The organism is Thioalkalivibrio sp. XN8 (assembly GCF_011058255.1).
Taxonomy (GTDB): Bacteria; Pseudomonadota; Gammaproteobacteria; order Steroidobacterales; family XN24; genus XN24.
Window position 1 is genome coordinate 519,430 of the sequence record NZ_JAALFH010000067.1, and the last position, 56,775, is coordinate 576,204.

A 56,775-nucleotide genomic window follows, 5' to 3' on the forward strand; every position below is an offset into this window, starting at 1 on the left:
CGCCGCGCTGGAGGCCCACCTCGAGGCGCACCCGGCCGACGCCGTGATCTCCGGCCTGCCCTATTTCTGCAACGTGCCGGTGGCCGAGGCCTGCCGGGCGCACGGCATGCATTACTTCGACCTGACCGAGGACGTCGCCGTCACCGAGCAGGTGCGCACCATCGCCGACGGGGCCACGACCGCGTTCGCGCCGCAGTGCGGCCTGGCGCCGGGCTTCGTCAGCATCGCGGCCAACGAGCTCGCGCAGCATTTCCAGGAGCTGCGCACCGTCAAGCTGCGGGTGGGCGCCCTGCCCCAGCATCCCAACAACGTGCTGAAGTACTCGCTGACCTGGTCTACCGACGGCCTGATCAACGAGTACGGCAACATGTGCGAGGCCGTCGAAGACGGCGCGATCATCCGCGTGCTGCCGCTGGAGGGCCTGGAGGAGATCGAGATCGACGGCACCAGGTACGAGGCGTTCAACACCTCGGGCGGCCTCGGCTCGCTGGCGGACTCATGGCAGGGACGCGTGCGCAAGATGAACTACAAGACCATGCGCTATCCCGGCCATTGCAGCCAGATGCGGCTGCTGATGAACGGGCTGAAGCTGAACCACGACCGCGACACGCTCAAGCGGATCCTCGAGAACGCCGTGCCGCGCACGCTGCAGGACGTCGTAATCGTCTATGTCTCGGTCGTCGGGCGGCAGGACGGCGAGCTGCGCGAGGAGAACTACGTCAACAAGATCTATCCGCAGGTCATCGCGGGCCGGCTGTGGTCCGCCATCCAGGTCACGACGGCGGCGGGCGTCTGCGCCATCACCGACCTGGTGCTCAGCAACCCCGGGACACACCGGGGGTTCGTCACCCAGGAGAGTTTCAAGCTGAAGGACGTGCTCGATAACCGCTTCGGGCGCTACTACGCACACGGCGGCACCTACGAGGTGTCGGCCCGCATGATCGCGACTGGGGCCGTGGGCCACCAGCGCGCAAAGGGAGACTGAAGATGCACGAGATCCTGCAAAGCCTCGGCCTGGAGGACGAGAACTCCGGCGCCTGGGCGGGCGGCCGCGAACTCGCCGGCCAGGGCAAGACCATCGAATCCGTGAACCCCGCCACTGGCGAGCGGATCGCCGGCGTGCGCACCGCCTCGGCGGACGAGTACGAGGAAATCATCGGCGCCGCGCGCGAGGCGTTCCACCTGTGGCGCGCCATGCCCGCGCCGCACCGGGGCGAAGCGGTCCGGTTGTGCGCCGAAGCCCTGCGCCGCCACAAGGACGCCCTGGGCAGCCTGGTGAGCCTGGAGATGGGCAAGATCAAGGCCGAGGGCGACGGCGAAGTCCAGGAAATGATCGATATCGCCGACTTCGCCGTGGGCCAGTCGCGCATGCTCTATGGCCGCACCATGCACTCGGAGCGGCCCGGCCACCGGATGTACGAGCAATGGCACCCGCTCGGCGTCGTCGGCATCATCAGCGCCTTCAATTTCCCGGTCGCGGTCTGGAGCTGGAACGCTTTCATCGCCGCCGTCTGCGGCGACGTGTGCATCTGGAAGCCATCCCCCAAGACGCCGCTGTGCGCCATCGCCGTGCAGAAGATCTGCAACGAGGCGTTGCGCGCAGGTGACTTCCCGCCGATCTTCAACGTCTTCGTCGAGAGCGACGTCGCCCTGGCCGAGGCCTTCGTCGACGATCCGCGGGTCGACCTGGTGTCGTTCACCGGCTCCACGCCCGTGGGCCGGAAGGTGGGCGAGCGCGTGGCGGCGCGCATGGGCCGCTCGCTGCTCGAGCTGGGCGGCAACAACGCCATCATCGTCGACGAGAAGGCCAACCTGGAGCTGGCCGTCCCCGCGATCGTGTTCGGCGCCGTCGGCACGGCCGGGCAGCGCTGCACCTCGACGCGGCGCGTGCTGGTCCACTACAAGATGTTCGACGAGCTCGCGCACCGGCTGGTGTACGCCTACGAGCAGGTCAAGGTCGGCGATCCGCTGGATTCGGGCACCCTGATGGGGCCGCTGATCGACAGCGCCGCCGTCGTGCACTACGAGCGGGCGCTGGAACGCGTCATCGCCCGCGGCGGCCGGGTGCTGACCGGCGGCCACGTCATCGACCGCAAAGGTCACTTCGTCCAGCCGACCATCGTCAAGGCGAGCAACGAGTGGGACGTGGTGCAGGAAGAGACCTTCGCCCCGATCCTGTACCTGATTCCCTACCACCACTTCGACGAGGCGGTCGCGCTCAACAACTCGGTCCGCCAGGGCCTGTCTTCGGCCATCTTCACCGACGACCTGCAGGCGGCCGAGCGCTTCCTGGCGGCGACCGGCAGCGATTGCGGCATCGCCAACGTCAACATCGGCACCTCCGGGGCCGAGATCGGCGGCGCCTTCGGCGGCGAGAAGGAGACCGGGGGCGGCCGGGAGGCCGGCTCGGACGCGTGGAAGGCCTACATGCGGCGGCAGACCAACACCATCAACTTCAGCCACGAGCTGCCGCTCGCGCAGGGCATCAAGTTCGAGCTGGACTGATCAGTCGTCGGTGCGCTCGAAGCGGTTGCGGCCGCGATTCTTGCGCACATGGTCCCAGGGGAAGACCTGCCCGCTCATGGCGATCCAGACGCCGGGCGGGCAGGCCTGGACCGCCGCCACCGCCATGCCGATGTTGAACACCGCGTCGGAGGCCTGGAAGCGCGCCGGGCTGAGCGCACCGGTCATCACGATGGTCTTGCCGGGCACGTCGGCCAGGGCCCGCGCCGTGTCCACCATGGTGTCCGTGCCGTGGGTGACGATGACCCGCGACTCCTCGCGTACCTGCACCGCCGCCCGGATGGCGGCCCGGTCCGCATCGGTCAGCTGCAGGCTGTCCTTGCGCATCAGCGGCACGACCTCGAAATCGAACGTCACGCCGCCCTCGCGCAGGATCTTCCCGACCACGGTCTCGCCCACCTCGAAGCGGCTCATGTCGTCGAAATAGACCTTGTCGATGGTGCCGCCGGTGGTGAGGACGACGATCCGGTTGTCTGCCATGTCGATGCCGGGGGAGCGGGCGGGCGGCAAGTATATCGCCGCCCGGCATATGGCGCCCTCCCCGCCCTGTGGTTAACATGGAGAACATGAGAACTTTCCGCGCCATGGTGGCCTGCCTGCTGTTCCTGGTCGCGCTCGCAGCGCTCAGCCAGGCGGATGAAGGGGCGCGCACCGCCGGCACCGGCGGCCAGGCCGTGCTGCTCGAAATCATGGGCCCGATCGGCCCGGCGACCAGCAACTACGTGGTGCGCGGCATCGAACAGGGCGCCGCGGACAACGCCAGGCTGATCATCATCCAGATGGACACGCCAGGCGGCCTCGACACCGCCATGCGCGACATCATCAAGGCAATCCTCAGTTCTCCGGTCCCGGTAGTGAGCTGGGTGGCGCCGAGCGGCTCGCGGGCCGCCAGCGCCGGCACCTACATCCTGATGGCCAGCCACGTGGCGGCCATGGCGCCGGCGACCAACCTCGGCGCGGCGACCCCGGTGCCGGTCGGCGGTGGGCAGCAGCCCGCGGCTCCCGCCGAGCAGCCCGCGGCCGAGCCGGAAGCGTCCGGCGAGGAGTCCGCCGGCGAGGCGCCGCCCATGCAGGGCGGGCCGGAGGCCAAGGCCGTCAACGACGCGGTCGCCTACATCCGGGGCCTGGCCGAGCGGCGCGGCCGCAACGCGGACTGGGCCGAGAAAGCCGTGCGCGAATCGGCCAGCCTCACCGCCGAGCGCGCGGTCGAGGAAAACGTCATCGACTTCGTGGCCGCGGACATGGGCGAACTGCTGGCGGCACTGGACGGCCGGACCGTCTCCACCGAGCTCGGCGACATCCAGCTCGACACGGCGGGCCTGGCGGTGGAGCGCAAGGAACCGGACTGGCGGACCGAGCTGCTGGCCGTGATCACGAGCCCGACCGTCGCCTACATGCTGCTGCTGGCCGGCATCTACGGCCTGATCTTCGAGGGCTACAACCCGGGCGCCATCCTGCCCGGCGTGGTCGGCGCCATCTGCCTGCTGCTGGCCCTGTACGCCTTCCAGGTCCTGCCGGTGAACTATGCCGGGCTCGGGCTGATCGCGCTGGGCGTACTGTTGATGATCGGGGAGATCTTCGTGCCGAGCTTCGGCGCGCTCGGCATTGGCGGGCTCATTGCCTTCGTGGTCGGCTCGATCATCCTGATGGACACGGACGTGCCCGGCTTCGGCATCCCGATGGCGTTGATCGGCTCGGTCGCATTGCTGGGCGGCAGCGCCGTAATGGCGATCGTCTGGTTCGCGGTGCGTGCCCGCAACCGCCCCATCGTCAGCGGGCGCGAGGACATGCTGGGCGCGCCGGCCGTCGCCATGGCCGACTTCAGCGGCACGGGCCAGGTGCGGGTGCACGGCGAGATCTGGAACGCCCATGCGGCGCAGCCGGTACACCAGGGCGCGCCGCTGCGGGTCACCGGCATGAAGGGGCTGGTCCTGGAAGTCGAGCCCGACGAAACCAAGGAGAACTGACATGTTCGAGTATTTCGGCACCCTGCTCATCGCCGGTATCGCGCTGGTCCTCTTGAGCGCGATCAAGATCCTGAAGGAATACGAGCGCGGCGTCATTTTCCAGCTGGGCCGGTTCTACAAGGTAAAAGGGCCCGGCCTGATCATCGTGATCCCGGTGATCCAGCAGATGGTGAAAACCGACCTGCGCATCGTGGTCATGGACGTGCCCACGCAGGACGTGATCTCCCAGGACAACGTCTCCGTCAAGGTCAACGCGGTGGTCTATTTCCGCATCGTCGATCCGGAGCGGGCCATCATCCAGGTGGAGAATGTCTTCGACGCCACCAGCCAGCTGGCCCAGACGACCCTGCGCTCGGTCCTCGGCAAGCACGACCTCGACGAGATGCTGTCGGAACGCGACAAGCTCAACACGGATATCCAGGCGATCCTCGACCAGCAGACGGACAACTGGGGCATCAAGGTCACCAACGTGGAAATCAAGCACGTGGACCTGGAACCCAGCATGGTGCGCGCGATTGCCCAGCAGGCGGAAGCCGAGCGGGCGCGACGCGCCAAGGTCATTCACGCCGAGGGCGAGATGCAGGCCTCCCAGAAGCTGCTGGAGGCCGCCCAGAAACTGTCCCGCGAGCCGCAGGCCATGCAGCTCCGTTACCTGCAGACGCTGGCCCAGGTGGCCGGCGAAAAGACCAACACCATCGTCTTCCCGTTGCCGCTCGACCTGGTGGCGCCGTTGCTGCAGCGACTCCCGACCAAGCCGGGCGAGCCCGGCGCGCCGGACGGCGGGGACGCCTAGGCCGCGTCCAGCCAGGCCACCGAGAACGCGCCGGGACCCAGCCGGGCCCCGGCGCTGGCGCTCATGACCGAGAGGTGCAGGTCGAGCCGGGCACTGGCCGCCGCGGCCTCGAGTTCCTGGTAGGCCGCCATCTGGCGCACCAGGCGCGGGTCGCCGCCGATGCTCAGCACCAGGGTCGGCGTGCCCAACCCGCGCGCGACCGCCTCCCTGGCCTGCCCGAGCGCCAGCGCGCAGGCTGCGCCGAAGCCCCGCGGACGCGCCACGACCTGTTGCACGCCGCCCCTGAGCTCGATCACGGGGCGCACGCCGAACGCTACCGCCAGCAGGTGGTCGCCCCGACCCAGGCCGCCGCCACGCCCGTCCAGGCCGCGGCGGCGGAGATACCAGGGATCTCCGGGGACCAGCAGGCAGTGCAAGCGACCCAGGTCGTCACGCAGCGTGCCCCGGATCTTCTCGAAGCCGAGGCCGCCCTCCTCCAGCAGCTGGACCGCCCGGGCCAGGGCGATGCCTTCGCCGGCAGCGAGCGTGCGCGTGTCCAGCACTCGCAGCGCGAAGTTGCCCGCGCGCTCCGCCTCGTCGCGCCGCTCCCGGTACGCCTGCAGGATGCCGTACGACGCCTCGGTGGCGTGCGCGTGCACCTGGCTCAACTCGTCCGCCGCGGTCAGCACCAGTACCCGGTCGTAATCCAGCACCAACTCCTGCAGGAAGATATCGCGGATTGCGCCGGCGCTGGCGGCGTTCACCCGGGCCGGCACCGAGCGGTCCGCGATGAACCGCCGGTAGAGCAGCATGGTCTGCTCCGGGTCCCGTTCATCGAGCCAGGTCCGGCCGCCGAGGTCCAGCACATTCGGCAATACCCGCACGCCGTGCTGTTCGAGACAGGCGTCCGGCAGGTCACAGCTGGCGTCGACGACGAATCCGATGCGCATCAAGAGCTTCGACTTGCGGGCCTGCGGGGATTGTCAGGGCCACGCCGGACGGGCGTCAATGCGCGGCCTGGAGTCCCGCCTGCAGCTCGCGGCACCGTTGCCACTGCGCCTCCAGCCGCGCGTGCGAGACCTTGTCCCGCGCGCCCAGCGCCTGGGCGAAGAGCTGGACCCGGTATTCCTCCACCAGCCACCGGTAGCGTTGGAAGGCGTCTGCCGCCTCGGCCGAAGCCCAGCGGGTCTCCGCCTGCCCGGCCAGCCGCTCACGATGCGGCTTGAGGTCGAGCACCTGGCGCGCCTCGCCCTTGCCCAGGGCCAGGCGGTCCATGCGCATCAGGATGCCCCGCAGGTAACGCGGCAGTTCGACGAGCCGCTCCGGCGGGGTGGCCGCGAGGAAGCCCGGACAGACCAGGGCGGTGAGCTGCGCCTCGATATCGGCCGCGGCCTCGCGCGCCCCGGGGCCGGTCAGCCCCTGCGCCAGCCGGCGCCGGCATTCGTCGTGAAGTTCCAGGGTTTCCGTCGCCAGCGCCAGCAGCTGCTCGGCGTCCGGCATGAGCCGCGCGCGGCCCTGGTCCAGGCAGGCCCGGAACCCGGCCTCGTCCCGGGGCAGCTCGCTGCCCGCGGGCAGGAACACGCGACTGAAAGCGGCGCTGACCAGGTCCTCGGCGAGGTCCTCGCCCCGCGCCAGGTCGCGGCCGCGCAGGATCAGGCGGCGGTCGCCGCGGGCGCGCTTGAGCAGCTCGCGATGCTGCTGCGGCAGCGCCAGCATGAGGAGGCGCAGCACGCCGCCGCGATGAGCCGCGGCCGCCGCCGCGGCGGTGGGATACAGCCGGCACGAAACCGCATTGCCGTCGTCCTGCAAACCCGGGAAGAGGCGCTGCACGGTCTGCCCGCGCCGCACGCTGGCCTCGGGCGGCATCGGCCCGAAACTCCACTGGCGGAGCCCCTCGCCGGTCCAGCCGCTGCCGCCCGCATCCGCCACCGGCCCCGAGCCGGTGCCGAAGCGGCGCTGCAGCGCCCCCAGGTCGCGTGAGACGCCGAGCACGTCCCCGTCCGTCCCGACGACCTCGAGCCGAAACTTCAGCCAGGGCTCCAGGTCGAGATCCCGCCAGGTCTCCGGCGCCACCTCGAGCCCGGCGTCGCGCCGCAGGGCTTCGGCCAGCGCCGCCCGCAGCAGGCCTTGGCCGGGTTGCAGCAGGGCGAGACAACTCCGCGCATGGTCGGGGATGGGCACGATCCGCCGGCGCGCGGCCTTGGGCAGGGCCCGCAGCATGGCGATGATCTTGTCTTCGAGCCAGCCGGGCACGAGCCAGTCGAGCTGCGCCTCCTCCAGCAGCGCCAGCAGGTGACGGGGCACCTGCACGGTAACGCCGTCGTCCTCCGCCGCCGGGTCGAAGCGATAGCGCAGCGGCAGGCGATTGCCGTCGACCTCCAGCACGTCCGGGTAGTCCCCCGGCGCCGGCAGGGGCGCGCCGCTCAACAGGTCCTTCAGCGTCATGTAGAGCAGGCGGGGCTCGGCCCGCTCGGCCCGCTTGCGCCAGCGCTCGAAGGCCGGGGCAGAGCTGATCTCGCCCGGCACCCGGGCGGCGTAGAACGCGACGAGCGCCGGCTCCCCGGCGAGCAGCTCACGCCGGCGGAGCTTTGCTTCCATGGCCTGCACCTCGGCGCGCAAGGCCTCGTTGTGCGCCAGGAAGTCACCGCGGGTGCGAATGGCACCCGCCGCCAGCGCGTCGCGCAGGAACACCGCCCGCGCCCCGGCGGGATCGACGCGGGCGAAGTCGACCCGGCGACTGGCCGCCAGGACCAGGCCATAGAGCGACACCTGCTCGCGTGCGGCGACGAAGCCCCGCGCTTCCTGCCAGTGCGGATCGGACCAGCTCCGGCGCACGAGATGCGACCCCGCGGACTCGATCCAGGCCGGCTCGACCGCCGCCGCCGTCCGGCCCCACACGCGGCCGGTCTCCACCAGCGCCGCCGCCACGACCCAGCGCGGCGGCTTGGCCGCGAGGCTGGAATCCGGGAACAGGCGGAAGCGGAGATTGCGCGGGCCCTGGTACTCGCCCCGCTCGTCCAGCTGGCCGATATGGGACAGCATGCCGCTGAGGATGGCCCGGTGCACGGCGGCGTAGTCGGCGGGGACCTCGTTGCGCCGCAGGCCCATCTGGCCGGTGAGCTCCTGCAGCTGGCGGTGCACGTCCTGCCATTCGCGCAGCCGCAGGAACGACAGGAAGTGCTCCCGCGCCCAGCGCCGCTGTGCGCTGCCGGAATCGTGGCGGCGCCGCTCCTGCCATGCCTCCCAGAGCCTGACCAGCGTGAGAAAGTCCGAGCGCGGGTCGCGCCAGGCCGCATGCCGCTCATCGGCAGCGGCGGCCGCCTCCGCCGGGCGTTCGCGGGGATCCTGGATCGACAGGCCGGCGGCGATTACCAGCACTTCGGTCAGGCAGCCCAGCCGGCCCGCCTCCAGCAGCATCCGGCCCAGCCTGGGATCGACCGGCAGGCGGGCCAGGCGCCGGCCGAGCGGGGTCACGCGGCGCTGCTCGTCGACGGCGCCCAGCTCCCGCAGCAGGCGGTAGCCGTCGTTGACGAAGCGCCGGTCGGGCGGGTCGAGGAACGGGAACTCGCTGATGCTGCCGAGCCCCAGCGTCTCCATCTGCAGGATGACGCTGGCGAGGTTGGTGCGCCGGATCTCCGGGTCGGTGTATTCCGGGCGCGCCTCGTGGTCGTCTTCCGCGTAAAGGCGGATGCAGACGCCTTCGGCCTCGCGCCCACAGCGCCCGCGGCGCTGCCAGGCGCTGGCCTGAGAGATCGGCTCGACCTGCAACCGCTGGATCTTGGAGCGGTAGCTGTAGCGGCTGATCCGGGCCAGTCCCGAGTCGATCACGGCGCGGATGCCCGGCACCGTCAGCGACGTCTCCGCGACGTTGGTCGCGAGCACGATCCGGCGCCGCCCGTGCGGCTGGAACACCTTGTCCTGCTCGGCGGCGGACAGGCGCCCGTACAGCGGCAGCACCTCGGTGCCGGGGGGATGATGCTTGCGCAGGGCCTCCGCGGTCTCGCGAATCTCGCGTTCGCCGGGCAGGAAGACCAGGACGTCGCCGGCGATCCCGCCCGCCGCGGGCGCCGCGCCGAGTTCGTCGACGGCCGCCACCACGGCGTCCTGGATGCGACCCTCTTCCGGGTCCGCCGGCGGACGATAGCGCACTTCCACCGGGAAAGTGGTCCCGCTGACCTCGATCACCGGCGCCCCGCCGAAATGCTCGGCGAAGCGGCGCGGCTCGATGGTCGCCGAGGTGATCACGACTTTCAGGTCCGGCCGGCGCGGCAACAACTGCTTCAGGTAGCCCAGCAGGAAGTCGATATTGAGACTGCGCTCGTGCGCCTCGTCGATGATCAGCGTGTCGTAGCGGCGCAGCAATGGATCGCCGCGAGTCTCCGCCAGCAGGATCCCGTCGGTCATCAGTTTCACGCGGCAATCGGGACCCGTCCGGTCGGTGAACCGGACCTGCCAGCCCACCAGGGCCGGGCCGGCCGGGCCCAGCTCCGACGCCAGCCGCGCGGCCACCGCCCGGGCGGCGATGCGGCGGGGCTGCGTGTGGCCGATCATGCCCGCGCGGCCACGGCCTCCCGCGAGGCAGATCTTCGGCAGCTGGGTGGTCTTGCCCGAGCCCGTGGCGCCGCAGACCACGACCACCTGGCGCTTCTCGAGCGCCGCCGCGATGCGCTCGCGCTCGGCCGAGACCGGCAGCTCCGGCGGGAATTCCAGGCGCGGGACCAGGCCCCCGGCGCCGCCTTCAGCGCCCAGCTTCCGCCTCCTTCACGTCCTCCCAGAACCGCTCCAGGGTGGCGGCATCGACAGCGTCGGGCGTGAGTCCCGCGGCCGCCAGTCGGGCCTCGACGGCGCGGAATCGCCGTTCGAACTTGGCCGCCGCGCGGCGCAGGGCGCCCTCGGCATCGACCTGGAGATGCCTGGCCAGGTTGGTCATGGTGAACAGCAGGTCGCCGAGTTCCTCTTCGACGGCCGCGGTCCCCCGGTCGGCCGCGCCCATGGCTTCGGCCAGCTCCGCCCGCTCCTCGTCGAGCTTGGCCAGCACGGCGGCGGCGTCAGGCCAGTCGAAACCGACGCGAGCGGCGCGGCGGCCGAGCTTCTGGGCTCGCGCCAGGGCCGGGAGGCCGACCGGGATATCGTCCAGCGCGCCCCTGCGCCGCCCGGCGCGTTCGCGCGCCTTGTGCGCTTCCCAGGCCTCGGTCTGGGCCGCGGCGTCGGCCACCTGGGCGTCGCCGAAGACGTGCGGGTGGCGCCGTTTCATCTTGTCGACCAGGCCGGCGGCCACGGCGGCGAAATCGAAGGCGCCCTGCTCTTCCGCCAGGCGGGCGTGGAACACGACCTGGAACAGCAGGTCTCCGAGTTCGTCGCGCAGGTCGCCGAGATCGCCCCGCTCGATCGCGTCCGCCACCTCGTAGGCTTCCTCGATGGTGTACGGCGCAATGGTCGAGAAGTCCTGCTCCAGGTCCCAGGGACAGCCGCGCTCGGGATCTCGCAGCCGGGCCATCACCGCCAGCAGTTCCTGCATCGCGGTCATGCGCCGCGCTCCCGGAGGATGTCGCGGAAATTGACCAGCATGGCGGCCGTGGCGCCCCAGATCAGGTGCTCGCCCCAGGGCATCTCGAAAAACGGGAGCCGGACGCCCATGAAACGCTTGTGCCGCAGCTGCATGCCGCCTTCCGCCAGCAGCGCATCGAGCGGGACCTCGAAGGCTTCGCTCACCTCCTTGGCATCCGGCACCGGCTGGAACGACGGCGCGACGAAACCGACCACCGGCGTCACCGAGTAACCCGTGATGGTCATGTAGTTGGGCAGGTAACCGGCCGGGTTCACCAGCGCCGGGTCGAGGCCGATCTCCTCCCGCGCCTCGCGCAGCGCGGCGGCCAGCGGACCGGCATCCCCCGGGTCGAGGCGGCCGCCCGGAAAACTGACCTGCCCGGCATGGTGGCGCAGGTCGGCCGCCCGGACCGTGAACAGCACCGTCAGCCCGGCGGGCCGCTCGATGATGGGCACCAGTACGGCCGCCGGCACCAGCTGCCGCGGCCGCAGGCGCTCCAGCGCCGGCGGCAGGTCGCCCGGCACGCCCGGGATGCGGTAGTGCTCCGGCGGCGCCGGGCAGGTATCGGCAAGGCACCGGGCGATCAGTTCCCTCACTTGCGGATGCCGCCCTCCGTGAGGCCGGCAGGATCCAGCAGCCGGGCGAGTTCGTCCTCGCCCAGGTCGGTCATTTCCAGCGCCACCTCGCGGATCGGCCGCCCTTCGGCGTAGGCCTTCTTCGCCGTGGCGGCGCCGAGCTCGTAGCCGATCACCGGGTTCAGCGCGGTGACGAGAATCGGGTTGCGCTCGAGCGCGGCGCGCAGGTTGTCCTCGTTGACCGTGAAACCGGCGATGGCGCGGTCCGCCAGCACCCGCGCGACCGCAGCCAGCAGCCCGATGCTGTCGAGCAGGCGGTCGGCGATGACCGGCAGCATGACGTTGAGCTGGAAGCTGCCGGACTGGCCGGCCACCGTGATGGTGGCGTCGTTGCCGATCACCTGGGCGGCGACCATGGCGGTTGCCTCCGGGATCACCGGGTTGACCTTGCCAGGCATGATGCTCGACCCCGGCTGCAGGGCCGGCAGCGCGATCTCGCCCAGGCCGGCCAGCGGGCCGCTGTTCATCCAGCGCAGGTCATTGGCGATCTTCATCAGGCTGACGGCGACCGTTTTCAGCTGGCCCGACAGTTCCACCGCCGTGTCCTGGCAGCTCAGGCTCTCGAAATAATCCTCGCTCGGCCGGAAGTCGATGCCCGTGCGCCCGGCGAGCTGGGCCGCGAACCGCGTCCCGAAGTCGGGGTGCGCGTTGATGCCGGTGCCGACCGCGGTTCCGCCCTGGGCGAGTCCGGTCAGCCGCGGCAGCGTGGCGCGCACCCGCGCGATTCCGCCGCGCACCTGGGCCGCCCAGGCGCCCAGCTCCTGGTCCAGCCTTACGGGCATGGCATCCATCAGGTGGGTGCGCCCGGTCTTGACGATGCTGCGGCAGGCCTGCGCCTTGCTGCTGATGGTGGCGGCCAGATGGTCCAGCGCCGGGACGAGTTCACGCTCCACGGCCAGCGCCGCGCTGACATGAATCGCGGTGGGAATCACGTCGTTGCTGCTCTGGCCCATGTTCACATGGTCATTGGGATGCACCGGCGTGCCTGCCCCCCGGGTGGCCAGCGTGGCGATCACCTCGTTGGCATTCATGTTGGTACTGGTCCCCGAGCCCGTCTGGAAGACGTCGACCGGGAACTGGGCATCGTGCCGGCCCGCCACGACCTCGTCCGCCGCCGCGCGGATCGCCGCCGCCAGCGACGCCTCCAGCAGTCCCAGTTCCTCGTTGGCGCCGGCCGCCGCCCACTTCACCAGGCCGACCGCGGCAATGAAGCCGGAGGGCATGGGGCGCCCGCTGATGGGGAAGTTCTCGACGGCCCGTTGCGTCTGTGCGCCCCACAGGGCGTCGACCGGGACCCTGAGCTCGCCCATGCTGTCTTTTTCGATCCGATAGTCCTGCGCGCTCATGCGCTTCCTCCAGGCTGAGATAACGAGTTAATAACGCCGCATATTTACTTGATTTAAAATGGTTTAGTTCCGCCCTAAAGTGCCTGCCCAGAGACCCATTCAGGCCGGAGCTGACCATGCGGTATGATGGCGCAATCGTATCATCTTCGGCGTCGATCCCATGCAAGTTCATCCCCTTACCGCGGTCTCGCCCGTCGACGGACGCTACACCGGGAAGGCAGCCCCGCTGCGCCCCGTTTTCAGCGAATTCGGGCTGATCCGCTACCGCGTCGCGGTGGAAGCCCGCTGGCTCATGGCGCTGTCGCAGGAGCGGGGGATCGTGGAGCTCGAACCGGTCGGGGGCGAGGCCGGCAAGCTGCTCGAATCGCTTGCCAGCGGCCTCAGCCTGGAGCAGGCGGTCGAGGTCAAGACGATCGAAGGCACGACCAACCACGACGTCAAGGCGGTCGAGTACTTCCTGAAGAAGCAGCTGGCCCCGGTGGATCATGACGGGCGCCTGCGCGAGTTCGTCCATTTCGCCTGCACTTCCGAGGACATCAACAATCTCGCTTACGCCCTGATGCTGCGCGATGCGCGGGACCGGGTGCTGGGGCCCGAGTTCCGCCGCCTGGTATTCCGCCTCGGTGAGCTGGCGGATCGCTACGCGGACCTGCCGATGCTTTCGCGCACCCATGGCCAGGCCGCCTCGCCGACGACCCTCGGCAAGGAAATCGCCAATCTCGCCTGGCGCCTGCGGCGCCAGAAGGAAGGTTTCCTGGCGGTGGAGATCCTGGGCAAGATCAATGGCGCGGTCGGCAACTACAACGCGCACCTGGCGGCCTATCCCGACGTGGACTGGCCGGCGGTGGCGCGCGATTTCATCGCCTCCCTGGGCCTCGGGTTCAATCCCTATACGACCCAGATCGAGCCCCACGACTGGATTGCCGAGTACTGCCACGCCCTGCTCCGCTGCAACACCGTGCTGCTCGACCTCTGCCGGGACGTCTGGGGCTACGTCTCACTGGGCTACTTCCGGCAGCGCGCCGTGGACGGCGAAATCGGCTCGTCCACCATGCCGCACAAGGTCAATCCCATCGACTTCGAGAACGCGGAAGGCAACCTCGGCATCGCCAATGCGCTGCTGGAACATTTCGCCGCCAAGCTGCCGGTGTCCCGCTGGCAGCGCGACCTCACCGACTCCACGGTGCTGCGCAACATCGGCGTCGCGCTGGCGCATACGCTGATCGCCTGCGCCTCGGTGCTGAAAGGCCTGGAGCGCATCGAGGCCGATCCCGAACGGCTCGCCGCCGACCTCGACCAGAACTGGGAGGTGCTGGGCGAGGCGATCCAGACGGTGATGCGCCGCCACGGCCTCGAGAACCCCTACGAACAGCTCAAGGCCCTCACCCGGGGCCAGCGCATCGATGTGGCCCGGCTGCAGGAATTCATCCAGGGCCTCGAGATACCGCTGGACGCCAAGCAGCAGCTGCTGTCCCTGACCCCCGGCACCTACACCGGACTGGCCGCCCGGCTCGCCCGGGAGCTGTAGCAGCCCATGCGCGCTCCCCTGGCTGACAAGGCCGGGCTCCGGGTCCGCCTGGCCGACTGGGAGGCCGACGAGGCCGGCCTGCGCAACGTGCGCACGCGGGTCTTCGTGGAGGAGCAGCGCGTCAGCGAAGCGGAAGAATGGGACGGGCTCGATCCCGCTTGCCTGCACGCGGTGGGGGAGACGGATGCGGACGGCATCGTCGCCACGGGCCGGCTGCATCCCTCCGGCAAGATCGGCCGCATGGCCGTGCTGCCCGCCTGGCGGGGGCGGGGCGTGGGCGGGATGATCCTGCAGGGCCTGCTCGCGGCAGCCCGGAGCCGGGGCCTGGAATCGGTCTACCTGCATGGCCAGGTGCCGGTCCTCGGCTTCTACGCCCGCTTCGGCTTCGTGGCCGAGGGCGAGGAGTTCGATGAAGCCGGCATCCCGCACCGCCTGATGCGCCTGTCGCTGGCGGCGGTGCCGGCGGCAGCCGACGCAGCAGCGACGGGCACCCGGCGCCTGGTGACCGGCAAGGCCGAGCTGGCCCTCGCGGTCGCCGACGTCGCCGCGCTCGCCGGCCGCTCGCTGGCCATCTTCACCCCGGACCTCGAGCACGGGGTCTACGACACGGCCGGCTTCCTCGAGGCCGTGAAGCGGCTGGTCCTGTCGCGCAGCCATGCGCGCATCCGGGTCCTGGTCAGCGAGCCCGGGCGCGTGCAGCACTCGGTCAACCGCTTCCTCTACGTCGGCCGCCGCCTGTCGACCTTCATCGAGTTCCGGGAGCTGCCCCGGCAGTTCCAGGGGCGCGGGGACGCTTTCATGATCGCCGACCGCTCCGCCGTGGTGTACCGCGCCCGTGCTGACCGCTGGCAGGGCATCGCGGACATCCGTGAGCCCCGCATGGCGCAGCACTACCTCGCCGAGTTCGACGAGATGTGGCAGCGGAGCGAGAGCGCCGGCCGGCTGAGGGACCTGGGAATCTGAGCCATCCCCGCGGTCGCGAGGCGGTCGTACAATAGCGGGTCATGAACAGGCAGCGCATCATCGTGGGGCTCTCCGGGGGGGTCGATTCCTCCGTCGCCGCGCTGCGCCTGCTCGAGGCCGGCCACGCGGTCGAAGGTCTGTTCATGCAGAACTGGGCCGAAGACGAGGAAGGCTACTGCCAGGCGGCGGAAGACTTCCAGGACGCGCGCGCCGTCTGCGAACTGCTCGGCATCCCGCTGCACCGCGTCGATTTCTCGCGCGAGTACCGCGAGCGCGTGTTCGCGGCATTCCTCGACGGCTACCGGCAGGGCGTGACCCCCAATCCGGACGTCCTGTGCAATCGTGAGATCAAGTTCGGCAGCTTCCTGGCCCACGCGCGGCGCCTCGGCGCCGGGCTCATCGCGACCGGCCATTACGCCCGCACCGACGGCAGCGGGCGGCTGCTCAGGGCGGCCGACGCGGGCAAAGACCAGACCTATTTCCTCCACGCCGTGGACCGCGATGCGCTGCGTGCGACCCGTTTCCCCCTCGGCGACCTGCGCAAGCGCGAGGTGCGGGCCATTGCCAAGGCCGGCGGCCTGCCCAACCACGACCGCAAGGACAGCACCGGCATCTGCTTCATCGGCGAGCGCCCCTTCGCCGAGTTCCTCGGCCGCCACCTGCCGGATTGCCCGGGCGACATCGAGGACCCCGAGGGCCGGCTGCTGGGACGCCATGCGGGCCTGAGCCGCTACACGCTGGGGCAGCGCCAGGGGCTGCAGATCGGCGGCGTGGCCGGGCGCCCGGATGCGCCGTGGTACGTGGCGGGCAAGGACCCGCAGCGCAATGTCCTGGTGGCCGTCCAGGGTCACGACCACCCCGCCCTGCTCGAGCGACGGCTGCTCGCCGCCCACCCCCACTGGATCGCCGGCACGCCCCCCGGGCTGCCGCTGGACTGCACCGCCCGCACGCGGCACCGCCAGCCCGACCAGCCCTGCCGGGTAGCGCCGGCGCCAGGCGGCGGGCTGGCGGTGGTGTTCGACCGGCCGCAGCGGGCGCTGACGCCGGGCCAGTTCATCGTGTTCTACGCCGGTGCAGTCTGCCTGGGCGGGGCTACCATCGCCGCGGTCGGCGACGCGGCGGACACGGCGAACCCACCGGTAGCGGTCGCCGGCGGCACCTCGCTCTCGGCCTGAGGCCTATCCGCTATAATCTCTGGTTATCTTCGCCCCGCGCAGCAGCGCGGGTGCGGCTCGCCCTCGACTCTCCGCGGAGGAATCATGAAGGACACGGTGGACGCGCGCTCGGCGCTCAAGGTCAACGACAAGGAATACGGCATCTGGTCGCTCGACAGCCTCGGCAAGGACCGGGTCGCCCGCCTGCCCTATTCGCTGCGGATCCTGCTGGAAAACCTGTTGCGGCACGAGGACGGGATCAACGTCACCCGGCAGGACATCGAGGCGCTGCTGGACTGGGACCCGAAGGCCGAACCCGTGACCGAGATCGCGTTCACGCCCGCCCGCGTGATCCTGCAGGATTTCACCGGCGTGCCGGCGGTGGTGGACCTGGCCGCCATGCGCGACGCGGTGGTCAAGCTGGGCGGCCGCGCCGAGGCCATCAATCCCCTGTCGCCTGCCGAGCTGGTGATCGATCACTCCGTGCAGGTCGATTCCTTCGGCAAGCCCGACTCGCTCGAACGCAACAACGAGATCGAGTTCGGCCGCAACCAGGAACGCTACAGCTTCCTGCGCTGGGGCCAGAATGCCTTCGACAACTTCAAGGTGGTGCCTCCCAATACGGGCATCGTGCACCAGGTGAACCTGGAATACCTGGCCCGCGTGGTGTTCGACACCGAGAAGGACGGCAAGCTCGTCGCCTACCCGGACACGCTGGTCGGCACCGACTCCCACACGACCATGATCAACGGCCTCGGCGTGCTGGGCTGGGGCGTGGGCGGCATCGAGGCCGAAGCCGCGATGCTCGGCCAGCCCGTCACCATGCTGATCCCCCAGGTCATCGGCTTCCGGCTCACGGGCAGCCTGCCCGAGGGCGCGACCGCCACCGACCTGGTGCTCACGGTCACCGAGATGCTGCGCCGGAAGGGCGTGGTCGGGAAGTTCGTCGAGTTCTTCGGCGACGGGCTGTCCAACCTCCCGCTGGCGGACCGCGCCACGCTGGGCAACATGTCGCCGGAGTTCGGCAGCACCTGCGCCATCTTCCCGATCGACGCCGAGACGATCCGCTATCTCGAGCTGTCCGGGCGCAGTGCGGAGCGCATCGCGCTGGTCAAGGCCTATGCGCAGGCCCAGGGCCTCTGGCGCGAGGACGGGCAGCGCGAGGCCGAGTACACCGATGTGCTCGAACTCGACCTGGCCGAGGTCAAGCCGAGCATCGCCGGCCCGAAGCGCCCGCAGGACCGCATCCTGCTGGCCGACGCCAAGGCGGCGTTCCTCAGGCAGTTGCAGCCCATCGAGGCGGCCCGCGCGAACAGCAAGGGCGTCGCCGAGTCACGGTTTGTGAGTGAGGGCGGCGACGGCTCGGTCGGCAACCCGGCCTCGGCGCCGGCGCCGGGCCTGGCGCGAGTGACGCGGGGCGACGAGGCGTTCGTGGTGCGCGACGGTGCCGTGCTGATCGCCGCCATCACGAGCTGCACCAACACCTCGAATCCCGCCGTGATGCTGGCCGCCGGGCTGCTCGCCCGCAACGCCGCGGCGAAGGGCCTCAAGGTCAAGCCCTGGGTGAAGACCAGCCTCGCGCCCGGCTCGCGCGTGGTCACGGAATACCTGAAGAAAGCGCAGCTGCTGGACGACCTCGAGACGCTGGGGTTCAACGTGGTGGGCTACGGCTGCACCACCTGCATCGGTAACTCCGGCCCGCTGCCGGAAGACATCGCCGACGCCGTCACCCGGCACGATATCGTCGGCACCTCAGTGCTGTCGGGCAACCGCAACTTCGAGGGCCGCATCCACCCGCTGGTCCGCATGAACTACCTCGCCTCGCCGCCGCTGGTCGTAGCCTACGCCCTGGCGGGCAACCTCGACGTCGACCTGCTCAAGGAGCCGCTCGGCGAGGGTCCGGACGGTCCGGTGTTCCTGAAGGACATCTGGCCGTCCGCGCACGAGGTGCACGACACCATCCTGTCGAGCCTCGACTCCACGATGTTCCAGGGCAGCTACGGCGAAGTCTTCGAGGGCGACGCCAACTGGCAGGGGCTGTCGGTGCCGGAAGGCGAAATCTACGACTGGCCGGAAGCCTCGACCTACGTCCGCAACCCGCCCTATTTCGAGGGCATGAGCATGACCCCTGAAGCGGTCAAGCCGATCGAGGGCGCCCGCGTGCTTGCCGTGCTGGGCGACTCCGTCACCACCGACCATATCTCGCCGGCCGGCAGCATCGCCTCCAACAGCCCCGCCGCGAAGTACCTGGTGAGCAAGGGCGTCGATCCGGACAACTTCAATTCCTACGGCTCCCGCCGCGGCAACCACGAGGTCATGATGCGCGGCACCTTCGCCAACATCCGGCTGCGCAACAAGCTCGCCGGCGGCGTCGAAGGCGGCTGGACACGCTACCTGCCGACGGGCGAGATCATGGCGATCTACGACGCGGCCATGCGCTACCAGCAGGACGGCACGCCGCTGGTCATCCTGGCGGGCAAGGAATACGGCTCGGGCTCGTCGCGCGACTGGGCTGCCAAGGGCACCAAGCTGCTGGGCGTGCGCGCCGTGATCGCCGAGAGCTACGAGCGCATTCATCGCTCCAACCTGATCGGCATGGGCGTGCTGCCGCTGCAGTTCAAGGAGGGCGACAGCGCCGCATCGCTCGGCCTGGACGGCACCGAGACCTTCACCATCGAAGGCCTCGGCGACGGCAGCGCCAGCGAGGTGAAGGTGACGGCGGAGCGCGAGGGCGCCGCACCGGTGGTCTTCACCGCCCGCGTGCGGATCGACACGCCCAAGGAGCGGGACTACTACCAGAACGGCGGCATCCTGCACTACGTGCTGCGCCAGCTCGCGTCAGCCGACCAGGCGGCCTGAGCAGAGGACGCCCATGGCGTCCGCAATCTTCCCGGCCGGCCTGCTGGATGCTCTCCGGCAGGCCGGCCGCGTCGTTTTCCTGACCGGCTCAGGCGTTTCCGCCGAGAGCGGCGTGCCCACCTTTCGCGATGCCCTGACCGGCCTGTGGGCGCGTTTCCGCCCGGAGGAACTGGCCACTCCGGAGGCGTTCCAACGCGACCCGCAGCTGGTGTGGGACTGGTACCGGGAACGCCGCCGCCAGGTCGCCGCGGTCCTGCCGAACCCGGCGCACTATGCCATCGCTGCCCTCGAAGCGCGGCTGCCGGAAACCCTGCTGGTGACCCAGAACGTCGACGGGCTGCACCGGCGCGCGGGCAGCGCCGATGCCGTCGAGTTCCACGGCAACCTGTTCAGCAACCGCTGCCGGGCTTGCGACCACGTGGCGCCGCAACCCGACCCGGAACTGGCGGCGCCCCCGCCCTGCCCGCTGTGCGGCGCCCTGATGGGACCGGGGGTGGTGTGGTTCGGCGAAGCCATCCCCGCCCTCGCGCTGGAGCGGGCGTGGCGCGCCGCCGGCGAGGCGGACATAATCCTGGCCATCGGCACCTCCGGCCTCGTCACGCCGGCCGCGGCACTGCCTGACGTGGCGCGCCAGGGCGGCGCGCTGGTGGTGGAAGTCAACCTGCACCCGACGCCGCTGAGTGCGCAGGCGGATTTCGTCATGACCGGCCCGGCTGCCCTCACCCTCCCCGCACTGGCCGCGGCCCTGTGATACAAAGCACTTCAAATAACGACCCTATCCTCATGTTTAAGTTATTCAAATAGTGTCTGAACAGCCTCCACATCGAGGCGGCTCGAACCTGCGCAAGGCCCTCGGTCCAGGGCTGTTGATGGCGGCCGCAGCGGTGGGTGTCTCCCACCTGGTGCAGTCGACGCGCGCGGGCGCCGAGTACGGCCTGCTGCTGCTGCCGGTGGTGCTGCTGGCCTGCCTGCTCAAGTACCCCTTCCTCGAGTTCGGCCCGCGCTACGCCGCGGCCACGGGCGAAAGCCTCTTGGTGGGATACCGGCGGCTCGGCAAATGGGCGCTGTGGCTGTTCGGCCTGGTGACGGTCGGCACCATGTTCATTGTGCTGGCGGTGGTCACGCTGGTGACCGCGGGCCTCGCGGGACTGCTGCTCGGCATCGATGCCCCGCCCCTGTACCTCGCTGCCGGCGTGCTCGCCCTCTGTATCGGCCTGCTCGCAGTCGGGAACTACCGTGGGCTCGACCTGGCAATGAAGCTGCTCATGGCGCTGCTGGCGATCTCGACCCTGTCCGCGCTCGCCCTCGCCCTCGGCAAGACCCCCGACTGGACCGGCCTCAGCGGCCTCGACCGCCTGCCCGCCCTGGGCAGCGCGACCGGAATCGCCTTTTTGCTGGCCCTGGTCGGCTGGATGCCGATCCCGGTCGAGGCCGCCGCCTGGAACTCGCTGTGGACGCGCGAGCGGGCCGCCCAGACGGGGCACGAGCCGAGCCTGGCCGAGGCGCTGCTGGACTTTCGCCTCGGCTACCTGGGCGCCGTGGTGCTGGCTGCCGCGTTCCTCATGCTCGGCGCCCTGCTCATGCATGCCAGCGGGCTCCAGTTCGCTGACTCCGCCGTCGGGTTCTCCGGCCAGTTGGTCGAGCTCTATGCCCGGAACCTCGGGGACTGGAGCCGGCCCCTGATCACCATTGCCGCGCTGAGCACGATGTTCAGCACCACCCTGGCCGTCGCCGACGCCTATCCGCGCGTGCTCGCCGCCATCGCCGGCGCCGCTGCCGCCGGGGCCGGTGCCGCGGAGGCGCGGCCGCCGCGGCGCGGGCCCTACCTCGCCGCCGTCGGGGTAGTGAGCGGCGGCGCCCTGCTGGTGCTCATGTTCGCGGGCGAAGGGTTCACCCGCCTCATCGACTTCGCCACCACCCTGTCCTTTGTCGCGGCGCCGCTGATCGCCTGGATCACCCTGCGGGCGGTCACGGCCCCGCACGTGCCCCGGCACGCGAGGCCCGGGCCGGCGCTGCTGGCCCTGGCATGGCTTGGCCTGGGCTCCGGCGCCTTGTTCTCGCTCGCCTGGATCGGGTGGCGGCTGGCAGGGTGAGCGATGACCTGCGACACGCCGGCCGTTCCGGGCCCCTTGCCTAGAGCGGCGCCAGGTCCCAGGCGAAAGCGAACACCATCAGCGACAACGCGGCCAGTCCGGTCAGGGTGACGCCGGCGAGGGTCCCGCTGCGCACCTCCCGCCCGCCGGAACGCGCGCGCCACACTTGGACGATACCGGCCAGGCCGAACAGCCCTGCAAGCACGCTCAACCAGGACGCCATGGCCGCGAACGGGGCGAGCCCCGTCAGCAGGGCGTACTGAGAAACCTCGCTGGCCTGGTAGCCGGCAAACCCCATCAGTCCGGCGAAGCCGAGCCCGCTGAGTGCCGCGAACCAGGCCAGCCATTGGACCCCGGCAGCCGGCACCGCCGAAACCCCGGTTGTGCGCCGGTCGACAGCGCGGGTGAGCCAGGCTAGCGGGAAAGCGACCAAGGCGATCATGAGCACCAGCAGCGAGACCCCCGCCCAGGCGCCGGGGCCCGCCAGGGTCTTTGGATCGTCGGCCGCCATGATCCCGGCGCGGCGGATCGCACTGGTCTGGAACAGGTCGAGATAGACCGGCCGCGCCACGCCTTCTTCCAGGCAGGCGGCGTCGAGCACGGCCGGGTCGGGGTCATCGAAAAACGCCGTCAATACGCCGGCCGCGCACTCGCTCATCGAGCGGGTCGGGCCGTGCCCCGCGTAGGGCACCTCGATATAGCGGCCGTTGGCAAAGCCCGGCAGGATGGCGCGCGCCAGCGCGGGCGGGGTCACCGGGTCCCAGCCGCCATTCACGATCAGGGCGGGAACATCCGTCTCCACCGGGGCGTAAGCCTCCCGATGGCGCGGGCCCAAGCCCTCTTCCTCGCACACGCGCGCCTGGTGGGCGGCCCCTTCCGGCGTGAAAATCACCCCCCGGAAGCGCGGGTTTTCCTCGAGGTCGCTGGCCGCCACCTCGGCTGCGGAGGCATAGAAACCGTCATTGCACCGGATCGCGTTGGCCATGCCCAGTGCAATCGGGATCCCGGCCGACCCGCCCGCGCCGCCGGAAGCCAGCAGCTCGAAGACGGTCATGTCGCGCGTCTCGATGGCGTTGATGAGCGTATTCATGACCGCGGGCACGGCCGGATGTGCGTCCTGCTCGTACATCATGGAAAACGGGGCGAAAGCGAGGATCTCGCCACCGAAGCGGACCTTTCCCGCGGGAAACAGCTCGACCTGGTCTGTCGCCACGATCACCGGGTCGGCCTTGGCCCGCTCCAGCGCCGCGTCGACGCGCGCAACCAGGTTTTCACAGACCGACGCGTCCTCGCAGGTGGAATGAATGTTCTCGAGCACCAGGTTACCCCAGCGGCCGATCCGCATGAGATCACCTATATCGATCGGCACAATGGCATCGAGGACGATGGCACGCACGCCGTCGGGGTCTTCGCGCAGCAGCATCTGGCCCAGGATCGAGCCGTAGGAGATGCCCCAGACGTTCCACTGCTCCAGGCCGAGCGCCTCGCGCAGGGCCCGCACGTCGCGGGCATTCTCGATCGTGTTGTAGCCCGACAGGTCGATGCCGGCCGCCGCCGCGGCCTGGAAACAGGCCCGCATCCGCTCGCCCGCCGCGACCTCGGTCTCGTAGAGGCTTTCGGTCCACAGCGCCGCCCGGTTGGTGTCGTTGAAATGGGGACAGAAATCCCCGCTTGCGCCGATGCCGCGTTGCTCGAGGATGTAGAGGTCGCGGTGCCTGACCACCTCGTGCTCGCGCAGGCGCTCAACGTACGGCGCCACCACGACGCCGGGACCGCCGGTGAGATAAATGATCGGGTCGTCGCGAACCTCCGGCTCCGCGCCCGCCTCGGTATTCTCGTCTCCGGTCGCGGCGATCCGCACGAAGTGCAGCCGGATCAGGCGGCTGCCGGGATCGGCGCGATTCTCCGGCACGGTGATGAACCCGCATTCGATCTCGCCGGGCTCGTAGTCGATCTCGCCCCGAAAGGGACAGACCAGGTCGACCGGGCCGGGCAGGTCGTGCCAGGCCAGCGGTTCGGCACTGTCCGGGGCGAAAGCGGCAGAACCGGCCAGTGCCGCGACGGCGGCGATAACGGTACCAGACATAAAAACCTCCCTCCCCCGACTCCGCCAGGCGACGGTCTGCACTCCAAGGCGTTCATGGTTGGCCGCTGCTCAGGCGGCGCTGAAGCCGAAACCCGCTAGTGAATGCCCGCCATCAGGGCCTGGAAGCGAGTGTCCTCGCGCAGCGAATCGAGGTCCGGATCAGTCTCCAGCCAGGCCTTGTCGCCCCAGCCGTTGTCGACCGCCCGCTCCAGCAGCTCCATGGCGCGGTCGGTGTCGCCCTTCATGGCGTAGAAACACGCCACGTTGTACAACACTACCGGCTCCTCCTGGTCGCGGCCCAGGGCCCGCTCGGCGAGCTCCTGCGCCTTGGCGAATTCGCCGACGTTGGCGAACTGGTTCGCGCCCACATAGAGGGCGCGGGTGTCGTGAGGGTTCATGTCGAGGTGCCGCTGGATCTGCTCCAGCGAAGCGAGGCGGGCCTTCATCTCGTCGTGCTTGCGCCCCAGCGAGGCGTAGCTCTGGGCAATGAAGATCGGCGCCTGGTAGTCGGCCGGATTGACCTCCATCGCCTTCTTGTACATCTCGATCGCCTTCTCGAACTCCCCCTTGGAAGACCAGGCGAGACCGAAGTAATAGTACGGCTCCCAGAGGTTGGGATTCAGCTCGATGGCCCGGCTGAACTCGCGCTCGGCGGCCGCGTAGTCGTCACTGATGAACATCGCCAGGCCGTGCGAGGCGCGAGCTTCGGCAGAATCCGGATCCAGCTCGACCGCTTTCTCGCTCGCTTCCACCGCCTTGCGCACGTTCTCTTGCGTCGCTTCGGCGTAGCGGTACAGGTGCGAGTAGGCATCGCCGATGCCCGCATAGGCCAGCGCGTACTTGTCGTCGATCACGATGGCCTGCTCGAACATCCGGATCGCGCACTCGTAGTCCCGGCGCGTCATGGTGTACATGTAGCTGCGCCCGCGCAGGTAATAGTCGTAGGCCTTGGCGTCCGACGTGGACACGACCTGGATGGCGCGGCGCTCCTTGGGCGTCAGCGTCATCTGCAGCGCGTCGACGATACTCTTGGCGATGTCGTCCTCGATCTGGAACACGTCCTTGAGTTCGCGGTCGTAGGTCTCGGACCAGAGATGCGAGTCGGTTTCCGCATCGATCAGCTGGGCCGTGATCCGCACCCGCTCCCCGGCGCGCCGGACGCTTCCTTCCAGCACTGCGGCGACGCCGAGCTTCTCAGCCACTTCGGGTATGCCGACCGACTTGCCCTTGAAGATGAACGAGGACGTGCGCGAAGCCACGCGCAGCTGGGGCAGCTTCACCAGCAGGTTCAGGATCTCCTCCGCGATGCCGTCGCTGAAGTACTCGTTCTCGGCATCGCCGCTCATGTTGACGAAGGGCAGCACCGCAATGGACTTGCGGGAGTCTGCAGGCTTGGCCGCGGGCTGCGGGACCGGCTCGGGCGCCGAGGCTGCCGCCGGCACAGGCGGTTCGGGATTCTTCCCGGGGGCCAGCGGCGGGGTGCGGCGCACGCCCTCGGGTCCCAGGTCGAAGGCCCAGGCCAGGGACACGGCCAGCAGGAAGCCCAGGATCACCAGGGCCGTGACGAGCGTCACCGACCAGTCGGGGACGTTCAGGTTGGGCAGCACGGTGGAAGCGACCTCGATCACGATCCAGCCGCCGATCGCGTACAGCACTACGACCCGGATAACGCGTCGCCGTTTCAGCTCCGCGAACAACCCGCCGGCACCGGCTCTTTCCGCCTCGTCACCCATCGCTCACGCCCCCCCGCGCAGCATTCCGGGCATCATACAGAGTTTGGCCGCCGACGGGGCTAGCCCGGGTCGTGGTTGACCCACGCGGGCACGCTGCGCCAGGCGCCGCGCAGCGCCTTCTCGGCCTGTTCGAAGTCCGGCGCCAGGCGTTCGACCAGGCCCCAGAAGGCGGGCGAATGATCGAGGTGGCGCGTGTGCGCAAGCTCGTGCAGCAGGACCTGGCGCACCAGCGCCGGCTCGAGAAAGAGGAGCGCGCAATTCAGGCTGATGTCGTGGCGCGCAGTGCAGCTGCCCCAGCGCGAGCGCTGGCGCCGGATGGTCACCGCGCGATACGCCAGGCCGGTCTCCCGACTCAACTCGGCCAGCCAGGGCGACAGCACTGCGCGACCGCGTCGCTGCAGCCAGCGGCGCAGCTGCTGCACCCGCCAGTGCGGGTCGGCCGGGCCCGCCAGCTGGAGCTCACCGCCGGCGACGCCCGGCACGACGCGCAGGCGCCTGTTACCGGGCCGATACTCAACCTGCCATTGTTCCCCGACGGCGCCGAGCAGGATCTGCCGCGGCGGCTCGACCCCGCAGCCCTCCGCCGCCACGCCGAACTCCCGCCGCGCGCGCCCGATCCAGTCCTGGTGATCGGCCACGAAACGGCGGATGGTTCGTTCCGCCGCGCGTTCCGGGGCCACGACCTCGACCACGCCGTGGGGGAAGACCCGCAGCGAGAGCCGCCGCGCCCGGCGGCTGCGCCGCACGACGTAGTCATCCGGCGTGCCGAACAGGCCCAGCTGGCCGCTGTCCGGCGCCGCGCTCACAGGGCCGCCGCCAGGCGCGTGGCCTGGTCGATGGCCCGCTTGGCGTCGAGCTCCGCGGCCTCGAGCGCGCCGCCGACCAGGTCGGCCGCGACGCCCTGCGACGCCAGCTCGTGCGCCAGCGCATCGAGCGGCTCCTGGCCGGCGCACACCACGACGTGATCGACCTCCAGCAGGCGTTCCTCGTCCTTGATCCGGACCCGCAGGCCGGCGGGCTCGACGCCGAGGTATTCCACGCCCGGGATCATGTGGACGCCGCGGCGCTGCAACCCGAGGCGATGCGCCCAGCCGGTGGTCTTGCCCAGCCCCCGGCCCGGCTTGCCCTGCTTGCGCTGGAGCAGCCAGATTTCGCGCCCGGTGTCCGCCGGCCGCGGGTCGACGCCCTCGACCCCGCCGCGCACCGACCACTCCGGGTCGATGCCCCATTCCTGGTTGTACTCGGCGACCGGCGCCGCCCCGTGATGCGGGTGTGACAGGAAGGTGGCGACGTCGAACCCGATGCCGCCGGCGCCGATGATGGCGACGCGCCGGCCAACCTCCCGCCGGCCCAGCAGCACGTCGATGTAGGACAACACCTGCGGCCCGTCGATGCCGGGGATGGCAGGCGTACGCGGCAGCACGCCGGTGGCCACGATGACCCGGTCGAAACCGCCCTGCGCCAGCTCGCCGGCCGTCACGGCGCGCCCCAGCCGCAGCTCGACGCCCGTGACTTCCAGCCGGCGGCGAAAATAGCGCAGCGTCTCGGCGAACTCCTCCTTGCCGGGAATTCGCCGCGCCAGCTGGAACTGGCCGCCGATCTCCGCGCCCGCCTCGAACAGGGTCACCCGGTGGCCGCGCTCGGCCGCCGTGGTCGCTGCGGCCAGCCCGGCCGGCCCAGCGCCCACCACCGCGACCCGCAGCCGGCGCTCGGCCGGGCGGACCACCAGCTCCGTCTCGTGGCAGGCCCGCGGGTTCACCAGGCAACTGGAGCGCTTGCCCGCGAAAGTGTGGTCGAGGCAGGCCTGGTTGCAGGCGATACAGGTATTGATCTCGTCGCTCCGGCCCTCGGCCGCCTTGCGGACCCATTCCGCGTCCGCCAGGAAGGGGCGCGCCAGGCTGACCATGTCGGCCTCGCCACGCGCCAGGATGTCCTCCGCCACTCCGGGCATGTTGATGCGGTTGGTCGCCACCACCGGCACGTCAAGCGCCTCGCGCAGGCGCCCCGTCACCCAGGCGAAGGCCGCCCGCGGGACCAGCGTCGCGATGGTGGGGATGCGCGCCTCGTGCCAGCCGATGCCGGTATTGATGATCGTGGCCCCCGCCGCCTGTACCGCCCGGCCCAGCGCGATCACCTCGTCCCAGGTGCTGCCTCCCTCCACCAGGTCCAGCGCGGAGAGCCGGTAGATGATGATGAAGTCCGGCCCCACCGCCTCCCGCACGCGCCGCACGATCTCCACCGGGAAGCGGCTGCGCCGCTCGAAGTCGCCGCCCCAGGCGTCGTCGCGCCGGTTGGTGCGCGCCGCGATGAACTCATTGATCAGGTAACCCTCGGAACCCATGATCTCCACGCCGTCGTAGCCGGCCTCGCGCGCCAGCGCAGCGCAGCGCGCGAAGGCCCGGATCTGCGACTCGACCCCGCGCGCGCTGAGGCCGCGCGGCTTGAAAGGCGTGATGGGCGACTTCAGCGGCGAGGGCGCGACCGACAGCGGATGGTAGGCGTAGCGTCCCGCATGCAGGATCTGCATGCACACGCGGCCGCCGGCCTCGTGCACGGCATTGGTGACCAGCCGGTGGCGCGGCACCTCGCGCCGGGCGGAGAGCTTGCCGGCGAACGGCGCCACCCAGCCGGCGATGTTCGGCGCAATCCCGCCGGTCACGATGAGCCCCGCCCCGCCGGCGGCGCGCTCCGCGAGGTAGGCGGCGAGCTTCGGGTAGCTGGCGGCGCGGTCCTCCAGCCCGGTATGCATCGAGCCCATCAGGACCCGGTTGGGCAGGGTGGTGAAACCCAGGTCGAGGGGCGCGAGCAAGTGGGGGTAAGCGGTCATGCGAACGGCACCGGTGGGAAAACCGGACCGACTATACCGCTCGCGCCGCGGCCGGCCAACGCGACCCGGACCCGCCCCCAAGAGCGCCTCCGGCTGTTGTACCATTTGCGCGTCGACGGAGCCCCCGATGAGCCGCATTTCCATCACCGACTACGCCTTCCTGCTGACGGAGACCGCCGACAGCCCTCACCACGTGGGCTCGCTGCAGATCTTCCGCCCCCCCGAGGGCTATGCCGGCGACTTCGTCGGTGACCTGATCGCCGCGCTGGGCCGGCACCGGGTGGGCAAGCCGTTCAACCAGCGGCTCAAGGTATCGCTGACCGGCATGCCGGAATGGGTGCCCGACCGCAACTTCGACCTGCGCTTCCATGTCCGCCGCTCCGCCCTGCCCGCGCCGGGCAGCCGCCGGCAGCTGGCCGATCTCGCCTCCCGCCTGCACGCTTTCATGCTGGACCGCGAGCATCCGCTGTGGGAATTGCACTTCGTCGAAGGGCTGGATGACGGTTGCTTCGCCATCTACACCAAGATCCACCACGCCTATTGCGACGGCGCCACGCTGGTGCGGCTGGCGAATGCCGCCCTGACCGAAGACCCCGACGACCAGGAAGTGCGCGCCTTCTGGCATACGGCCAGCGGCGCGGCGCGCGAGCATCCCCATCGGGACATCCGTGCAGCGCTCGTCGGCATCGGCGGCAACCTGAGATCCATCCTGACCATGGGCCGGGAATTGTCGGGGCTGGCCGGCAAGATGGCCCTCGACCGGCTGGGACTCGGCCGCTCCGCGCTCGACGTGCCGTTCACCGCGCCGCGCACGGCCCTCAACGGCCACATCACGCGGGCGCGGCGCATCGCCGGCGGCAGCATTGAGATCGAGCGCCTCAAGGCGGTGGCGCGCTCCACCGGCACCACCCTGAACGACGTCGTCGTGACCCTGTGCGACATCGCCCTGCGCCGCTACCTGGCCCGCCATGCCGAATTGCCGCGCAGCCCGCTGGTGGCCCAGCTGCCGGTCAACCTGCGGCGGCCCGGCGAGAACTCGTCGACCAACATCCTCGGCATCATCCCGGTGCGGCTCGCCGGCGTCACCCGCAATCCCCTCAAGCGCCTGCGGGAGATCCATCGCTCGACCGCGGACATGAAGGACGCCCTGCTGGAGCTGTCGCGGGAAACCGTCATGGCCTACACGCTGCTGATCCAGGGCGCGGCCATCGCGGTCGACATCCTGCACGTCTCGGCGATGGTGCCACCGGCCGGCAATATCCTGATCTCCAACCTCCCCGGCTCCCCGGTGAAGCTCTACCTCAAGGGCGCCCGGCTGGAAGAGGTGTTCCCGATCTCGACCATCCCGCCGGACATGGTGCTGAACATCACCGTCTACAGCTATGCCGGCCGCCTGTTCTTCGGCATGATCGCCGGCTACGAGGCCATGCCCCACCTGCCCGAAGTCCGCGGTTACCTGTACGAAGCCATGGAGTCACTGGAAGAGGAAGTCCGGGCCGTGCTCGAGGCCGCGCCGGTGAAAAAGAAGGCCCCGGCACGCAAGCGCCGCGCCAGGAAGCCTGCGACCGAGCAATGAACCTGGTCGACATCGGGGTCAATCTCGCCCACGACAGCTTCGACGCCGACCGGGACGCGGTCATCGCCCGTGCCCGCGCCGCCGGTGTCGGCCGGATGATCGTCACCGGGAGCACGCTCGCCTCCAGCGCCGCCGCGGTCGAACTCGCGGCCGGCGTCGACGGGCTCTACGCCACCGTCGGCGTGCACCCGCACCACGCGGCGGAGGTGGACGCGAGCCACCTGCCGCAGTTGCGCGAACTGCTGGCACAGGCGCAGGCCGTCGCCGTGGGCGAGTGCGGCCTGGACTTCTTTCGCGACTTCTCGCCGCGCGACCGCCAGGAAGAGGCCTTTCGACTGCAGCTGGGACTCGCCATCGAGACCGGCCTGCCCGTGTTCCTGCACCAGCGCGACGCCCACGATCGTTTCCTGGGCATTCTCGACGAGTGCCCGCACCTGCCGCCCGGCGTCGCCCACTGTTTCACCGGCGGGCGCGAGGAACTCGCGGCTTATCTCGAGCGCGGGCTCTACGTCGGGATCACCGGCTGGATCTGCGACGAGCGCCGGGGCGACGCGCTGCGCGCGGCTGCCCGCTACCTGCCCCTGGACCGGGTCCTGATCGAGACCGATGCGCCCTACCTGTTGCCGCGGGATCTGGACCCCAGGCCGCGCTCGCGCCGCAACGAACCGATGCACCTGCCGCACGTCCTGCTGGTACTTGCGCGCCTCATGGGCGTCGCGCCGGAGCGCCTCGCCGAGGCCAGCAGCCGCAATGCCGAGCGCCTCTTCGGTCTCTAGTACAATCGGCGGCAGATTCGCCTCATGCCACGGAGCCAGAACATGGATAACGCCAAGGCCCTCAAGTTCAGCCAGCAGATCTGGGACGAGAGCATCATCCCGACGTTGTGCGACTACGTGCGGATTCCCGCCAAGTCACCCGGTTTCGATCCCGAGTGGGCCAAGCACGGGTACATGGACGAGGCCGCCGAATTGCTGGCCGAGTGGTGCCGGCAGCAGCCGATCGAGGGCATGAAGGTCGAGATCGTGCGCCTGCAGGGCCGCACGCCGCTGCTGTTCATCGAGGTCGAGGGCCGGAACGACGACACCGTGCTGCTCTATGGCCATCTCGACAAGCAGCCCGAGTTCGACGGCTGGAGCAACGGGCTGAGCCCGTGGGAGCCGGTGATTCGTGACGGCAAGCTGTACGGACGGGGCGGCGCCGACGACGGCTATGCCGTCTTCGGTTCACTGGCCGCCATCCGGGCGTTGCAGGAACAGGGCGTGCCGCATGCCCGCTGCGTGGTGCTCATCGAAGGCTGCGAAGAAAGCGGCAGTTTCGACCTGCCCCACTATATCGAGCACCTGGAAGAGCGCATCGGCACCCCGACCCTCGTGGTCTGCCTCGACGCCGAATGCGGCAACTACCAGCAGCTCTGGACCACCACTTCGCTGCGCGGCAACCTGACCGGCACGCTGAAGGCCGCGGTGCTGACGGAGGGCGTGCACTCCGGCGGCGCCAGCGGCATCGTGCCCTCCAGCTTTCGCGTGCTGCGGCTGCTACTCGATCGCCTGGAGGACCCCGAGACCGGCGAAAGCCGCATTCCTGAATTGCAGGGCGAGGTCCCGGAAGCCCGGCTGGTCCAGGCCAGGGCCGCGGCCGAAGTGCTGGGCGAGGGCGTGCACCGGCGCTTCCCGTGGGCCGGCGGCACCCGTCCGGTGACCACCGACCCGGTCGAGCTGCTGCTCAACAACACCTGGCGGCCCACCCTGTCGGTGACCGGCGGGGCCGGCATGCCGACGCCGGGCGCGGCCGGCAATACGCTGCGGCCCTGGACCGCGCTGAAGCTGTCCTTCCGGCTGCCGCCGACTACGGACCCGGTGCAGGCCGCGGCGGTGGTGAAGAAAGTTCTCGAGACCGATCCGCCACTCGGAGCCGAAGTCGAGTTCGAGGTCGAGTCCTCGATGGGCGGGTGGAACGCACCGCCCGTCGCGCCCTGGCTCGAGGCCTCGATGCAGGCGGCTTCAGAGGCGTTTTTCGGCAAGCCCGCCCTGTACATGGGTACCGGCGGCAGCATCCCGTTCATGGGCATGCTCGGCGAGAAGTTTCCCGGCGTGCAGTTCCTCGTCACCGGAGTGCTGGGACCGAACTCGAATGCGCACGGGCCGAACGAGTTCCTGCACCTGGAGACCGGGAAGCGCCTGACGGCCTGCGTGGCCCGCGTGCTGGCCGATCACTATCGCCGCGCGGAGCTGGCCGACGCCGCCTGAGCGGCGCGAGTCAGGCCAGCGGCCGCGCCTGGGCCGAGACTGCGGCCCAGGCCTCGCCGAGTTCGGGCGGGACCTTGGCGCCCGGCGGCCGGGCAAACTCTGCCGCCAGCGCCTCGGGCGTCATGACGCCCGGCGGCCCGGCGCCTGATATTTCTACCGGCCCCAGCAGCAGCACGCGCCCGCTGACCGGCACCCGCGGCGCGAGGGCGTGGACGGCGTGACGCCGGGCGCGCAGACCCGGCAGCGGGTTGCGGATGCGGTCGCGCCGCCTGCCGTCCAGCAGCGTCCAGTAATCCAGTTGCTCGCCCCAGAACAGGGTGCCGGCACCGCGGCGCACTTCCAGCACCAGGATGCCCTTCGGCGTGAGCAGCGCGAGGTCGAGATGAATTTCGCCGTCGACGTCGTCCGGCACCACCACGTCGACCAGCCGCGCCCAGGCGATCTTGCCCAACAGCCGGTCCAGCGTGTCACGCCGCCGGTACCACCATCCCGCCACGGCCGCGGTCGCCAGCGTCACCAGCACCACCGGCAACAGCCAGTAGGCATTGGCCTCCAGCCAGCTCATGAGGCCGCCGCCGCGCGCGCGGCCCGGCGGAGGCGTTCCCGCGTCCGCAGGCTGTCCGCGCTGAACACCGCCAGCGCCGTCCAGATCAGGCCGAAGGTCACCGCCCAGGCGAAGGTGAACGGTTCGTCGTAGACCAGGGCCGCGAGCAGGAAGGTCAGGGTGGGACCCAGGTACTGGAAGAAACCGACCGTCACCAGGGGCAGGCGGCGGGCGGCCTCCGCGAACCACAGCAGCGGCAGCAGCGTGACCGGCCCGGCGAGCACCAGCAGCAGGCTCGTGCCCGGGTCGGAACCGAAGGCGCCCTGCCCGTCCCGGTGGAACCAGCCCAGCGCCAGCAGCGCCAGCGGCGCCACCAGCAGCGTCTCGACGAACAGGGCCGCCAGGCCGGGCAGGCCCAGGCGCTTGCGGATCAGGCCGTAGAAACCGAAGCTGAAGGCCAGCGTCAGCGAGACCCAGGGCAGGCTGCCGACTTCCAGCGCCAGGCTGGTGGTCCCGGCCACCGCCAGGAACACCGCCACCATGCGCGGCCGGTTCAGCTTCTCGCCCAGGAACAGCATCCCCAGCAGCACGTTCACCAGCGGATTGATGTAATAGCCGAGGCTGGTGGACATGACCTGCTCGTTAGCGATCGCCCAGATGTAGACCAGCCAGTTGGTGCTCACCAGCGCCGCCGTGAGCGCCAGCGCGGCGAGCGTACGCCGGTCGGCCAGGCTGCTGCGCACTGCGCCCCAGCTGCGCGCCAGCGTCACGAAAGCGGCGCCGAAGATCACGCTCCACACGACCCGGTGAGCCAGGATCTCGGCCGGCGGCACGTGCGGCAACAGCTTGTAGTAGATCGGCGTCAGGCCCCAGAAGCCGAAGGCGGCGACCGCGTAGATCGAGCCGACCCGGGTTGCGTCCGCCATGACGCTCAGCCCCGCTGCAGGACGCGGGCGCCCGGTGCGTCCGGGGTGGAAATCCAGTGCTCGCAGGGAATCCCGGCCCGGGCGAAGCTGCCGGTGATGGCCGCCGCCACTGCCTCCGCCTGCGGCCACCTCGTCCATGCAAACACCGCGGGACCGCTGCCCGAAAGGGAGCCGCCGAGCGCGCCGGCCTCCCGCGCGGCGTCAAGCGCCGCGGCGGCGCCCGGCACCAGGCAGGCGCGCTGCGGCCAGATGATCTCGTCGCGCAGGCAGCGGCCGATCTGCACCAGGTCGCCCCGGCTGCAGCCCGCCACGAACCCGGCCAGCCAGGCCGACTGCCGCACCCAGGCGGCCCGCGGCACCGTCTCGGCCAGGATCTGGCGCGCATCCCGGGTGTGCACCTCGAGTTCCGGATGGCACAGCACACAGGCCAGCCCGGCGGGTACCGGCAGGCGCGTGCAGTGCCATGGCGGTCCCGGCTCGCTCAGCACCAGCCCGCCGAACATGGACGCCGCGGCATTGTCCGGATGGGCCTCCCCGCTGGCCGCGGTCTCCCCTTCCAGCGCGTAGCCGAGCAGGCGTTGCCGGTCCAGCCCGAGCTCCCACAAGGCATCGGCCGCCACTACCGCGGCCACCGCCGAGGCAGCGGACCCGCCCATCCCGGATCCCAGCGGGATGCCCTTGTGGAGTTCGATCTCCAGCCCGCCGGCCAGATCGAAGTCGCGCGCCATCCGCAGCAGCGGGCGGGACGCCGCATTCGCCTCGACGTCGTGAGGCAACTCGGTGATCACGCCGCTGATGGCCGCGAAAGTGATGCCGTTCCCGGCTCGCCGCCGCAGCGTCACCGTGTCGCCCACGCCCTCGATGGCGTGGCCGAGCACGTCGAAGCCCACGCCGACATTGCCGACGGAAGCAGGGGCAAAAGCGGTTACGGTCGACATCAGGCAGCGTCCCGGGACCGGCGGCCAAGCCGCAATTTAGCAGCTTCCGCATACGCTGGAAAAAAAGACCCCGCCACGAAGGGCGGGATCGAAACGCCGCAGCCTGTTGCTTCTTGCTCTGTGCCGCCGGCGAATACCATCAAAGTTACTCCCCGCGATTGCCGAAAGCAATGTGCGCCGGGGCACGCATTTGTCATCCCGCTTGGCTAAGATGAGGGGATCAGCACGGAGCCCCCCATGAGCCAGACCGCAACAGCAGCCCTCGACCAGCCCGCCGGCGCCGACCTCAGCGATCCCGGTTGTTATCTCAACCGCGAACTGACCTGGCTCGCCTTCAACCGGCGGGTCCTGCGCGAGGCGGAAGACGACCGCACACCGCTCCTCGAGCGCATCAAGTTCCTCGCCATTGTCAGCTCCAATCTCGACGAGTTCTTCATGAAACGCATCGGCGGGCTGAAGCAGCAGCTCGGGGCCGGGGTGCAGGAACGTTCCGTGGACGGCCGCACGCCGGAGCAGCAGCTGCGCGAGTGCCAGGCGGAAGTGATGGCGATCAAGGAGCGCAAGGACCGGCTGTTCCCCGAGCTGGTGAGCCTGCTGCGCGACGCCGGCATCCGGCTGAGCCGCTATGCCGAGCTGGAGCCCGCCGACCAGGCGAACCTGCGGGACTGGTACCTGGAAAACATCTATCCGCTGCTGACGCCGATCGGCATGGACCCGGCGCATCCCTTCCCCTTCATTTCCAACCTCTCGCTGAACCTGCTCGTCAGCATCAACCGGGCGGCCGGCGAGCGCGGGCCGCGGATGGTGCGGATCAAGGTGCCGGTCGGCGAAGGCATTTCCCGCTTCGTGCGGGTCGGGGACAGCAGCAATTACGTGCCGCTGGAGGACGTGATCGCGCACAACCTCGACCGCTTGCTGCCGGAACTCGAGATCGAGCGCTGGGACCTCTTCCGGGTGACCCGCAACGCCATCGTCGAGCGCTACGAGGAACAGGCCAACGACCTGCTCCAGATCATCGAGGCGGAGCTGCGGGACCGCAAGTTCGCGCCGACGGTCCGGCTCGAGGTCAGCGCGGAGATGCCGCCGGTCCACCGCGGCATGCTGGCCGCCGAGCTGGGCCTCGACGAGGACATGGACGTGTTCAACGTCGACGGCCTGATGCAGCGGCGCGACCTGATGGAGTTCCTCGGGCTCGACCGGCCCGAGCTCAAGGACCCCGTCCACCACCCCATCGAGCACCCGAAGCTGGTGGACGCGCCGAACATCTTCCATCTCATCCGCGGCAACGGCCCGCTGCTGCTGCAGCATCCCTACGAATCCTTCAGCACCTCGGTGGAGCGCTTCCTGCGCGAGGCCAGTCGCGACCCGAAAGTACTGGCGATCAAGATGACGCTGTACCGGACCGCCCGCAAGTCCAAGATCATCGAGTACCTCATCGATGCCGCCGAGAACGGCAAGCAGGTGGCCGTGGCGGTCGAGCTCAAGGCGCGCTTCGACGAGGAAGCCAACGTGCGCTGGGCCAACTCGCTGGAAGAAGCCGGCATCCACGTGTCCTACGGGGTGCTGGGGCTCAAGACCCACGCCAAGGTGATCTTCGTGCTGCGCCGGGACTACGACGGGCTGCGGCGCTACGCCCACCTCGGCACCGGCAATTATCATTCCGGCACCGCCCGGCTATACAGCGACCTGGGCCTGCTGACCTGCGACCCGGTGCTCGGCAGCGACCTGACCGAGCTGTTCAACTTCCTCACCACCGGCTACGTCGCGAACCGGCGCTATGACAAGCTGCTCCCCGCGCCCACTCACCTGAAGCGCGCGCTGCTGGCCAAGATCGAGCGCGAGGTCGAGCTGCAGCGCAACGGCGGCGAGGGCCATATCCAGTTCAAGACCAATGCGCTGGAGGACGCCGACGTGGTGCGGGCCCTGTATCGCGCGTCGCAGGCCGGGGTGAAGGTCGACCTGGTGGTGCGCGACTCCTGCCGCCTGCGCCCGGGCGTGCCCGGCTTGTCGGAGAACGTGCGGGTGATCAGCATCGTCGGGCGCTTCCTCGAGCACACGCGGATCTATTACTTCCGCAACGGCGGCGCGGAGGAGTACTTCATCGGCTCCGCCGACTGCATGAAGCGCAACCTCGAGGACCGGGTAGAGACCGTGGTCCCGGTCGACGACCCGGACTGCCAGCGCGCTCTGCGCGAAGTGCTGGACGTGCAGCTCAACGACCGGCGCAGCGCCTGGGACATGCAGCCGGACGGCAGCTACGTGCAACGCACGCCCGGGGACGGCGACGACCCGCGCGGCGCCCAGGAGCAGCTGATCGCCCTGGCCCAGAAGCGGGCGCGCGCCACCGGCCGCAAGAAGCTGCAGGGGCGCGGCAAGCGACGCGCGCGCGGCTGAGGCTAGGGCCAGCGCTCGCGGCCGCCCAGCTTCCGGTAGCGCCGGGCAGCCGCCGCACTGACCGCGTCGACGGCTGCCGGGCAGAGCCGGTCCAGCCACCACAGCAGCCGGATCTCCCAGGGGAACACCACCCGGGCGCGATCGCGGGCGACCCCGCGCAGGATCGTCCGCACGGACGGCTCGAGCTCGAGAAACCGGAACGGCACCGCCGCCTCGACGCGGGCCCGGTCCACGCCGGTCATCACCGCGTTGTCCAGGATGCGCGTGCGCACGAAGCCGGGGCAGACGGCCGTAACACCGATGCCGAGATCCCGCCCCTCGGCGCGCAGCGCCCGCGACAGGCCCACCACGCCGTGCTTGGTGGCCGTGTAGGCGGCGTACAGTGGCCCTGGCAGCAGGCCGAAGGCCGAGGCCGTGTTGACCACCTGGCCGCCGCCGGCGTCCGCCATGCGCTGCCAGGCGGCGTGACAGCCATGGATCACGCCCATCAGGTTGATCTCCACCACGCGCCGCCAGGTGGCGAGGTCGACGTCCCGGGCATCGCCGGCCGCGCCGATCCCGGCATTGTTGAACAGCAGGTCGACGCGTCCGTGTGCCGCCCAGGCCGCGGCGAAGCGGTCCTCGAACGCAGCCGCGTCGCAGACGTCCAGCTCGACCGCCGACGCGGTGCCGCCGGCGGCCGCGATCGCCCTGGCGGCGGTCGCGCTCGCCGCGCCGTCGATGTCCGCCAGCACCACGCGGGCGCCCGAGGCCGCCAGCATCTGCGCCATGCCCAGGCCCAGCCCCGAGCCGGCCCCGGTGACGAACGCCGTCTTGCCCGCGAAGCCACCGATCCCCTCGCTCACTGCACTTTCCCCGGATAGCCCGACACCCAGCGCATCATGGTGCGCTTGGCCCCGCCGGGCAACGGCTCGGTCAGCGCCCGCAGCAGGCGATAACGCCAGCCGACGTGCCAGCAGAGGCGACGGCCGTGGGCGGCGCGCCAGATCACCTCGGCCACCTGCCCGGGCTCGAGCTGGACGCCCAGGCGATCCATGGCGCCGCTGCGCCCGCCGGCGATCATCGGCGTGCGCACGAATGCCGGCATGAGGTAGGCGACGCGAATGCCATGGCGCCGCCACTCGATGTCGAGCGCCTCGCTCAGCCCGCGCACGAACATCTTGGTGGCGGAATAGGTCGCGTAATCCGGCGAGCCGTAGGCGGCCGAGGCCGAGGCGACGTTGACGACTCCGCCGCGGGCCCGGGCCAGCAGCGGGAAGGCCGCCAACAGCGTCTCCACCGCACCGCGGGCGTTCACGTCGATGAGCTGGCGGTGGGCCGCCGCCGGCATTTCCTCGAACGGACCGATGTGCAGCACGCCCGCGTTGTTGACCAGCAGGTCCAGGCTGCCGTCGGGGCCGCACAGCGCAGCCAGCGCCCGCGCAATCGACTCGGGCTCGGTCACGTCGCAGGGACAGGCCACCGCGGCACTCGCGCCGAGCTGCCCGGCCAGGGCGGCGACTCCCGCCTCGTCCCGGTCGGCCAGCCCGACGCGCCAGCCCCGCGCGGCAAACAGCTCGGCAGTCGCCCGCCCGATGCCCGACGCCGCCCCGGTAATGAACACCTTCTGTTGCATCTCGACTCCCCTGGTGACCGCGCCAGCTTAAAGCGGCCCGCAGGACAGGGATAGCCGGGCTCAGTCGTGATTGCCGCCCTCGCCCACGGGCAGGTGCGTGAAACCCTCGGGCGAACCGAGGCCGAGCCGGTCCCGGCGCGCCGTGGGCGGGCTCTGGACATAGAGTCCGAGCAGGTCCGCCAGTGCCTGTAACGCGCGCAGGTGACAGCGCTCGTAGCCGTGCGTCGCGTCGGTGCCGAAACAGACCAGCGCGGTGCGGATGTCGTTGCCGGCCTCGATGGCCGAGGCACTGTCGCAACGGTAATGGCGGAACACGTCGCGCTGGTGGCGGATGCCGTAGTCGCGGCACAGCTCCAGCAGCTTGTGGGTCAGGTGGTAGTCGAAAGGCCCGGCCGAGTCCTTCATGCAGATGGTCACGCCGAACTCGTCGCCCGCCTGGATCGGTGCCACGGGGCCGGTATCGACCGTCACCATCTCGGCCACGTCGCCGTGCAGCACGGCCGAGGCGCCCGAGCCGACCTCCTCGCTGATGGTGAACAGCAGGTGGCAGTCGACCGGCAGCCGGGTCTTGCTCTCGACCAGGGCCTTGGCCACGGCCAGGACCGTGGCCACGCCGCCCTTGTCGTCGAGATGGCGCGAGTTGATGAACCCCGACGGCGTGATCTCGGGCTGGGCGTCGATGGCGACGAAGTCGCCGCGGTTGAGGCCGAGCCGGACCAGGTCGGCGCGCCGGAAGCACTCTTCGTCCAGCCGGAGTTCCACGCACTCCCAGCTCACCGGCAGGCTGTCGATCTCCAGGTTGTAGGCATGACCGGACGCCTTCGTGGGCAGGATCGTGCCGCGATAGCTGCCGGCGTCGGTGTAGACGGTGGCCCGGGCGCCCTCGGCAAAGCGACTGGACCAGGTCCCGACCGGCAGGAGCTCGAGACGGCCGTTGTCTTTCAGGTCTGCCGTGATGGCGCCGATGGTGTCGAGATGCGTGACGATGGCGCGATCGGGGCTGCCCTGGGCGCCCTTGAGGTCCGCGCGGATGGCCCCGCGGCGCGTGATTTCCGCCGGGATGCCCAGCTCCTCGAGCCGGCCGAGCGTGTAGCGCACGGCCTCGTCGGTGAAGCCGGCCGGACTGGGAATCTCGACCAGTTCGACCAGCACCTGTTGCAGGTAATCGAGATCAATCTCCAGGGGTCGCATCACTCACCTGTGCCGTCTGGGGGAAAAGAAAATCGATGAAGCGCTCGGCCGTCGGTTGCGGCTCGTGGTTGGCGAGGCCCGGCCGCTCATTGGCCTCGATGAACACGTAGTCCTCGCCGGCCGGGTCGGGCACCAGCAGGTCGAGCCCCACCACGGGGATTTTCAGCGCGCGGGCGGCCCGCTCGCAAACCTCGCGCAGGCGCGCCGACAACTGCTCGGTGACATCGTGCAGGGTGCCGCCGGTATGCAGGTTGGCCGTGGCCCGCACCCGCAGCGTCTCGCCGGGCAGCAGCACCTCGTCCATGGCGCGTCCCTGGCGCTCGACACAGCGCCGGGTTTCCTCGTCCAGCGGAATCTTGCTCTCGCCGCCGGTGGCCGCAGCGCGCCGCCGGCTCTGTTTGCGGATCAGCGTGCCGATGTCGTGCTTGCCGTCGCCGGTGATCTCGGCCGGCTTGCGCAGGGCCGCCGCCACCACCCGGTAATCGATGACGATCACCCGCAGGTCGTCGCCAGGCAGGTAGGACTCCAGGAGCACGCAATCGGACACCCTGGCGGCCGCGTCGATCGCGGCGGCGAGTTCCTCGGGCGTGCGCACGTCGACAGCCACTCCCCGGCCCTGCTCGCCGCGCGCCGGCTTGACCACCACTGCGCCATGCTCCGCCAGGAAAGCCCGGTCGGCGGCGGCGTCGCCGGCCACCTGCTGGGCCGGAACCTCCAGGCCCGCCTGCACCAGCAGCTTGCGGGTGATGCGCTTGTCGTCGCAACGGCTCATCGCCACGGCGCTGGTCAGCTCGGACAGCGACTCGCGGCAGGTAATGCTGCGGCCGCCGAGCGTCAGGGCAAAGTATCCTTCCTCGGCATCCACCAGCTCGACGCCGATACCGCGGCGCCGCGCCTCGTCGACGATGATCCGCGCATAGGGATTGAGCGCGTCGTAGTTCTCGGGGCCGACGTAGAGCGGCTCGTTGATGGCGTTCTTGCGCTTGAGGGAGAACACCGGGACGCGCTCGAAGCCCATCTTCTCGTACAGCCGGATCACCGCCTCGTTGTCGTGCATCACGGACAGGTCCATGAAGGCGCGCCCGCGGGCCGCGTAGTGATCCGCGATCCAGGCCACCAGCGCGCGCCCGATCCCCGGCTGCGCCGCCTGCGGGTCGACCGCCAGGCACCACATGCTGGAGCCCTTCTCCGGATCGCCGAAGGCGTGGAGGTGGTCCACGCCGGTGACCGTGCCGATGATCCGGCCGCTCTCCTCGTCCTCGGCCACGAAGAAGGACAGGGTCCTCGACTTGAGCCGCTCGAGCACGAACTCGGGGCTGGGCGGCACCATGCGCCGGCTGCTGAGCAGGCGGTGCATGGCCTCCGCGTCGGCGCGGTTGCGCAGCCGCCGCACCCGGAAGCCGCGCGGCTGCACCCGGGCGGGCCGGTAGTTGAAGAACCACAGCCGGTAAGTGTGGGAGGGGTCCAGGAACAGGTCCTGCGGCGCCATGGCCAGCACCACGTGCGGGTCGCGCAGGTAGATGGCGATGTCGCGCCGGTCCTCCTGCTCCTGCAGCAATGTCCGCGCCAGTTCGGCGTTGTCGCTGAAGGTATGGGCGAAAATCAGCCGGCCCCAGCCGCAGTCCACCGTGGCGTTGGGCTTGAGAGGGGTGCCCTTGTGCTGCGGGTCCTCTTCCACGAACCCGTGCAGGGTCGCCGACCCCTGGCGCTCGAGCCGGTGCCGGTAGCGATCCGGGGCAGCGCTTCCGCCCCGTCCCGCCCGGTCGCCGCCGCCCTTCTTCCTGGTTCCGGTCACCGTCACACTCCGTGGGTCTGCAACCAGATTTCGAGCACCGCCAGCTGCCACAGCTTGGAGCCGCGCAGGGGGGTCAGGTGCTCCTCGGGCGCCGCCAGCAGCCGCTCGACGTACTCCGGCCGGAAGATGCCGCGCTGGCGGGCCGCCTGGCCCCGCAGGGCATCCTGTACCATCTCGAGGCTTTCGCCGCGCAGGTACTTCAGCGCCGGCACGGGGAAGTAGCCCTTGGGACGGTCGATGACGCCGTCGGGGATCACTCGCCGGGCCGCTTCCTTGAGGACGCCCTTGCCGCCCTGCGCCAGTTTCAGCGGCGCCGGGCAGCGCGCCGCCAGCTCCACCACCTCATGGTCGAGGAACGGCGTGCGGGCCTCGAGGCCCCAAGCCATGGTCATGTTGTCCACGCGCTTGACCGGGTCGTCCACCAGCATGACCGTGGTATCGAGATGCAGCGCCTTGTCGACCGGCGCCTCGGCCGTCGCCGCGGCGAAATGCGCGGCGACGAACTCGCGGCTGAAGTCCCGGCTGACCAGGCCCGGGTCGATGGCCTCCGCCAGCTCCTCGTGGTCCCGGTCGAAGAAGACCCGGGCGTAGTCGCCGATCGGGTCGGTGCTCTCCAGCAGCGGCGGGTACCAGTGATAGCCGCCGAACACTTCGTCGGCGCCCTGCCCGCTCTGCACCACCTTGACGTGCTTGGAGACCTCGCGCGACAGCAGGTAGAAGCCGATGTTGTCGTGACTGACCATCGGCTCCGCCATGGCGGAGAAACAGCCCGGCAGGTGCTTGAGCAGGGTGCCGGCGTCGATGAAGACCTGGTGATGCTCGGTGCCGAAGGTCTGCGCCACGAGGTCGGAGTAACGGAACTCGTTGCCCTCCTCCTTGCCGACGTCCTCGAAACCGACCGTGAAGGTATTCAGGTGCGGCACGCCCTCGCGGGCGAGCAGGCCGGTGATCAGGCTCGAGTCCAGGCCGCCCGACAGCAGCACGCCGACCGGCACGTCGCCGGTGAGGCGCCGGCGCACGGCCAGGCGCATCGACTCCAGCACCGCGTCCTCCCATTCCCGCTCATCCCGCGGGTCGCCGTCCCGGGCGCCGAAGCTCAGCGTCCAGTAGCGGTGCTCCTCGACCGTGCCGTCGGTCGCCAGCCGCAGCCAGCAGCCCGGCGCCAGCTTCCGCACCGCCTTGAGCAGGGTCATCGGGGCGGGCACGACCGAGTGAAAACTCATGTAGTGATGCAGCGCGGCCGGGTCCAGCTCCCGCGTCGAAAGCCCGTCGCGCAGCAGCGCCGGCAACGAGGAGGCGAACCGGAACACGCCCTCGTCATGCGTGTAATACAGCGGCTTGATGCCCAGGCGGTCGCGCGCGAGGAACAGCCGCCCGCTGTCGTGCTCGCGGATGCAGAAGGCGAACATGCCCTTGAACTCGTCCACGCAACGCTCGCCCCAGGCGTGATACGCCTTGACGATCACCTCGGTGTCGCTGCGCGAGAAGAAGCGATAGCCCTCGCCGGTGAGGCGGCGGCGGAGCTCGTCATGGTTGTAGATGCAGCCATTGAAGACGATGGTCAGGCCCAGCTCGTGATCGCGCATCGGCTGCGCGCCGCGTTCCGACAGGTCGACGATGGCCAGCCGACGATGTCCCAGCGCCACCCGGCCCTGCGCCACGAGCCCGTCGTCGTCCGGGCCGCGGGCGCTCATCAAATCCAGCATCCGTTGCACGCGACCGGGGTCGGCCGCGGCGCCGTCGAAGCGCATTTCGCCGGCGATTCCACACATGAAATAACTCCTTGTACCCGGCGCATGACTGCCGGTGTTCTCGTTCAGCGTCGTCAGGGATCGGCATCCACAGGCGCCCTGCTGCGGGGAGCGGCGGGGTCCAAGCACCGGCGTTGCCGGGCGGGCCTGCGGTCTGGTCCGGCGCGCATGATCGCTTACAGCGCCGCGCGAGCAGCGGTCTCCAGCTAGTGCTCAATACTGCATGCAGGGTAACATGCGGCGCATCATCCTTTCAAATCAATGGCTTCCGCGCATGCCCACGAAATCGGATCCCCCTCCCGGCGCTACTGTCCACAGCACCCGGCACGGCCCCGTGACCCTCGTCACCCTCGCTCGCCCGCGCCGCCGCAATGCCGTCGATCCGTCGACCGCGCGCGCGCTCTACCATGCAATGCTGGCCTTCGAGGCCGACGCAGACGCCCGGGTCGCGGTGCTGGCCGGCAGCGGTGACGCCTTCTGCGCCGGCTTCGACTTGGCCTGCGTGGCCGACGGCTCGGCGGAGCAGTGGCTGGAACAGCTGCATTTCGGCGAGCGCGGCGAGCCGCCGCTGGGACCCATGGGGCCGACTCGCCTGCGCCTGTCGAAGCCGGTGATCGCGGCCATCGCCGGGCCGGCCGTGGCCGGCGGGATGGAACTCGCGCTGTGGTGCGACCTCCGGGTGATGGCGGAGGATGCCTGGATGGGCGTGCTCTGCCGCCGCTGGGGCGTGCCGCTGATCGACGGCGGCACCGTCCGGCTGCCGCGCCTGGTCGGTGCCGGGCGCGCGCTCGATCTCATCCTTACCGGGCGCCGCATCGACGCCGCCGAGAGCCTGGCCATGGGGCTGTGCGAGCGCGTGGTGCCGCCGGGCAATGCGGTCGCTGCCGCCCTGGCGCTGGCGGAGTCGCTCGCCGGGGCGCCCCAGCTGTGCCTGCGCGGCGACCGCGACTCGGCCCGCTACGGCGCCTTCCCGGACGAGATGGCGGCCCTGCAGGCGGAGTTTCACGCCGGCCTGGACGCGCTGCGCAGCGAGGCGACGGCCGGCGCACAGCGCTTTATCGCGGGTGCGGGCCGTCACGGCGCGCCGCAGGAGGAAAGCTCGTGACGGGGTAATGGTGGGCCGCCTGGGACTCGAACCCAGAACCAACGGGTTAAAAGCCCGCTGCTCTACCGATTGAGCTAACGGCCCCTCGAGGGGCTACGCAGGGCCGCCGGGCCCCGTGGGCGCGACAGTGTAGCCCATCATCCCGGGACGCGGTATCGCGTTGGATCGGGCACGCCGGCAGCGGCAAAACCCTCGCGCCGCAGGCGGCAGGAATCGCAGCGGCCGCAGGCCGCCCCCGACTCGTCGGCCTGGTAACAGGACACCGTCAGCGCGTAATCGACGCCGAGCACGATGCCGCGCCGGATGATCTCCGCCTTGCTCAGCGACAACAGCGGCGCACGCACGCGCAGCGGCTGGCCCTCGACCGCCCGGCGGGTCGCCAGCGCGGCGAGCTGCTCGAAGGCCGCAATGAACTCGGGGCGACAGTCCGGGTACCCGGAGTAATCGACCGCGTTCACCCCGAGATACAGCTCGTCGGCCTCCAGCACCTCGGCCAGCCCCATGCCCAGCGCCAGGAACACGCTGTTGCGCGCGGGGACATAGGTCACCGGGATACCGCTGGTCGGCGCCTCCGGCACCGCGATGGAGCGGTCGGTCAGCGCCGACCCGCCGACCGTGCCGAGATCGATACCGATCACCCGGTGGGAGACGGCCCCGAGGGCGCTCGAGACACGCGCCGCCGCCGCCAGTTCGGCATCGTGACGCTGGCCGTAGGCGAAACTGAGGGTGTGGCACTCGCGCCCCGCAGCCACGGCCTCGGCCAGCACGGTGGCGGAGTCGAGCCCGCCCGACAGCAGGACGACGGCGCGGGCGGATGCCTCTTCAGCGCCCGGGAACATCGCCCCACAAGACCTTGTGCAGCTGCAGCTGGAACCTCACTGGCAGCCGGTCAGCCAGGATCCACTCGGCCAGCATGCCCGGCTCGAGCGTGCCCCAGCTTGGCGAGAACAGGACCTCGCAGCGCTCCGCCAGGTGCTGCGCGGCGACGAAATCGCGCGCCCATTGGTAGTCGCTCCGGTCACAGATGACGAACTTCGCGCAGTCGCCCGGACGCAGGTGCTCGAGGTTGCCGGCCAGGTTGCGACCGGCCTCCCCCGAGCCCGGCGTCTTGACGTCCATCACGCGCTGCGCGCGCGGATCGAGCACGCTGATGTCCAGGGCCCCGCTGGTCTCCACCGATACCTGGTAGCCGGCGGCGCACAAGCGGCGCACCAGCGCGGCGCAGCCCCGCTGGGCCAGCGGCTCCCCGCCCGTGACGCAGACATGGCGGGCGCCGTAACCGGCGACGCGGTCGAGGATCCGGTCGAGGTCGACCCGTTCCCCGCCGTGAAAGGCGTAGGCGGTATCACAGTAACCGCAGCGCAGCGGGCAGCCGGTGAGGCGGACGAACACGGTCGGCCAGCCGACGCTGGTCGCCTCCCCCTGTACCGACAGGAAGATCTCGGTGATGCGGAGCGACGTCTCCGGCCGCACGGCATCCGGCGACGCGGCCGCCATGCCCGTCAGCGCCGCTCCGCGGCGATCCGCTCCAGGCGCTGGGTGGCGAGGCGCGCTGCGGTCGAGTCGGGATACTGCGCCACCACGGACTCGAGGGTGGCCTGGGCGGCATCGAACTGCTTCAGCTCGTACTGGCAGAACCCGGCTTTGAGCAAGGCGTCCGGAGCCTTGCGTGAGTTGGGATGCTCCTCCAGCACGCGCTGGAAAGTCGCCAGCGCGGTGTCGAAGTCACGGTTGACGTAATAGGTTTCCGCCAGCCAGTAGATCGCGTTGTCGATCAGCGCGCTGTCCGGGAAGTCGGCCAGGAAGCGCCGAAAGCCCTCCTCGGCCTGGGGATAGCGCCCCTGGCGGAGAAGTTCCAGGGCCGCCTGGTAACTGGCCTGGTCGCTGCCGCTCGGCGCCGGGGCCGGCCCGGCCACGACGGCACCCGGCACTGGCTCGCCGCCGGGTGGCAGCACCGCCGGCGGCAGGGCGTCGTCGCCGGCGCGCGTGCGGCGCTCCAGCGACTGCAGGCGCTGGTCGAGGTCCAGGTACTGGTCGCGCTGGCGGGTGGCCGCGTTTTCGGCCTCGTATTCCAGGGCTTCGGTAGCGCCGCGCAGCTCGCGCACTTCCTCGCGCAGGATCTCGAGCTCGCTGGCGATCCGCAACAGGCTTTCGTTGCGGACCACGCGTTCGATCGTGCCCACCCGCTGGTCGAGTTCGTCCAGCTTGAGCAGCACCGGGTCTTCCTCGGGCGGCAGGATGCAGCCGCCGACCAGGGCGGCGGCCACCAATGCCAGGCAGGGCTTCAGGATTTTCATCGCAGGTAAATGATCTCCACGCGGCGGTTCATGGCCCACGCCTCTTCGTCGCTACCGGTCACGGCGGGGCGTTCCTCGCCATAGCTCACGGTGCTGACCTGGCTGGCGCTGACGCCCTGGAGCATCAGCGCCTGGCGGACGGCCTGGGCGCGCCGCTCACCGAGGCCGATGTTGTATTCACGCGAGCCGCGCTCGTCGGTGTGGCCCTCGAGCCGGATCATCAGGCCCGGGTCCTCGACCAGGTTGGCCGCATGGGCGGCAATCGACTCGCTGTACTCCGGCCGGATGGCCGCCGAATCGAAATCGAAATAAATGATGGTGTGGCCGACCAGCGCGGCATCGGCCTCGCCCGCCCCGACGCCGCCGCCGACCGGCTGGCCGTCGACGAAGCTGCCGTCGTCGGGCAGCGGCTGCGTCACGAGGCCGTCGTCCCGGCCGCCAACCGCTTCGCGTTCTTCTCCCGGCGCTTCCGGCTCGGTCGTGGGCGTGCAGGCAGCCAGCACCATCGTGCCGGCGATCACCAGGGCCAATTTGCGTAACGACATGGCGAGTGTTTCCTCTTGAGGTGTGTTCCCGCGACCACGAGCGCGCGACCGGGGGACTATGTTAACTGTTCGCATCATTGCGGGTAAGGCGACCACACGGGCTCGCGCACGTCGCCTTCCGTGGTGGCGATCCGTTGCCGGACGCGGCCGTCGGTCGAAGTCGCCGCCAGCACGCCGCGGGCGCCCTCCCGGGTGGCGTAGATGATCATGCTGCCGTTCGGCGCAAAACTGGGCGACTCGTCCTGGCGCCCGTCCGACAGCACCCGGACGCCCCCGCGGCGCAGGTCGAACACGGCGATGCGGAAATTGCCGCGGTCGTTGTGCACCACCGCCAGCTGCTCCCCGTCCGGGGAAACCCGCGGGCGCGCATTGTAGCTGCCCTCGAAAGTCACGCGGCGCGGCGCGTCGCCGTCCAGCCCGACGCGGTAGACCTGCGGGCCGCCGGCCCGGTCGGAGGTGAAATACAGGCTGCGCCCGTCCGGCGCCCAGGCCGGCTCGGTATCGATGGCAGGGTGCCGGGTCAGGCGGCGGACCTGGCCGGAACCGAGCTCGACGACATGGATGTCCAGGTTGCCGTCGACGCCGCCGAGCACCAGCGCCAGCCGGCGGCCGTCGGGCGACCAGGCCGGGGCCGAGTTGATGCCGGGCCGTCCCGACACGACTTCACGGCGGCCGGTCGCCACTTCCTGGACGAACACCCGGGAGACACCGGACTCGAAGGACACATAGGCGATCCGCTTCCCGTCCGGCGCCCAGGCCGGCGACATGATCGGCTCCGGCGATTCGGCGATGGCCGTCTGGCGCGCGCCGTCCGCGTCCGCCAGCCAGAGCCGATAGCGGTTGCGCCCGTCGACCTGGTCCACCGTGACATAGGCGATGCGGGTGGAAAAGACGCCGGGCACGCCGGTGAGGCGCTCGAAGATCATGTCGGCGATCCGGTGGCCGGCGCCGCGCAGGTTGCCCGCCGCCGCCCGCAGGCTGAAGCCCATCAGCGGCTCGCCGCGAAACACGTCGAAGACATGAAACTCGATGTCGTAGCGGCCGTCGTCCGCCGGGCGGACCTCGCCGATCACCACGATATCGGTCTTCAGCAGCCGCCAGTCTTCCAGCCGCACCTCGTCCGGCCGGGTCGGCCGCGTCACCATGTCGCGCCGGTCCATCGGGGCGAAGCGGCCGCTGGAGGCGAGGTCGCTGTCCACCACCGCCGCGATGTCCAGCGGCGGCCGGCCGTCCCCGCCATAGCCGAAGGGCACGACCGCGATGGGCACGGCCTCGCTCACGCCCTGGGTGATCTCGATCCGCAGTTCGGCGCGGGCGGCGGGCGCGAGCAACAGCAAGGCCAGGGCGAACAGGGCGGTGATGCGAGTGGTCATAGGCGGGTTCAATCCTCGGGCTTGAAGACAAAGACAATACTGCGCTCGAAAAGTGCGGGATCCGACGGCCGCGGCAGCGGCGAGGCGCGCTCGACGGCCGCGACGATCGAGCGGCGCGTCGCGTCGTCCCCATTACAACGCAGGATCTCGGCGCTCACCACCTCCATCCCGGGAATCAGGCTGACCCGGACTTCGCACTCCAGGCCCGGCCGCGCCGACGGCGGCCGGTTCCAGTTGCGGGTCACCTGGTCCTGGATCGCACCCAGCCAGGCGCCGTACTCCGCCGACTGGAGCAGCCGCAACCGCCGCTGCTCTGCTTCCACCTGGGCTGCCAGCTGGCGCTGCATTTCTTCCTGGGCCCGCCGCTCGGCCTCGCGGCGGGCGGCCTCCTCGGCCGCCTTGCGCGCCTCTTCGGCCTGCCGTGCTTCCTCGGCCTTCCTGGCCTCCTCGGCCTTTCGTGCTTCCTCGGCCTTGCGAGCCTCTTCCGCCTGCCGCGCTTCCTCCGCCTTCCTGGCCTCTTCCGCCTTTCGCGCCGCTTCGGCTCGCCGGGCCTCTTCGGCCTGGCGGGCCTCGGCCGCGCGTTGCTCGGCCGCCTCCCGCACCCGCTGCTCCGCAGCCTCGCGCTCGCGCTGCAGCCGCAGCTGCTCGAGCCGGCGCGCCTCCTCGGCCTCGCGCTGGCGGCGCTGCTCCGCGGCCTGCGCGGCGGCCCGCTGGTCTTCCACCGCCCGCAGGTCGGCCTCGCTCACTGCGACGGCCGGCACCGGGGGGCGCTCCACCCCGGGGGCGGGCACGGGCATGGTCGGCAGGCCGGGCAATCCCAGCACCAGGGCGGCAATGAGGGCCGCGTGCATGAGCCCTGCGAGGGCCAGCGCCGGGGCATGTTCGCGCAGGAAGCCGAGCACCGGCTACCGGCCTCCCGGGGCCCGCAGCTCCTCGGGGTCCGTCACCATGCCGATCTGGCGGGCGCCCGCATCCTGCAGCACCCGCATCGCCCGTGCCACGTCGCCGTAGCTGGCGCGCGCGTCGGCCCGGACCAGGACCGGCCGGTCGGGCCCGCGGTTGAGCAGCGCCGTGGCCCGCTCGGTGGCGATCTCGGGCGTGATCGGCGTCTCCGGTTCGCCCAGGTTGAGGAACAGCTGCCCGTCCTTGTCGACCGACAGCACCAGGGCCTCGGCGTCGAGGTAGTCCTCCGGGTCGAGCGGCTCGGCGCCGACCTGCGGCAGCTCGACCTCGATCCCCTGGGTCAGCAGGGGCGCCGTCACCATGAAGATGATCAGCAGCACGAGCATCACGTCGATGTAGGGCACGACGTTGATCTCGCCCATCAGGCGACGGCGGTGCTGGCCGGCAGGCATATGCTCAGCCCTCCGCGGCGCGCCGCGCGTGCCGCTGCAGGATGGTGGAGAACTCCTCCACGAAGGTGTCGTAGCGGCTCTCGAGGCGCGCGACCGTGTCGGCGTAGCGGTTGTAGGCGATCACGGCGGGAATGGCCGCGAAAAGACCCATGGCGGTGGCGATCAGGGCCTCGGCGATGCCCGGGGCGACCATGGCCAGCGTGGCCTGCTGGACGTTCCCGAGCGCGATGAAGGCGTTCATGATCCCCCACACGGTGCCGAAGAGCCCGACGTAGGGGCTGGTCGAGCCGACCGTGGCGAGGAAGGCGAGGTTGCTCTCGAGCCGGTCTGCCTCGCGCATCTGCGACACCAGCATCGCCCGGCGCGAGCCCTCGACCATCTGGCTGGGCTGCAGGTCGGCCTGCTTGCGCAGGCGCGTGAACTCGCGGAACCCGGCCTCGAAAATCCCGGCCATGCCGCTCGAGCCGGCCTCGCGGGCCCCGACGCGCCGGTACAGGCCGTTGAGGTCGCCGCCGGACCAGAACTCCTTCTCGAAGCCGTCGGCCTGGCTGCGGGCGCGGCTGAGCACGCGGTTCTTCTGGATGATCACCGCCCAGGAAGCCACCGACGCCAGCAACAGCAGCAGCATCACCAGCTGCACCACCAGGCTGGCGTCGAGAACGAGACGGAGGATGGACATGTCGTGCTGCATAGAGGCGCTACTCCGGGAATAGATGCGGCGGGAAGGCCGTTGGTCGCATGTCCGCGGCGCGGAGGCACGCCGCTGTGACCCGCGCGGTGCACAGGAGTTCCGGCGCGCTGCCCTGGCGCAGGATGGTCTGCTGGAAGGACATGCTGGCCCGGCGCATCCGCTCCAGGGCCACCGTGACCACCAGCTCGTCCTCGAAGCGCGCCGGCTGGAGATAGCGGATCTCGACCCCGGTGATGGCGAACAGCACGCCCTCCCCGGCCAGCAGCCGGGACTGCGACACGCCGAGGTGGCGCAGCCACTCGCTGCGGGCGCGCTCGAGGAACTTCAGGTAGTTGGCGTAGTACACGACGCCGCCGAGATCGGTGTCCTCGTAATACACCCGGACGGGCCAGGTGAACGGTGCGGCGAGGCGCGGTTCCACGTCAACCGGCCTCGTGGTCCGGCCCGTCGCCCTGCTCGAACAGCGACAGCGTGTCCGGGTCGAGCGCGCGCGTCGGCGCCGGCAGCCCGAAATGCAGGTAGGCCTGGCGGGTCGCCATGCGGCCCCGCGCCGTGCGCATCATCAGGCCCTGCTGGATCAGGAAGGGTTCCAGCACGTCCTCGATGGTGCCGCGCTCCTCGCCGATCGCCGCCGCCAGGCTGTCCACCCCGACCGGGCCGCCGTCGAACTTCTCGATGATGGTCAGCAGGAGCCGCCGGTCCTGCTGGTCGAAGCCGCGCGGGTCGACGTCGAGCATGTCCATGGCCGCCTTCGCCACGGCCGTGTCGATCCGGCCGCTGCCCTCGACCTGGGCGTAGTCCCGCACGCGCCGCAACAGGCGGTTGGCGATGCGGGGCGTGCCGCGCGAGCGGCGCGCGATCTCGTGGGCGCCGGCCTCGTCCGCCGGCACGTCGAGAATGCCGGCCGAGCGCCGCACGATCCGCGTCAGGTCGGCGTCGTCGTAGAACTCGAGCCGCTGCACGATGCCGAAGCGGTCGCGCAGCGGCGAGGTCAAGAGGCCGGCGCGGGTCGTGGCGCCGACCAGCGTGAACGGCGGCAGGTCGATCTTGATCGAGCGCGCGCCCGGGCCCTCGCCGATGATGATGTCGAGCTGGAAGTCCTCCATGGCCGGGTAGAGGATCTCCTCGACCACCGGGCTGAGCCGGTGGATCTCGTCCACGAACAGCACGTCGCGGGGCTCCAGGTTGGTCAGGATCGCCGCCAGGTCGCCGGCGCGCTCCAGCACGGGACCGGAAGTGTGGCGCAGGTTCACGCCGAGCTCGTTCGCCACGATGTGGGCGAGCGTGGTCTTGCCCAGGCCCGGCGGGCCGAAAATCAGCAAGTGGTCGAGCGCCTCCTCCCGCTGCCGCGCGGCCTTGATGAAAATCTCCATCTGCCGGCGCACCGACGCCTGGCCGACGTAATCCGCCAGCAGCCGGGGCCGGATGGCGCGGTCCAGCGCATCGTCCTCGCCGGCGGCGGCCGCGTTCACCAGGCGGTCATGCTCGATCATCCGCTCACCTCGCCGCGGCCTGCAGCGCCGCCCGGATCATGGCCTCGGTCGTTGCCGCCTTGTCTTCCACCAGCTTCAGCAGGCGCTGGGCCTCCGCGGGGCGGTAACCAAGGGCCACCAGCGCGCCGAAGGCCTCGTCCGCCGGCGAACCGGCGCCGCTGCCGATGATCGACTGGGCCACGCCGGCGCCGGTCTGCCTGAGGCGGTCGCGCATTTCCACGATCAGCCGTTCGGCCGTCTTGCGGCCGACGCCGGGGATCTTGGTCAGGGACGCGGCGTCCTCCGCCTGCACGCAGCGCGCGAAAGCCTCCACGCTAATGCCCGAGAGGATCGCCAGGGCGATGCGGGCGCCGATGCCGCCGACCTTGATGAGGTTGCGGAACAGCTGGCGCTCCTCCTCCGTGGCGAAGCCGTACAGGACGTGCGCGTCCTCGCGCACCAGCAGGTGGGTCAGCAGCCGCACCGGGGCGCCCGCCTCGGGCAGCTGGTAAAAGGTGGACATGGGCGCCTCGACCTCGTAGCCGACGCCGCCGACCTCCACCAGCAGCTGGGGCGGCTGCTTGGCCACCAGCACGCCGTTGAGAAACCCGATCATGCCTGCCCTCCTCCCGCCAGCCGCGCGCGCAGCAGGCGGCCCTGCCGCAGCTGGGCATGGGTGATGGCCACCGCCAGCGCATCCGCCGCATCGGCCGCCAGCGGCCCTTCCAGCGCGAGCAGCCGGCGCACCATGTGCGCAACCTGGGTTTTCTCGGCGGCCCCGCTGCCGGTCACCGCCTGTTTCACTTCCCGCGCCGCGTACTCGTGCACCGGCGCCGCCCGCGTGAAGGTACCGCACAGCGCCGCCGCGCGCGCCTGGCCCAGCTTCAGGGCGCTGTCCGCATTGCGATGCATGAACACCCGCTCGATGGAAATCTCGTCCGGCTGGTATTCCGTCACCAGCCGGGCGGCGTTCTCGAAGATGACCTGCAGCCGGGCGGCCATCTCGCCGCCGCCGGTACGGATACAGCCGCTGGCGACATAGACCAGCGTGCTGCCGCGGGCCCGGATCACGCCGAAGCCGGTCACCTGGGAACCAGGGTCGATGCCGAGGATCGTCAGCGCCGCGGTCATCGCCCTCCGCCCGGGCCGGCCTCAGGCGCCCGCCAGCACATCGTCCGACAGTTCCGCGTTGCTGTACACGTCCTGCACGTCGTCGAGGTCTTCCAGCATCTCGAGCAGCTTCAGCACCTGGTCGGCCTCTTCGCCGTCCACCTCGACGCCGGTAGCCGCCCGCATGGTGACCTCCGCATCGACCGGCGCCAGGCCGGCCGCCGTGAGCGCCTCGCGCACCGCCTCGAAGTCGCCCGGCGCGGTCAGCACGTCGAAAGACCCGTCGTCGTTGCTGACTACGTCCTCGGCGCCGGCCTCGAGTGCGGCGTTCAGCAAGCTCTCTTCCTGGGTGCCCGGTGGGTAGCTGAGCACGCCGCAGTGCTGGAACAGATAGGCGACGCTGCCGTCGGCGCCGAGATTCCCGCCGCACTTGCTGAAGGCGTGGCGCACCTCGCCCACGGTCCGGTTCCGGTTGTCGGTCAGGCACTCCACCAGCACCGCCACGCCGCCCGGGGCATAGCCCTCGTAACGGACTTCCTGGTAGTCGGCGCCGTCACCTTCGCCGGAGCCGCGTTTCCAGGCCCGCTCGATGGTGTCCTTCGGCACGCTGGCGGCCTTGGCCTTGTCGATCGCCAGCCGCAGCCGCGGGTTCATGCCGGGGTCGGGATCGCCGGCCCGGGCCGCGCTCGTGATCTCTCGGATCAGCTTGGTGAAGACCTTGCCGCGCTTCTTGTCCTGGGCGTCCTTGCGGTGCTTGATGTTCGCCCACTTGCTATGGCCAGCCATGGATTCCCCGTGGGATGGTTAAAGCGCCAATTTTAGCTGCGCCGCCGCAAGAGCGTCCACGCGCCGCTCAGAACTGGAGCCGCAGGCCGAGATGCATGCCGGTGTCGAAAGTCACTTCGGGGCTGAGCTCGAAGTCCGCCTTGATGCCCCGGACGCCCAGGTACACCTGGCCGCGGCGCACGACGCTGTAGGCCGCCCAGGCGTTGTACTCCGAGTACCTCCGCGTGTCCCCGAAGGACAGCACATCCGGCGAGTAGTAGACGCTGCCGCCGAGGCTGAACCGATCGTAGCCGGGGAAGCGGTAGTTCACGAAACCGCCGATGGGCAGCACGGTGCCGGAATCCCGCCCGCGGATGTCGGAGTCCACCCGGAGCAGGCGCACACCGAGGCCGGCCCGCAACGCGTTGCTGCCCGCCGTGAAAGGTCCGGTGACGTGCAACCCGGCACCGAATACGTCGCCGCGATCGTCGTGATAGAAATAACTGCCGTCCACGACCAGGTCATTGCGCAAGTCGACCGCCACGGCGAGCCGCACGGCCTTATCATTGACGTTCAGGTCGATCTCGTTCGCAGCCACGGCGAACGAAGAGAGTGCGAGAATCCCCGCCAGGAGCAACAACCGAGCCATTGCCAGACCTCCAAATTCACTTTAAGAACGAAGCTTAGGTTACGGATTATATAGGAATCCAACCACAGGATGATGCCCCTGGAAGTTCCCGCCAATCCCGATGCCGAAGCCCTCCTCGCGGCCGCCGCGGCGGAGGCCGGTGCGCTCGCCGACGCCGGCCACGCCGAAGCCGCCAGCCGGGGGCTCGCGATCGCCGCCCTGCTGGAAGGCATCCGGGCCGAACCGGACGTCCGCGCCGCAGCGGTACTGTACCCGCTGGTCGCTGCCGGCGCGATCACCGGCGAGGCCGTAGCCAAGCGTTACGGCACCGACCTGCGGCGGATGGTCGAGGAACTGCAGCGCCTGGGTTCTTTCGGCCTGCCCGAGAACTGGCGCTCCGGCACGCCGCTGCCGGGGCCGCAGGCCGAGACGCTGCGCAAGATGCTGCTGGCGATCGTGGCCGACGTGCGGCTCGTGCTGGTGCGGCTCGCCGACCAGCTGGACCGCCTGCACCGCGCCCGCGACGCGACGCCCGAGTTGCGCGAGCGCGTCGCCACCGAGACCCGCGAGATCTTTGCCCCGCTGGCCAACCGGCTGGGGATCTGGCACTTCAAGTGGCAGATGGAAGACCTGGCCTTCCGCTACCTCGAAGCCGACACCTACCGGGGCATCGCGCAATACCTCAGGCAGACGCGCGAAGGCCGCGAGGCGCGCATCGAGGCAGTGCTCCGCATCCTGCGGGCCGAGCTGGAGCAGGCCGGCATCCGGGGCGAGGTGGAAGGCCGCCCGAAGCACATCTACAGCATCTGGCGGAAGATGCAGCGCAAGCGCGTCGGCATCGACCAGGTCTTCGACATCAGTGCCGTCCGGGTGCTGGTGGACACCATCCCCGAGTGCTATGCGGTCCTCGGCCAGGTCCACAGCCTGTGGCCCTATATTGCGGGCGAGTTCGACGACTACATCGCCAACCCCAAGGGGAATTTCTACCGCTCGCTGCACACGGCCGTGCTGGGCCCCGGCCAGGAACCGCTCGAGGTCCAGATCAGGACCCGGGAAATGCACGAGCACGCGGAACTGGGCGTGGCCGCGCACTGGCGCTACAAGGAGGGCGGCCGGGGCGACCCGGCCTTCGAGCAGAAGATCAACTGGCTGCGCCAGCTGCTCGCCCCCGGCGAAGAAGGCGATGCCGACCGCGACCTGCTCGAGCAGCTGCGGACCGAGATCTTCGAGGACCGGGTGTACGCATTCACGCCGGCCGGGGACGTGGTCGACCTGCCGGCCGGGGCCACGCCGCTGGACTTCGCCTACCAGGTCCACACCAGTGTCGGCCACCACTGCCGCGGCGCGCGGGTCAACGGCCGCATGGTGCAGCTGACGCATGCGCTGAAGAACGGCGACAAGGTCGAGATCCTGACGGCGAAGAACGCGCATCCCAGCCGGGACTGGCTGTTGCCGCAGGCCGGCTACCTGGTTTCGCCGCGCAGCCGCAGCAAGGTCCGGGCCTGGTTCCGGCAACAGGACCAGGACCAGAACCGCCGCTCAGGCAAGCAGACGCTGGAGAAAGAACTCGCCCGGCTCGGCCTCGAGGTCGATCTCGGCGCGGTGGCCGGGCGCTTCGGGCTGAACAGCCAGGAACAACTCTGGCTTGCCGTCGGCGCCGGGGACCTGACGCTGCCCGCGGTGATCGCCGCCTGCGAGCGCGAGGCCCCGGCGCCGGAGCCGCAGGTGACCGAGGAAGTGCAGGTCAAGGCGCGCCGGCCAACCTACACCGAGGCCGCGGTCTCGATTTCGGGGGTCGGCGACCTGCTGACCAACTTCGCCCGCTGCTGCCGCCCGCTGCCGCCGGAGCCGATCGCCGGCTACATCACCCAGGGCCGCGGCGTCTCGATCCACAAGGCCGCCTGCAAGAACCTGCTGCGGCTGCAGGCCCAGCACCCGGAGCGGCTGATGTCGGTCGACTGGGGCGGGCGCGAGCACGCCAGCTACCCGGTGGAGATCGAGGTGCACGCCTGGGACCGCACCGGGCTGATCCGCGACATCTCGGCCCTGCTGGCGGACGAGAAGATCGACATCAACGCCATGACCACCCGCACCGAGCGCAGCAGCCACCAGGCCACCATCGACATCACCGCGGGCATCGGCAGCCTGGAGCACCTCAGCCGGCTGCTGCACCGGATCGGGCGGCTGCCGAACGTGATCGGAGTGCGGCGGAAGGCCTAGGGCGCCGCGCCCCGGCGGCCTACTTGTTGATGCCGTGCAGGGCCTTCCCGTCGGTGGCCAGGGCCGCCTCGTGGATCGTCTCGGCCAGCGACGGGTGGGCGTGGATGGTGCGCTGGATGTCCTCGATGCTGGCCTGGAACTCCATGGCGACGACCAGCTCGCCGATGAGCTCGCCGGCCATGGGCCCGATCACGTGGGCGCCGA

49 protein-coding genes and 1 tRNA gene (2 of these 50 cut by a window edge) are annotated in these 56,775 nt (G+C 70.4%); 16 read left to right on the plus strand and 34 right to left on the minus strand.

Translation table 11 applies throughout. The features are described 5' to 3' along the window. Positions 1-985, plus strand: the 3' portion of a protein-coding gene (locus G6N75_RS14585) for a saccharopine dehydrogenase NADP-binding domain-containing protein (RefSeq protein ID WP_165349077.1). Its footprint begins 179 nt before the window's first position; the window shows 985 of its 1,164 coding nt (coding positions 180-1,164); its start codon lies beyond the left edge, outside the window; the stop codon is at positions 983-985. 2 nt (positions 986-987) lie between these two features. Beyond that, a complete protein-coding gene (locus G6N75_RS14590; RefSeq protein WP_165349078.1) occupies positions 988-2,505 on the plus strand; it encodes an aldehyde dehydrogenase family protein in 1,518 nt (505 codons plus the stop codon). Here the strand turns inward: G6N75_RS14590 and G6N75_RS14595 are convergent, their stop codons facing one another. Further along, positions 2,506-3,003: an asparaginase domain-containing protein gene (locus G6N75_RS14595; protein ID WP_165349079.1), complete on the minus strand. Its 498-nt coding sequence runs from the start codon at positions 3,001-3,003 to the stop codon at positions 2,506-2,508. Between the two features lie 86 nt (positions 3,004-3,089). On the opposite strand from G6N75_RS14595, the gene G6N75_RS14600 reads away from it, so the two are divergent. Next, positions 3,090-4,490, plus strand: coding sequence for a nodulation protein NfeD (locus G6N75_RS14600; RefSeq protein ID WP_165349080.1), 1,401 nt, complete (start codon positions 3,090-3,092; stop codon positions 4,488-4,490). Between the two features lies 1 nt (position 4,491). After that, on the plus strand, positions 4,492-5,283 hold the full coding sequence (locus G6N75_RS14605; RefSeq protein WP_165349081.1) for a slipin family protein: 792 nt from the start codon (positions 4,492-4,494) through the stop codon (positions 5,281-5,283). On the opposite strand, the gene G6N75_RS14610 is transcribed toward G6N75_RS14605, so the two are convergent. The 5 genes from G6N75_RS14610 to G6N75_RS14630 are packed head-to-tail and all read right to left on the minus strand — an operon-like array spanning position 5,280 to position 12,791. Then, positions 5,280-6,212 (minus strand): DegV family protein, encoded by a 933-nt coding sequence (locus G6N75_RS14610; protein ID WP_165349082.1) that lies wholly within the window; start codon positions 6,210-6,212, stop codon positions 5,280-5,282. The genes G6N75_RS14605 and G6N75_RS14610 overlap by 4 nt on opposite strands. Positions 6,213-6,267: 55 nt before the next feature. Next, the gene (gene hrpA / locus G6N75_RS14615; protein ID WP_165349190.1) at positions 6,268-10,011 is read right to left on the minus strand and encodes an ATP-dependent RNA helicase HrpA; all 3,744 of its coding nucleotides are present in this window, start codon (positions 10,009-10,011) and stop codon (positions 6,268-6,270) included. Continuing rightward, the gene (gene mazG, locus G6N75_RS14620) at positions 10,001-10,789 is read right to left on the minus strand and encodes a nucleoside triphosphate pyrophosphohydrolase (protein WP_165349083.1); all 789 of its coding nucleotides are present in this window, start codon (positions 10,787-10,789) and stop codon (positions 10,001-10,003) included. Before mazG ends, hrpA begins: the two co-directional genes overlap by 11 nt. Then, on the minus strand, positions 10,786-11,406 hold the full coding sequence (locus G6N75_RS14625) for a CoA pyrophosphatase (RefSeq protein ID WP_165349084.1): 621 nt from the start codon (positions 11,404-11,406) through the stop codon (positions 10,786-10,788). Before G6N75_RS14625 ends, mazG begins: the two co-directional genes overlap by 4 nt. After that, on the minus strand, positions 11,403-12,791 hold the full coding sequence (locus G6N75_RS14630) for a class II fumarate hydratase (RefSeq protein ID WP_165349085.1): 1,389 nt from the start codon (positions 12,789-12,791) through the stop codon (positions 11,403-11,405). The genes G6N75_RS14625 and G6N75_RS14630 overlap by 4 nt, the downstream gene beginning before the upstream one ends. A 160-nt stretch (positions 12,792-12,951) precedes the next feature. Between G6N75_RS14630 and purB the strand changes: the two genes are divergently transcribed. The 6 genes from purB to G6N75_RS14660 all read left to right on the plus strand — a co-directional run bounded on the left by purB (position 12,952) and on the right by G6N75_RS14660 (position 21,388). Further along, entirely contained in the window at positions 12,952-14,319 is a 1,368-nt protein-coding gene (gene purB / locus G6N75_RS14635) for an adenylosuccinate lyase (RefSeq protein WP_165349086.1), read from the plus strand. Positions 14,320-14,325: 6 nt separating this feature from the next. Beyond that, entirely contained in the window at positions 14,326-15,282 is a 957-nt protein-coding gene (locus tag G6N75_RS14640; protein ID WP_165349087.1) for a GNAT family N-acetyltransferase, read from the plus strand. Between the two features lie 41 nt (positions 15,283-15,323). Continuing rightward, positions 15,324-16,457, plus strand: a complete 1,134-nt coding sequence (gene mnmA, locus G6N75_RS14645; RefSeq protein WP_165349088.1) for a tRNA 2-thiouridine(34) synthase MnmA — start codon at positions 15,324-15,326, stop codon at positions 16,455-16,457. An 84-nt stretch (positions 16,458-16,541) separates the two neighbouring features. Then, positions 16,542-19,295: an aconitate hydratase AcnA gene (gene acnA, locus G6N75_RS14650; RefSeq protein ID WP_165349089.1), complete on the plus strand. Its 2,754-nt coding sequence runs from the start codon at positions 16,542-16,544 to the stop codon at positions 19,293-19,295. 13 nt (positions 19,296-19,308) lie between these two features. Beyond that, positions 19,309-20,046, plus strand: coding sequence for an NAD-dependent deacylase (locus G6N75_RS14655; protein WP_165349090.1), 738 nt, complete (start codon positions 19,309-19,311; stop codon positions 20,044-20,046). 52 nt (positions 20,047-20,098) lie between these two features. Then, entirely contained in the window at positions 20,099-21,388 is a 1,290-nt protein-coding gene (locus G6N75_RS14660; RefSeq protein WP_346765542.1) for an Nramp family divalent metal transporter, read from the plus strand. A 40-nt stretch (positions 21,389-21,428) separates the two neighbouring features. Here G6N75_RS14660 and G6N75_RS14665 read toward each other — a convergent pair whose 3' ends face one another. The 4 genes from G6N75_RS14665 to G6N75_RS14680 all read right to left on the minus strand — a co-directional run bounded on the left by G6N75_RS14665 (position 21,429) and on the right by G6N75_RS14680 (position 28,034). Beyond that, entirely contained in the window at positions 21,429-23,474 is a 2,046-nt protein-coding gene (locus tag G6N75_RS14665) for an alpha/beta fold hydrolase (protein ID WP_165349092.1), read from the minus strand. A 95-nt stretch (positions 23,475-23,569) separates the two neighbouring features. Next, positions 23,570-25,207, minus strand: coding sequence for a tetratricopeptide repeat protein (locus tag G6N75_RS14670; protein WP_165349093.1), 1,638 nt, complete (start codon positions 25,205-25,207; stop codon positions 23,570-23,572). Between the two features lie 59 nt (positions 25,208-25,266). Beyond that, on the minus strand, positions 25,267-26,013 hold the full coding sequence (locus G6N75_RS14675; protein ID WP_165349094.1) for a SprT family zinc-dependent metalloprotease: 747 nt from the start codon (positions 26,011-26,013) through the stop codon (positions 25,267-25,269). Next, on the minus strand, positions 26,010-28,034 hold the full coding sequence (locus G6N75_RS14680; protein ID WP_165349095.1) for an NADPH-dependent 2,4-dienoyl-CoA reductase: 2,025 nt from the start codon (positions 28,032-28,034) through the stop codon (positions 26,010-26,012). The genes G6N75_RS14675 and G6N75_RS14680 overlap by 4 nt, the downstream gene beginning before the upstream one ends. A gap of 127 nt (positions 28,035-28,161) precedes the next feature. Between G6N75_RS14680 and G6N75_RS14685 the strand changes: the two genes are divergently transcribed. The 3 genes from G6N75_RS14685 to G6N75_RS14695 are packed head-to-tail and all read left to right on the plus strand — an operon-like array spanning position 28,162 to position 31,856. Beyond that, positions 28,162-29,610, plus strand: coding sequence for a wax ester/triacylglycerol synthase family O-acyltransferase (locus tag G6N75_RS14685; protein WP_165349096.1), 1,449 nt, complete (start codon positions 28,162-28,164; stop codon positions 29,608-29,610). Further along, the gene (locus tag G6N75_RS14690) at positions 29,607-30,386 is read left to right on the plus strand and encodes a TatD family hydrolase (protein WP_165349097.1); all 780 of its coding nucleotides are present in this window, start codon (positions 29,607-29,609) and stop codon (positions 30,384-30,386) included. The genes G6N75_RS14685 and G6N75_RS14690 overlap by 4 nt, the downstream gene beginning before the upstream one ends. A 42-nt stretch (positions 30,387-30,428) precedes the next feature. Beyond that, positions 30,429-31,856 carry a M20 family metallopeptidase gene (locus G6N75_RS14695; RefSeq protein WP_165349098.1) on the plus strand — a complete coding sequence of 476 codons (1,428 nt, stop codon included), beginning with the start codon at positions 30,429-30,431 and terminating at the stop codon, positions 31,854-31,856. A gap of 10 nt (positions 31,857-31,866) precedes the next feature. Here G6N75_RS14695 and G6N75_RS14700 read toward each other — a convergent pair whose 3' ends face one another. From G6N75_RS14700 to G6N75_RS14710, 3 genes are read right to left on the minus strand one after another with little or no spacing between them, the layout of a single operon-like run. After that, positions 31,867-32,421 carry a nuclease-related domain-containing protein gene (locus tag G6N75_RS14700; RefSeq protein ID WP_165349099.1) on the minus strand — a complete coding sequence of 185 codons (555 nt, stop codon included), beginning with the start codon at positions 32,419-32,421 and terminating at the stop codon, positions 31,867-31,869. After that, entirely contained in the window at positions 32,418-33,326 is a 909-nt protein-coding gene (gene rarD / locus G6N75_RS14705; protein WP_165349100.1) for an EamA family transporter RarD, read from the minus strand. The genes G6N75_RS14700 and rarD overlap by 4 nt, the downstream gene beginning before the upstream one ends. Positions 33,327-33,331: 5 nt before the next feature. Beyond that, entirely contained in the window at positions 33,332-34,264 is a 933-nt protein-coding gene (locus tag G6N75_RS14710; protein WP_165349101.1) for a homoserine kinase, read from the minus strand. 237 nt (positions 34,265-34,501) lie between these two features. On the opposite strand from G6N75_RS14710, the gene ppk1 reads away from it, so the two are divergent. After that, the gene (ppk1, locus tag G6N75_RS14715) at positions 34,502-36,658 is read left to right on the plus strand and encodes a polyphosphate kinase 1 (RefSeq protein WP_165349102.1); all 2,157 of its coding nucleotides are present in this window, start codon (positions 34,502-34,504) and stop codon (positions 36,656-36,658) included. Positions 36,659-36,660: 2 nt separating this feature from the next. On the opposite strand, the gene G6N75_RS14720 is transcribed toward ppk1, so the two are convergent. From G6N75_RS14720 to G6N75_RS14740, 5 genes are read right to left on the minus strand one after another with little or no spacing between them, the layout of a single operon-like run. Further along, the gene (locus G6N75_RS14720; protein ID WP_165349103.1) at positions 36,661-37,503 is read right to left on the minus strand and encodes an SDR family oxidoreductase; all 843 of its coding nucleotides are present in this window, start codon (positions 37,501-37,503) and stop codon (positions 36,661-36,663) included. Continuing rightward, positions 37,500-38,273, minus strand: coding sequence for an SDR family oxidoreductase (locus G6N75_RS14725; protein ID WP_165349104.1), 774 nt, complete (start codon positions 38,271-38,273; stop codon positions 37,500-37,502). Before G6N75_RS14725 ends, G6N75_RS14720 begins: the two co-directional genes overlap by 4 nt. A gap of 60 nt (positions 38,274-38,333) precedes the next feature. Continuing rightward, positions 38,334-39,464 (minus strand): osmoprotectant NAGGN system M42 family peptidase, encoded by a 1,131-nt coding sequence (locus tag G6N75_RS14730; RefSeq protein ID WP_165349191.1) that lies wholly within the window; start codon positions 39,462-39,464, stop codon positions 38,334-38,336. Further along, on the minus strand, positions 39,445-41,259 hold the full coding sequence (gene ngg, locus G6N75_RS14735; RefSeq protein WP_165349105.1) for an N-acetylglutaminylglutamine synthetase: 1,815 nt from the start codon (positions 41,257-41,259) through the stop codon (positions 39,445-39,447). Before ngg ends, G6N75_RS14730 begins: the two co-directional genes overlap by 20 nt. 2 nt (positions 41,260-41,261) lie before the next feature. Continuing rightward, positions 41,262-43,031 carry an N-acetylglutaminylglutamine amidotransferase gene (locus G6N75_RS14740; RefSeq protein ID WP_165349106.1) on the minus strand — a complete coding sequence of 590 codons (1,770 nt, stop codon included), beginning with the start codon at positions 43,029-43,031 and terminating at the stop codon, positions 41,262-41,264. A gap of 253 nt (positions 43,032-43,284) precedes the next feature. Here G6N75_RS14740 and G6N75_RS14745 point away from each other — a divergent pair, with 253 nt between their 5' ends. Next, positions 43,285-44,115, plus strand: a complete 831-nt coding sequence (locus tag G6N75_RS14745; protein ID WP_165349107.1) for a crotonase/enoyl-CoA hydratase family protein — start codon at positions 43,285-43,287, stop codon at positions 44,113-44,115. A gap of 8 nt (positions 44,116-44,123) precedes the next feature. Here G6N75_RS14745 and G6N75_RS14750 read toward each other — a convergent pair. From G6N75_RS14750 to G6N75_RS14820, 15 genes are all read right to left on the minus strand, one after another. Next, positions 44,124-44,199 (minus strand) — tRNA-Lys (locus G6N75_RS14750). Positions 44,200-44,252: 53 nt separating this feature from the next. Then, the gene (queC, locus tag G6N75_RS14755) at positions 44,253-44,954 is read right to left on the minus strand and encodes a 7-cyano-7-deazaguanine synthase QueC (protein ID WP_165349108.1); all 702 of its coding nucleotides are present in this window, start codon (positions 44,952-44,954) and stop codon (positions 44,253-44,255) included. Next, positions 44,938-45,612 carry a 7-carboxy-7-deazaguanine synthase QueE gene (gene queE, locus G6N75_RS14760; RefSeq protein ID WP_165349109.1) on the minus strand — a complete coding sequence of 225 codons (675 nt, stop codon included), beginning with the start codon at positions 45,610-45,612 and terminating at the stop codon, positions 44,938-44,940. The genes queC and queE overlap by 17 nt, the downstream gene beginning before the upstream one ends. Positions 45,613-45,617: 5 nt before the next feature. Then, complete coding sequence (gene ybgF / locus G6N75_RS14765; RefSeq protein ID WP_165349110.1) at positions 45,618-46,412, minus strand: tol-pal system protein YbgF; 795 nt, start codon at positions 46,410-46,412, stop codon at positions 45,618-45,620. Beyond that, the gene (gene pal, locus G6N75_RS14770; RefSeq protein ID WP_240901141.1) at positions 46,409-46,957 is read right to left on the minus strand and encodes a peptidoglycan-associated lipoprotein Pal; all 549 of its coding nucleotides are present in this window, start codon (positions 46,955-46,957) and stop codon (positions 46,409-46,411) included. Before pal ends, ybgF begins: the two co-directional genes overlap by 4 nt. A 74-nt stretch (positions 46,958-47,031) precedes the next feature. After that, positions 47,032-48,330 (minus strand): Tol-Pal system beta propeller repeat protein TolB, encoded by a 1,299-nt coding sequence (tolB, locus tag G6N75_RS14775; protein WP_165349111.1) that lies wholly within the window; start codon positions 48,328-48,330, stop codon positions 47,032-47,034. A gap of 8 nt (positions 48,331-48,338) precedes the next feature. Beyond that, positions 48,339-49,232, minus strand: a complete 894-nt coding sequence (gene tolA / locus G6N75_RS14780; protein ID WP_165349112.1) for a cell envelope integrity protein TolA — start codon at positions 49,230-49,232, stop codon at positions 48,339-48,341. Positions 49,233-49,235: 3 nt separating this feature from the next. After that, positions 49,236-49,685, minus strand: coding sequence for a protein TolR (tolR, locus tag G6N75_RS14785; protein ID WP_165349113.1), 450 nt, complete (start codon positions 49,683-49,685; stop codon positions 49,236-49,238). 4 nt (positions 49,686-49,689) lie between these two features. Continuing rightward, entirely contained in the window at positions 49,690-50,376 is a 687-nt protein-coding gene (tolQ, locus tag G6N75_RS14790) for a protein TolQ (protein WP_165349114.1), read from the minus strand. Between the two features lie 7 nt (positions 50,377-50,383). Continuing rightward, complete coding sequence (gene ybgC / locus G6N75_RS14795) at positions 50,384-50,797, minus strand: tol-pal system-associated acyl-CoA thioesterase (protein ID WP_165349115.1); 414 nt, start codon at positions 50,795-50,797, stop codon at positions 50,384-50,386. A 1-nt stretch (position 50,798) separates the two neighbouring features. Further along, positions 50,799-51,869 carry a Holliday junction branch migration DNA helicase RuvB gene (ruvB, locus tag G6N75_RS14800; protein ID WP_165349116.1) on the minus strand — a complete coding sequence of 357 codons (1,071 nt, stop codon included), beginning with the start codon at positions 51,867-51,869 and terminating at the stop codon, positions 50,799-50,801. Positions 51,870-51,873: 4 nt separating this feature from the next. Then, complete coding sequence (gene ruvA, locus G6N75_RS14805) at positions 51,874-52,464, minus strand: Holliday junction branch migration protein RuvA (RefSeq protein WP_165349117.1); 591 nt, start codon at positions 52,462-52,464, stop codon at positions 51,874-51,876. Continuing rightward, complete coding sequence (gene ruvC / locus G6N75_RS14810; RefSeq protein ID WP_165349118.1) at positions 52,461-52,979, minus strand: crossover junction endodeoxyribonuclease RuvC; 519 nt, start codon at positions 52,977-52,979, stop codon at positions 52,461-52,463. Before ruvC ends, ruvA begins: the two co-directional genes overlap by 4 nt. Before the next feature lie 21 nt (positions 52,980-53,000). Further along, complete coding sequence (locus G6N75_RS14815; protein WP_165349119.1) at positions 53,001-53,744, minus strand: YebC/PmpR family DNA-binding transcriptional regulator; 744 nt, start codon at positions 53,742-53,744, stop codon at positions 53,001-53,003. 67 nt (positions 53,745-53,811) lie between these two features. Continuing rightward, entirely contained in the window at positions 53,812-54,372 is a 561-nt protein-coding gene (locus G6N75_RS14820; RefSeq protein ID WP_165349120.1) for a YfaZ family outer membrane protein, read from the minus strand. A 69-nt stretch (positions 54,373-54,441) separates the two neighbouring features. Between G6N75_RS14820 and G6N75_RS14825 the strand changes: the two genes are divergently transcribed. Further along, positions 54,442-56,571, plus strand: a complete 2,130-nt coding sequence (locus G6N75_RS14825; RefSeq protein ID WP_165349121.1) for a bifunctional (p)ppGpp synthetase/guanosine-3',5'-bis(diphosphate) 3'-pyrophosphohydrolase — start codon at positions 54,442-54,444, stop codon at positions 56,569-56,571. 19 nt (positions 56,572-56,590) lie between these two features. On the opposite strand, the gene lpdA is transcribed toward G6N75_RS14825, so the two are convergent. Continuing rightward, positions 56,591-56,775, minus strand: partial view of a dihydrolipoyl dehydrogenase gene (lpdA, locus tag G6N75_RS14830; RefSeq protein ID WP_165349122.1) — the 3' portion only. 1,243 nt of this gene lie beyond the right edge of the window; only the last 185 of its 1,428 coding nucleotides appear in the window; the start codon falls outside the window, past its right edge — the gene reads right to left on this strand; its stop codon occupies positions 56,591-56,593.

Excerpts from the sequence above, each read along its gene's own strand:
- G6N75_RS14590 (WP_165349078.1), top strand. The coding sequence starts at position 988 with ATGCACGAGATCCTGCAAAGCCTCGGCCTGGAGGACGAGAACTCCGGC.
- G6N75_RS14595 (WP_165349079.1), bottom strand. The coding sequence starts at position 3,003 with ATGGCAGACAACCGGATCGTCGTCCTCACCACCGGCGGCACCATCGAC.
- G6N75_RS14600 (WP_165349080.1), top strand. The coding sequence starts at position 3,090 with ATGAGAACTTTCCGCGCCATGGTGGCCTGCCTGCTGTTCCTGGTCGCG.
- G6N75_RS14605 (WP_165349081.1), top strand. The coding sequence starts at position 4,492 with ATGTTCGAGTATTTCGGCACCCTGCTCATCGCCGGTATCGCGCTGGTC.
- G6N75_RS14610 (WP_165349082.1), bottom strand. The coding sequence starts at position 6,212 with ATGCGCATCGGATTCGTCGTCGACGCCAGCTGTGACCTGCCGGACGCC.
- mazG (WP_165349083.1), bottom strand. The coding sequence starts at position 10,789 with ATGACCGCGATGCAGGAACTGCTGGCGGTGATGGCCCGGCTGCGAGAT.
- G6N75_RS14630 (WP_165349085.1), bottom strand. The coding sequence starts at position 12,791 with ATGAGCGCGCAGGACTATCGGATCGAAAAAGACAGCATGGGCGAGCTC.
- purB (WP_165349086.1), top strand. The coding sequence starts at position 12,952 with ATGCAAGTTCATCCCCTTACCGCGGTCTCGCCCGTCGACGGACGCTAC.
- G6N75_RS14640 (WP_165349087.1), top strand. The coding sequence starts at position 14,326 with ATGCGCGCTCCCCTGGCTGACAAGGCCGGGCTCCGGGTCCGCCTGGCC.
- mnmA (WP_165349088.1), top strand. The coding sequence starts at position 15,324 with ATGAACAGGCAGCGCATCATCGTGGGGCTCTCCGGGGGGGTCGATTCC.
- acnA (WP_165349089.1), top strand. The coding sequence starts at position 16,542 with ATGAAGGACACGGTGGACGCGCGCTCGGCGCTCAAGGTCAACGACAAG.
- G6N75_RS14655 (WP_165349090.1), top strand. The coding sequence starts at position 19,309 with ATGGCGTCCGCAATCTTCCCGGCCGGCCTGCTGGATGCTCTCCGGCAG.
- G6N75_RS14665 (WP_165349092.1), bottom strand. The coding sequence starts at position 23,474 with ATGTCTGGTACCGTTATCGCCGCCGTCGCGGCACTGGCCGGTTCTGCC.
- G6N75_RS14670 (WP_165349093.1), bottom strand. The coding sequence starts at position 25,207 with ATGGGTGACGAGGCGGAAAGAGCCGGTGCCGGCGGGTTGTTCGCGGAG.
- G6N75_RS14680 (WP_165349095.1), bottom strand. The coding sequence starts at position 28,034 with ATGACCGCTTACCCCCACTTGCTCGCGCCCCTCGACCTGGGTTTCACC.
- G6N75_RS14685 (WP_165349096.1), top strand. The coding sequence starts at position 28,162 with ATGAGCCGCATTTCCATCACCGACTACGCCTTCCTGCTGACGGAGACC.
- G6N75_RS14690 (WP_165349097.1), top strand. The coding sequence starts at position 29,607 with ATGAACCTGGTCGACATCGGGGTCAATCTCGCCCACGACAGCTTCGAC.
- G6N75_RS14695 (WP_165349098.1), top strand. The coding sequence starts at position 30,429 with ATGGATAACGCCAAGGCCCTCAAGTTCAGCCAGCAGATCTGGGACGAG.
- G6N75_RS14700 (WP_165349099.1), bottom strand. The coding sequence starts at position 32,421 with ATGAGCTGGCTGGAGGCCAATGCCTACTGGCTGTTGCCGGTGGTGCTG.
- rarD (WP_165349100.1), bottom strand. The coding sequence starts at position 33,326 with ATGGCGGACGCAACCCGGGTCGGCTCGATCTACGCGGTCGCCGCCTTC.
- G6N75_RS14710 (WP_165349101.1), bottom strand. The coding sequence starts at position 34,264 with ATGTCGACCGTAACCGCTTTTGCCCCTGCTTCCGTCGGCAATGTCGGC.
- ppk1 (WP_165349102.1), top strand. The coding sequence starts at position 34,502 with ATGAGCCAGACCGCAACAGCAGCCCTCGACCAGCCCGCCGGCGCCGAC.
- G6N75_RS14725 (WP_165349104.1), bottom strand. The coding sequence starts at position 38,273 with ATGCAACAGAAGGTGTTCATTACCGGGGCGGCGTCGGGCATCGGGCGG.
- G6N75_RS14730 (WP_165349191.1), bottom strand. The coding sequence starts at position 39,464 with ATGCGACCCCTGGAGATTGATCTCGATTACCTGCAACAGGTGCTGGTC.
- G6N75_RS14740 (WP_165349106.1), bottom strand. The coding sequence starts at position 43,031 with ATGTGTGGAATCGCCGGCGAAATGCGCTTCGACGGCGCCGCGGCCGAC.
- G6N75_RS14745 (WP_165349107.1), top strand. The coding sequence starts at position 43,285 with ATGCCCACGAAATCGGATCCCCCTCCCGGCGCTACTGTCCACAGCACC.
- queC (WP_165349108.1), bottom strand. The coding sequence starts at position 44,954 with ATGTTCCCGGGCGCTGAAGAGGCATCCGCCCGCGCCGTCGTCCTGCTG.
- queE (WP_165349109.1), bottom strand. The coding sequence starts at position 45,612 with ATGGCGGCCGCGTCGCCGGATGCCGTGCGGCCGGAGACGTCGCTCCGC.
- ybgF (WP_165349110.1), bottom strand. The coding sequence starts at position 46,412 with ATGAAAATCCTGAAGCCCTGCCTGGCATTGGTGGCCGCCGCCCTGGTC.
- pal (WP_240901141.1), bottom strand. The coding sequence starts at position 46,957 with ATGTCGTTACGCAAATTGGCCCTGGTGATCGCCGGCACGATGGTGCTG.
- tolB (WP_165349111.1), bottom strand. The coding sequence starts at position 48,330 with ATGACCACTCGCATCACCGCCCTGTTCGCCCTGGCCTTGCTGTTGCTC.
- tolR (WP_165349113.1), bottom strand. The coding sequence starts at position 49,685 with ATGCCTGCCGGCCAGCACCGCCGTCGCCTGATGGGCGAGATCAACGTC.
- tolQ (WP_165349114.1), bottom strand. The coding sequence starts at position 50,376 with ATGCAGCACGACATGTCCATCCTCCGTCTCGTTCTCGACGCCAGCCTG.
- ruvB (WP_165349116.1), bottom strand. The coding sequence starts at position 51,869 with ATGATCGAGCATGACCGCCTGGTGAACGCGGCCGCCGCCGGCGAGGAC.
- ruvA (WP_165349117.1), bottom strand. The coding sequence starts at position 52,464 with ATGATCGGGTTTCTCAACGGCGTGCTGGTGGCCAAGCAGCCGCCCCAG.
- ruvC (WP_165349118.1), bottom strand. The coding sequence starts at position 52,979 with ATGACCGCGGCGCTGACGATCCTCGGCATCGACCCTGGTTCCCAGGTG.
- G6N75_RS14815 (WP_165349119.1), bottom strand. The coding sequence starts at position 53,744 with ATGGCTGGCCATAGCAAGTGGGCGAACATCAAGCACCGCAAGGACGCC.
- G6N75_RS14820 (WP_165349120.1), bottom strand. The coding sequence starts at position 54,372 with ATGGCTCGGTTGTTGCTCCTGGCGGGGATTCTCGCACTCTCTTCGTTC.
- G6N75_RS14825 (WP_165349121.1), top strand. The coding sequence starts at position 54,442 with ATGATGCCCCTGGAAGTTCCCGCCAATCCCGATGCCGAAGCCCTCCTC.